The organism is Bdellovibrio bacteriovorus, from assembly GCF_002208115.1.
Taxonomy (GTDB): Bacteria; Bdellovibrionota; Bdellovibrionia; order Bdellovibrionales; family Bdellovibrionaceae; genus Bdellovibrio; species Bdellovibrio bacteriovorus_C.
Map to the genome: position 1 here is coordinate 2,006,008 of NZ_CP020946.1, position 57,256 is coordinate 2,063,263.

54 protein-coding genes and 1 tRNA gene (2 of these 55 running past the window's edge) are annotated in these 57,256 nt (G+C 51.0%); 27 read left to right on the forward strand and 28 right to left on the reverse strand.

Annotation, left to right across the window (positions count from 1 at the left end; all coding sequences use genetic code 11):
* Positions 1-61: the start of an anion permease gene (locus B9G79_RS09660; RefSeq protein ID WP_088565329.1), read on the reverse strand. 1,412 nt of this gene lie to the left of the window's left edge; 61 of the gene's 1,473 nt are visible here — the first part of the coding sequence; it begins with the start codon at positions 59-61; the stop codon falls past the left edge of the window.
* 373 nt (positions 62-434) lie between these two features.
* Between B9G79_RS09660 and B9G79_RS09665 the strand changes: the two genes are divergently transcribed.
* On the forward strand, positions 435-1,238 hold the full coding sequence (locus B9G79_RS09665) for a TIGR02147 family protein (protein WP_088565330.1): 804 nt from the start codon (positions 435-437) through the stop codon (positions 1,236-1,238).
* Between the two features lie 59 nt (positions 1,239-1,297).
* On the opposite strand, the gene B9G79_RS09670 is transcribed toward B9G79_RS09665, so the two are convergent.
* The 3 genes from B9G79_RS09670 to B9G79_RS09680 form a co-directional block, all read right to left on the reverse strand.
* Positions 1,298-1,774 carry a VOC family protein gene (locus B9G79_RS09670; RefSeq protein ID WP_088565331.1) on the reverse strand — a complete coding sequence of 159 codons (477 nt, stop codon included), beginning with the start codon at positions 1,772-1,774 and terminating at the stop codon, positions 1,298-1,300.
* 121 nt (positions 1,775-1,895) lie between these two features.
* Positions 1,896-2,204 (reverse strand): hypothetical protein, encoded by a 309-nt coding sequence (locus B9G79_RS09675; RefSeq protein WP_088565332.1) that lies wholly within the window; start codon positions 2,202-2,204, stop codon positions 1,896-1,898.
* Between the two features lie 145 nt (positions 2,205-2,349).
* Positions 2,350-2,425 (reverse strand) — tRNA-Gly (locus B9G79_RS09680).
* A gap of 305 nt (positions 2,426-2,730) precedes the next feature.
* Between B9G79_RS09680 and B9G79_RS09690 the strand changes: the two genes are divergently transcribed.
* Positions 2,731-3,231 (forward strand): hypothetical protein, encoded by a 501-nt coding sequence (locus B9G79_RS09690; protein WP_232468526.1) that lies wholly within the window; start codon positions 2,731-2,733, stop codon positions 3,229-3,231.
* Here the strand turns inward: B9G79_RS09690 and B9G79_RS09695 are convergent.
* The 6 genes from B9G79_RS09695 to B9G79_RS09720 all read right to left on the reverse strand — a co-directional run bounded on the left by B9G79_RS09695 (position 3,212) and on the right by B9G79_RS09720 (position 8,564).
* Positions 3,212-4,288 (reverse strand): ABC transporter permease, encoded by a 1,077-nt coding sequence (locus tag B9G79_RS09695; RefSeq protein WP_088565334.1) that lies wholly within the window; start codon positions 4,286-4,288, stop codon positions 3,212-3,214. The two genes, B9G79_RS09690 and B9G79_RS09695, sit on opposite strands and share 20 nt — an antisense overlap.
* Entirely contained in the window at positions 4,285-5,391 is a 1,107-nt protein-coding gene (locus B9G79_RS09700; RefSeq protein WP_088565335.1) for an ABC transporter permease, read from the reverse strand. Before B9G79_RS09700 ends, B9G79_RS09695 begins: the two co-directional genes overlap by 4 nt.
* Complete coding sequence (locus B9G79_RS09705; RefSeq protein ID WP_088565336.1) at positions 5,388-6,128, reverse strand: ABC transporter ATP-binding protein; 741 nt, start codon at positions 6,126-6,128, stop codon at positions 5,388-5,390. The genes B9G79_RS09700 and B9G79_RS09705 overlap by 4 nt, the downstream gene beginning before the upstream one ends.
* Positions 6,125-6,868, reverse strand: a complete 744-nt coding sequence (locus tag B9G79_RS09710; protein WP_088565337.1) for an ABC transporter ATP-binding protein — start codon at positions 6,866-6,868, stop codon at positions 6,125-6,127. The genes B9G79_RS09705 and B9G79_RS09710 overlap by 4 nt, the downstream gene beginning before the upstream one ends.
* On the reverse strand, positions 6,868-7,602 hold the full coding sequence (locus B9G79_RS09715) for an efflux RND transporter periplasmic adaptor subunit (protein WP_088565338.1): 735 nt from the start codon (positions 7,600-7,602) through the stop codon (positions 6,868-6,870). Before B9G79_RS09715 ends, B9G79_RS09710 begins: the two co-directional genes overlap by 1 nt.
* A gap of 65 nt (positions 7,603-7,667) precedes the next feature.
* On the reverse strand, positions 7,668-8,564 hold the full coding sequence (locus tag B9G79_RS09720; protein ID WP_232468528.1) for a hypothetical protein: 897 nt from the start codon (positions 8,562-8,564) through the stop codon (positions 7,668-7,670).
* Between the two features lie 194 nt (positions 8,565-8,758).
* Between B9G79_RS09720 and B9G79_RS09725 the strand changes: the two genes are divergently transcribed.
* From B9G79_RS09725 to B9G79_RS09745, 5 genes are read left to right on the forward strand one after another with little or no spacing between them, the layout of a single operon-like run.
* Positions 8,759-10,411, forward strand: coding sequence for a methyl-accepting chemotaxis protein (locus B9G79_RS09725; RefSeq protein WP_088565339.1), 1,653 nt, complete (start codon positions 8,759-8,761; stop codon positions 10,409-10,411).
* Between the two features lie 41 nt (positions 10,412-10,452).
* Positions 10,453-11,589, forward strand: a complete 1,137-nt coding sequence (rffA, locus tag B9G79_RS09730; protein ID WP_088565340.1) for a dTDP-4-amino-4,6-dideoxygalactose transaminase — start codon at positions 10,453-10,455, stop codon at positions 11,587-11,589.
* Positions 11,590-12,477, forward strand: coding sequence for a glucose-1-phosphate thymidylyltransferase RfbA (gene rfbA, locus B9G79_RS09735; RefSeq protein ID WP_088565341.1), 888 nt, complete (start codon positions 11,590-11,592; stop codon positions 12,475-12,477). It abuts the gene before it with no gap.
* A 3-nt stretch (positions 12,478-12,480) separates the two neighbouring features.
* On the forward strand, positions 12,481-13,467 hold the full coding sequence (gene rfbB, locus B9G79_RS09740) for a dTDP-glucose 4,6-dehydratase (RefSeq protein WP_088565342.1): 987 nt from the start codon (positions 12,481-12,483) through the stop codon (positions 13,465-13,467).
* On the forward strand, positions 13,455-14,621 hold the full coding sequence (locus tag B9G79_RS09745) for a glycosyltransferase family 4 protein (RefSeq protein ID WP_088565343.1): 1,167 nt from the start codon (positions 13,455-13,457) through the stop codon (positions 14,619-14,621). The genes rfbB and B9G79_RS09745 overlap by 13 nt, the downstream gene beginning before the upstream one ends.
* Here the strand turns inward: B9G79_RS09745 and feoB are convergent.
* Both feoB and B9G79_RS09755 read right to left on the reverse strand, forming a co-directional pair.
* A complete protein-coding gene (gene feoB / locus B9G79_RS09750; RefSeq protein WP_088565344.1) occupies positions 14,618-16,534 on the reverse strand; it encodes a ferrous iron transporter B in 1,917 nt (638 codons plus the stop codon). The genes B9G79_RS09745 and feoB overlap by 4 nt on opposite strands.
* Entirely contained in the window at positions 16,510-16,740 is a 231-nt protein-coding gene (locus B9G79_RS09755) for a FeoA family protein (RefSeq protein ID WP_088565345.1), read from the reverse strand. Before B9G79_RS09755 ends, feoB begins: the two co-directional genes overlap by 25 nt.
* A 185-nt stretch (positions 16,741-16,925) precedes the next feature.
* Between B9G79_RS09755 and B9G79_RS09760 the strand changes: the two genes are divergently transcribed.
* Positions 16,926-17,984: a BP74-related protein gene (locus B9G79_RS09760; protein ID WP_088565346.1), complete on the forward strand. Its 1,059-nt coding sequence runs from the start codon at positions 16,926-16,928 to the stop codon at positions 17,982-17,984.
* Here B9G79_RS09760 and B9G79_RS09765 read toward each other — a convergent pair.
* Entirely contained in the window at positions 17,974-18,468 is a 495-nt protein-coding gene (locus B9G79_RS09765) for a 6-pyruvoyl trahydropterin synthase family protein (RefSeq protein WP_088565347.1), read from the reverse strand. The genes B9G79_RS09760 and B9G79_RS09765 overlap by 11 nt on opposite strands.
* Before the next feature lie 29 nt (positions 18,469-18,497).
* Between B9G79_RS09765 and queD the strand changes: the two genes are divergently transcribed.
* Positions 18,498-18,860 carry a 6-carboxytetrahydropterin synthase QueD gene (queD, locus tag B9G79_RS09770; RefSeq protein ID WP_088565348.1) on the forward strand — a complete coding sequence of 121 codons (363 nt, stop codon included), beginning with the start codon at positions 18,498-18,500 and terminating at the stop codon, positions 18,858-18,860.
* 46 nt (positions 18,861-18,906) lie between these two features.
* Complete coding sequence (locus B9G79_RS09775) at positions 18,907-19,854, forward strand: hypothetical protein (protein WP_088565349.1); 948 nt, start codon at positions 18,907-18,909, stop codon at positions 19,852-19,854.
* A gap of 6 nt (positions 19,855-19,860) precedes the next feature.
* Here the strand turns inward: B9G79_RS09775 and asd are convergent, their stop codons facing one another.
* The gene (gene asd / locus B9G79_RS09780; RefSeq protein WP_232468530.1) at positions 19,861-20,694 is read right to left on the reverse strand and encodes an archaetidylserine decarboxylase; all 834 of its coding nucleotides are present in this window, start codon (positions 20,692-20,694) and stop codon (positions 19,861-19,863) included.
* Between the two features lie 108 nt (positions 20,695-20,802).
* On the opposite strand from asd, the gene B9G79_RS09785 reads away from it, so the two are divergent.
* From B9G79_RS09785 to B9G79_RS09800, 4 genes are all read left to right on the forward strand, one after another.
* A complete protein-coding gene (locus tag B9G79_RS09785; protein ID WP_088565351.1) occupies positions 20,803-22,347 on the forward strand; it encodes an NAD(P)/FAD-dependent oxidoreductase in 1,545 nt (514 codons plus the stop codon).
* A gap of 145 nt (positions 22,348-22,492) precedes the next feature.
* On the forward strand, positions 22,493-24,106 hold the full coding sequence (locus B9G79_RS09790) for a hypothetical protein (RefSeq protein ID WP_088565352.1): 1,614 nt from the start codon (positions 22,493-22,495) through the stop codon (positions 24,104-24,106).
* Positions 24,107-24,249: 143 nt separating this feature from the next.
* Positions 24,250-24,495 carry a GlsB/YeaQ/YmgE family stress response membrane protein gene (locus B9G79_RS09795; protein WP_088565353.1) on the forward strand — a complete coding sequence of 82 codons (246 nt, stop codon included), beginning with the start codon at positions 24,250-24,252 and terminating at the stop codon, positions 24,493-24,495.
* A gap of 154 nt (positions 24,496-24,649) precedes the next feature.
* A complete protein-coding gene (locus tag B9G79_RS09800; protein ID WP_232468532.1) occupies positions 24,650-26,212 on the forward strand; it encodes a HAMP domain-containing sensor histidine kinase in 1,563 nt (520 codons plus the stop codon).
* 142 nt (positions 26,213-26,354) lie between these two features.
* Here the strand turns inward: B9G79_RS09800 and icmF are convergent, their stop codons facing one another.
* From icmF to B9G79_RS09815, 3 genes are read right to left on the reverse strand one after another with little or no spacing between them, the layout of a single operon-like run.
* Positions 26,355-29,594 (reverse strand): fused isobutyryl-CoA mutase/GTPase IcmF, encoded by a 3,240-nt coding sequence (gene icmF, locus B9G79_RS09805; protein ID WP_088565354.1) that lies wholly within the window; start codon positions 29,592-29,594, stop codon positions 26,355-26,357.
* A gap of 5 nt (positions 29,595-29,599) precedes the next feature.
* Entirely contained in the window at positions 29,600-30,397 is a 798-nt protein-coding gene (locus B9G79_RS09810; RefSeq protein WP_088565355.1) for an enoyl-CoA hydratase/isomerase family protein, read from the reverse strand.
* A 13-nt stretch (positions 30,398-30,410) separates the two neighbouring features.
* Positions 30,411-31,271, reverse strand: coding sequence for a 3-hydroxybutyryl-CoA dehydrogenase (locus B9G79_RS09815; protein ID WP_088565356.1), 861 nt, complete (start codon positions 31,269-31,271; stop codon positions 30,411-30,413).
* Between the two features lie 248 nt (positions 31,272-31,519).
* Between B9G79_RS09815 and B9G79_RS09820 the strand changes: the two genes are divergently transcribed.
* On the forward strand, positions 31,520-32,764 hold the full coding sequence (locus tag B9G79_RS09820) for an SH3 domain-containing protein (protein WP_232468533.1): 1,245 nt from the start codon (positions 31,520-31,522) through the stop codon (positions 32,762-32,764).
* A 9-nt stretch (positions 32,765-32,773) separates the two neighbouring features.
* Here B9G79_RS09820 and B9G79_RS09825 read toward each other — a convergent pair whose 3' ends face one another.
* The 6 genes from B9G79_RS09825 to B9G79_RS09850 all read right to left on the reverse strand — a co-directional run bounded on the left by B9G79_RS09825 (position 32,774) and on the right by B9G79_RS09850 (position 38,967).
* The gene (locus B9G79_RS09825; protein ID WP_088565358.1) at positions 32,774-33,157 is read right to left on the reverse strand and encodes a hypothetical protein; all 384 of its coding nucleotides are present in this window, start codon (positions 33,155-33,157) and stop codon (positions 32,774-32,776) included.
* Positions 33,154-33,447: a DUF962 domain-containing protein gene (locus B9G79_RS09830; RefSeq protein ID WP_088565359.1), complete on the reverse strand. Its 294-nt coding sequence runs from the start codon at positions 33,445-33,447 to the stop codon at positions 33,154-33,156. The genes B9G79_RS09825 and B9G79_RS09830 overlap by 4 nt, the downstream gene beginning before the upstream one ends.
* 40 nt (positions 33,448-33,487) lie before the next feature.
* Positions 33,488-34,225, reverse strand: coding sequence for a lysophospholipid acyltransferase family protein (locus tag B9G79_RS09835; protein ID WP_011164304.1), 738 nt, complete (start codon positions 34,223-34,225; stop codon positions 33,488-33,490).
* A 2-nt stretch (positions 34,226-34,227) separates the two neighbouring features.
* Entirely contained in the window at positions 34,228-35,325 is a 1,098-nt protein-coding gene (locus tag B9G79_RS09840) for a TIGR04552 family protein (RefSeq protein WP_088565360.1), read from the reverse strand.
* Positions 35,326-35,370: 45 nt separating this feature from the next.
* Positions 35,371-36,045, reverse strand: a complete 675-nt coding sequence (locus tag B9G79_RS09845) for a hypothetical protein (RefSeq protein ID WP_088565361.1) — start codon at positions 36,043-36,045, stop codon at positions 35,371-35,373.
* Positions 36,046-36,276: 231 nt separating this feature from the next.
* A complete protein-coding gene (locus tag B9G79_RS09850) occupies positions 36,277-38,967 on the reverse strand; it encodes a zinc-dependent metalloprotease (protein WP_088565362.1) in 2,691 nt (896 codons plus the stop codon).
* A gap of 120 nt (positions 38,968-39,087) precedes the next feature.
* On the opposite strand from B9G79_RS09850, the gene B9G79_RS09855 reads away from it, so the two are divergent.
* From B9G79_RS09855 to B9G79_RS09870, 4 genes are all read left to right on the forward strand, one after another.
* Positions 39,088-40,446 (forward strand): peptide MFS transporter, encoded by a 1,359-nt coding sequence (locus B9G79_RS09855; RefSeq protein WP_088565363.1) that lies wholly within the window; start codon positions 39,088-39,090, stop codon positions 40,444-40,446.
* Between the two features lie 72 nt (positions 40,447-40,518).
* A complete protein-coding gene (locus B9G79_RS09860) occupies positions 40,519-40,722 on the forward strand; it encodes a CPXCG motif-containing cysteine-rich protein (protein WP_088565364.1) in 204 nt (67 codons plus the stop codon).
* A gap of 36 nt (positions 40,723-40,758) precedes the next feature.
* Entirely contained in the window at positions 40,759-41,310 is a 552-nt protein-coding gene (locus tag B9G79_RS09865; protein ID WP_088565365.1) for a GNAT family N-acetyltransferase, read from the forward strand.
* An 8-nt stretch (positions 41,311-41,318) separates the two neighbouring features.
* Positions 41,319-42,503: an NAD(P)/FAD-dependent oxidoreductase gene (locus B9G79_RS09870; RefSeq protein WP_088565366.1), complete on the forward strand. Its 1,185-nt coding sequence runs from the start codon at positions 41,319-41,321 to the stop codon at positions 42,501-42,503.
* A 33-nt stretch (positions 42,504-42,536) separates the two neighbouring features.
* Here B9G79_RS09870 and B9G79_RS09875 read toward each other — a convergent pair whose 3' ends face one another.
* Both B9G79_RS09875 and B9G79_RS09880 read right to left on the reverse strand, forming a co-directional pair.
* On the reverse strand, positions 42,537-44,690 hold the full coding sequence (locus B9G79_RS09875; RefSeq protein WP_088565367.1) for a 3-hydroxyacyl-CoA dehydrogenase NAD-binding domain-containing protein: 2,154 nt from the start codon (positions 44,688-44,690) through the stop codon (positions 42,537-42,539).
* 239 nt (positions 44,691-44,929) lie between these two features.
* Entirely contained in the window at positions 44,930-46,273 is a 1,344-nt protein-coding gene (locus tag B9G79_RS09880) for a thiolase family protein (RefSeq protein WP_088565368.1), read from the reverse strand.
* A gap of 376 nt (positions 46,274-46,649) precedes the next feature.
* Between B9G79_RS09880 and B9G79_RS18490 the strand changes: the two genes are divergently transcribed.
* The 6 genes from B9G79_RS18490 (at position 46,650) to B9G79_RS09905 (ending at position 53,078) form a co-directional block, all read left to right on the forward strand.
* Positions 46,650-48,980, forward strand: a complete 2,331-nt coding sequence (locus tag B9G79_RS18490; protein WP_088565369.1) for an NADP-dependent malic enzyme — start codon at positions 46,650-46,652, stop codon at positions 48,978-48,980.
* The gene (locus B9G79_RS18360) at positions 48,967-49,680 is read left to right on the forward strand and encodes a chromate transporter (RefSeq protein ID WP_232468535.1); all 714 of its coding nucleotides are present in this window, start codon (positions 48,967-48,969) and stop codon (positions 49,678-49,680) included. Before B9G79_RS18490 ends, B9G79_RS18360 begins: the two co-directional genes overlap by 14 nt.
* Positions 49,625-50,098 carry a chromate transporter gene (locus tag B9G79_RS18365; RefSeq protein ID WP_232468537.1) on the forward strand — a complete coding sequence of 158 codons (474 nt, stop codon included), beginning with the start codon at positions 49,625-49,627 and terminating at the stop codon, positions 50,096-50,098. Before B9G79_RS18360 ends, B9G79_RS18365 begins: the two co-directional genes overlap by 56 nt.
* A gap of 61 nt (positions 50,099-50,159) precedes the next feature.
* Positions 50,160-51,425 (forward strand): GTPase HflX, encoded by a 1,266-nt coding sequence (gene hflX, locus B9G79_RS09895; protein ID WP_011164291.1) that lies wholly within the window; start codon positions 50,160-50,162, stop codon positions 51,423-51,425.
* Positions 51,426-51,594: 169 nt separating this feature from the next.
* Positions 51,595-52,680, forward strand: a complete 1,086-nt coding sequence (locus tag B9G79_RS09900) for a hypothetical protein (protein WP_232468539.1) — start codon at positions 51,595-51,597, stop codon at positions 52,678-52,680.
* Positions 52,668-53,078, forward strand: coding sequence for a hypothetical protein (locus B9G79_RS09905; RefSeq protein WP_088565370.1), 411 nt, complete (start codon positions 52,668-52,670; stop codon positions 53,076-53,078). The genes B9G79_RS09900 and B9G79_RS09905 overlap by 13 nt, the downstream gene beginning before the upstream one ends.
* A 10-nt stretch (positions 53,079-53,088) precedes the next feature.
* Here the strand turns inward: B9G79_RS09905 and B9G79_RS09910 are convergent, their stop codons facing one another.
* From B9G79_RS09910 to B9G79_RS09920, 3 genes are all read right to left on the reverse strand, one after another.
* Positions 53,089-54,951, reverse strand: coding sequence for a PAS domain-containing hybrid sensor histidine kinase/response regulator (locus B9G79_RS09910; RefSeq protein WP_232468541.1), 1,863 nt, complete (start codon positions 54,949-54,951; stop codon positions 53,089-53,091).
* A gap of 317 nt (positions 54,952-55,268) precedes the next feature.
* Positions 55,269-55,700 (reverse strand): acyl-CoA thioesterase, encoded by a 432-nt coding sequence (locus tag B9G79_RS09915; protein WP_088566846.1) that lies wholly within the window; start codon positions 55,698-55,700, stop codon positions 55,269-55,271.
* A 121-nt stretch (positions 55,701-55,821) separates the two neighbouring features.
* Entirely contained in the window at positions 55,822-56,211 is a 390-nt protein-coding gene (locus tag B9G79_RS09920; RefSeq protein WP_011164286.1) for a helix-turn-helix domain-containing protein, read from the reverse strand.
* A 209-nt stretch (positions 56,212-56,420) separates the two neighbouring features.
* Between B9G79_RS09920 and B9G79_RS09925 the strand changes: the two genes are divergently transcribed.
* Positions 56,421-56,846 carry a response regulator gene (locus B9G79_RS09925; protein WP_088565371.1) on the forward strand — a complete coding sequence of 142 codons (426 nt, stop codon included), beginning with the start codon at positions 56,421-56,423 and terminating at the stop codon, positions 56,844-56,846.
* A 21-nt stretch (positions 56,847-56,867) separates the two neighbouring features.
* Positions 56,868-57,256, forward strand: the 5' portion of a protein-coding gene (locus B9G79_RS09930; RefSeq protein ID WP_088565372.1) for a chemotaxis protein CheX. 112 nt of this gene lie beyond the right edge of the window; only the first 389 of its 501 coding nucleotides appear in the window; it begins with the start codon at positions 56,868-56,870; its stop codon lies off the right edge, out of view.

Below are 57,256 nucleotides of genomic sequence, written 5' to 3' on the forward strand. Positions count from 1 at the left end.
AGGTCACAAGAAATGCAATAACGGCCGGTACAATCTTCACATGAGGTAGCTTCATCCACATCCCCGGTTTGAAATTTGCAAACAGGATATGCTTTAAGCACCTTTCGCGCCAGCAGGAAAACACCAAAACTGTGCAATCTTTACCAAAAAGCCGTGGACAAAAACAGCAGAACCAGCAGCACGGAAACAGATGATTTCAAAGATTTCATAGGCCACCTTCGGGAGGCAAAAACACCGTCTTATCGCATTTAATGAGCCTCCATCACGCAACTGAGCTGTCCTTGCAATTCTTACTTAAGTGTCTAGATTCACGACAGGTTCCAAAATCGGAATCTCATGGAAACTTTTGGAACAAAATGCAGGACTAGAGTCACTCCTCTAGATGACACAGCGAAATTCAGATATATAAAGGGCGTCACAAAAGAGGAGCTCTTATGACCAAAAAACATCATTACAGAGACTTTATCCTGAAAGAACTTGAACGTCGCCAGCGCAAAAATCCTTCTTATTCTCTTCGCGCATTTTCCCGTGACCTGGAAGTTCCATGCTCTCGCCTGTCTGAGATCCTGAATGGCAAAGTCGGCTTGTCCGAAAGCCGCGCCGTGAATCTGGCAACCAAACTGAACCTTTCCCCTTCCGAGCGCGAATTCTTCGTGGATCTGGCTTTGTCAGAGCATGCGCGCAGCGCGGTTCTTCGTGAAATGGCTTTACAGCGTGTAAACGCCCGTGAAGAAGCTTTTGAGAAAATCGGTGAAGACCAATTTGCAGTGATTTCTGACTGGTACTATTCAGCCATCACGCAGATTCTGCAATTGAAAGACTTTGATCCGACAGTTGAAAACATCGCACAACGCCTGGGCCTGACTCTGGATGTGGCCGAAAAAGCCATCGAACGCCTTGAAGCCATGAAGCTGGTTGAAAAGAACGCCGAAGGCAAGTGGTCCTCTAGCGATGCGAAGTATTCATCCACCTATGGCAGCTCTTCCGTGGCGGCCCGCAATTACTTCCTGCAAATGCAAACCAAAGCCACAGAGGCCATGAGTGCGGATAACAAACGCCGCTGGGACATGGGTTGCACGATGGTTCCAACCAACCGTGAAAAAGCCAAAGAAGTGGCTGCAAAAATCCGCCAGTTCCGCCTGGAAGTGATGCAAGAGCTGCAAAACATCGACAACAAAGATGCCCTGTTTGCCCTTTCAACAAGCTTCTTTGAAATGACAGACGTACAACCCCACTAAATAAAAAAGGCGCAGGAGACTGCGCCTTTTCTTTTTCAAACCATCCTGTTTAACAAACACTACTTCACCGCGGCTTCAAGCTGGGCGATATCAATTTTTTGCATCGTCATCATGGACTCAAAAGCCCTCTTGGCTTTGTCAGCATCCTTGCTGGTCGTCAGGTCCAGCAGAATTCTTGGTGTGATCTGCCAGGAAAAGCCCCAGCGGTCCTTGCACCAGCCGCAGTCGCTGGCAGCACCACCGTTATTGATGATGGCATTCCAGTAGCGGTCGGTTTCTTCCTGATTTTCAGTGATCACCATGAAGCTGACCGATTCATTGGGCTTAAAAATCGGCCCCCCATTCAGGCCCACAAACTTGCGACCCAGAACGGTGAATTCCACCGTCAGCTCCGTCCCCTGTTTTCCACCGGGAAAATCCCCCGGAGCGGTATTCACGCGACCCACTTCGCTATTGGGGAAAGTCTTTGCATAGAATGCGGCGGCCTTACTGGCCTCGCCGTGATCGAACCAAACACAAGTCACTAACTCCGTCATGGATTCTCCTTGGTGAACGATTTAAGAAGCTGAAAACCCTTTCAGGGTCGCTGAGCCTGCCCGGTGATGGCAACTGATCTTTACGCAACGTTCAGGGGGCACTTTTTAATGAAAACATTTTTTACATCTCGAACAAGACCAAAATCAAACCAACAACACCCAGGCCCACGACCACGCGAAAACGCAGCATGAACGCGGGAATAACAGTTTCGATTTTATTCAGCAGTTGCTTCGAGGCCGCCGATCCCACTTGGGAATGAATCTCGCGGGCTCTTTTCACACCTTGCAGGGATTCATCCAGACGAAGACCTGATCTGTGTGCGACTTTTTCCATTTCACCCATCAGGCGACGGTATTGAATCGTGGAGGCAATATAGATCACCACCGCAACACTGAATATCACCGCATAGATCACAGAAAACAGTCCCACGACAGAGGCTCCTTTGTTGTTTTTAAGAATACGGGATTTTGGGAATAAAAAAACCCCTGAAGTTGAAGTTTCCTTCAGGGGTTTAAAATTTTTTAGAATATCTCTAGAATTACTCTGATGCGGTCACTCCAATTTAAAGAAAAATTGGAGCGGGAGACGGGGCTCAAACCCGCGACCTATGCCTTGGCAAGGCATCGCTCTATCAACTGAGCTACTCCCGCATCGTTTCGAGAGAACCAAAATTACTGTTGCCTGACCCTATTGTCAACGGGTAAAAATCAAAAAAATGAAAACTTTGTTGGTCGGTCGCATCAAAAAATGGATGATCTTTGCTCTCATAGGCTGTGTTGCCTATTTTACAGGCTATATTTGGGGGCAACACCAAAAACAAAAGACTCCGCCTCCCCCACCCGTTCTGAGCAACCCTGAATAGACCTGTCGAAAACGTCATCTAGGTTACCTGCTAAAAAGATGACTCTTGCTTGTGATCGCATAAAAGGTCCCTAAACACATTTTAGGAGACCCCATGCTGAAGCTATGGCTGTGCACTTTGACCTTTCTGACTGCCGCGCCACCCGCAAACGCGGCGCTTTTTTCCAACATGGAAGGCACCTATCGTGTGCTCTCCTGTGAAAATCTGGGAGCCAATCCTCATGAATCCCTGTGTGAATATTCGCAGATGACCGTGCATCCGATGAACGATGCCACGGCCCTGTATTTCTCTCGCTGGGAAAACGAACAGGAACACGTCCGATCTTTCGGATTGCCAGTTTCCACGCGCCACCACCCGCACAGTCGCTACTGCGAAAAGGGCGACGTCTATGCAGCCTACGAACGCCTTTCTCAGGGTCATGGTGAAGTCATGATCATGAAGCGCACCACAGATGACCTGTTTCATCTGTCCATCCATTTGCGCGCCGACGACTATGGCACACTGGATGTGATCGAAATGGATCTGGAGCGTCTGACAACCATGTCCCGTCCCGTTCCGGAGCTGAACCCGGGGGTTATGACAGCGTCGTTTTAAAGCGGCGCCAGCTTGCGGTGATGGCAATCACAGCCATCGCCACAAGAATCAGAACATTCGTCGTAATCAGCCGCAAATCCCCGCCCTTAAGCATTATGTTGCGCAGAAGTTCAATAAAATAAGTCAGCGGATTGATGTAGGAAAAAATCCGCATCACCCATGGCATGTTTTCCACCGGAAACACCATGCCGGAAAGCAGCACAGAGGGGAACAGGTATAAAAAACCACCCATCATGGACTGCTGCTGGTTCTTTGCGATCGTCGAAATGAAAAGACCGATTCCCACGGTGCAAAACACGAAAGCCACTGCTGCCAGCAAAAGCATCCACAGACTTCCCCGCAAAGGCATATCAAACAACGCCACCGCCACCCCGACAATCAAGGGAATATTGCTCAACCCCAACAGCACAAAGGGCACCGTCTTACCCAGAATGACCTCCTCGGGCGACACGGGGGCTGAGATCAGTGTTTCAAAAGTGCCCATCTCTTTTTCTTTTGTTATCGACATACTGGTCAGCAAAATCGTGATCAGGCACACCAGCATGCTCATCACCCCGGGAACCAGAAACAAAGCCGAACGCATCGCTGGATTATACAGAACCCGCACATCAAATCGCAGCGGAGGATCCTGCGGATACAGCGAACGCACAACACTTCCCATATAGCGCTCAATTCCCTGAGCGCGCGTGACGTTGGTGGCATTAATCAGAAGCTGCACTTCCCCCTCGCCGCGCCCCCTGCTGCGATCAAGGCCCCCCGTCGGCGCCACCAAAACGGCATCGGCTTCGCCTTTTTGAATCTGCTCATAAGGATTCGTCGTCTGAGTCCTGGCCGGAATAAACCAACCCGACGCCAGAGCTTTACGGTGAATCTCTTGCAGGGCGCTGTCATGGGGCGCACCAAACAACCCCAGGCGGATGTTCTTGGCCTCCGTGGACAAGGCCACGCCAAAGATGGTGAGCTGAACACACGGGGCCAGGAAAAGCAAAATACGCATGCGCGGATCGCGCAAGGTCTGAAGAAACTCTTTTCGGATAAATCCCAGCAGTGTTTTCATGGTTCGACGTCTCTTTTAAATTTCCTGGTGGCCAGGGTGATCATCAAAGTAAAAAGCCCGCACAGGGCTAAGAACGACGGCAGAATACTGAAAAATCCGGCCCCTTGTAAAAACAGCGCGCGGCTGATTTCGATAAACCACCGTGCCGGCAACAGCATCGTGAAATAGAAAAAGAACTTCGGCATATGCTCGACGGGAAAGATAAAACCTGAAAGCAGTATCGTGGGCAAAAGCCCGGACAACATCGCAAACTGCATGCTGAGCTGCTGCTTGCGCGTGACCACCGAAATCAAAAGCCCCTGAGCCAGATAAGTCGAAAGGAAAATCAAACAGGCCAGTAAATACAAAATAAAATTTCCCCTGAAGGGGACAGAAAAAACCACCTGCGACATCAGAAACACAAAAAACACCGCGATGATTCCCATCACCGAATAAGGCAACAATTTTCCCAGGATGATTTCGATCGGACGCACCGGGGTGGAAAGCAAAAGCTCCATCGAGCCATTTTCCCATTCCCGGGCCACGGTCAAGGCGGTCAGCAAAATGGACAAGATAGCGATGATCGCGGCAGCAAGCCCCGGCACGACAAACCAGCGACTGTTCAGTTCGGGATTAAACAGGTAGCGCGTTTTGATTTCGACCGGTTCGCGAAATGTTCCAAATTCATTTTGCAACGCCCTTTTTTGAACCCCGCCCAGATAACCCAGTATCGATCCCGCTGAGGAATTATCAGCCCCATCAATCAGTATCTGAACCGCACTTTCATGCAAAGGCTTCAGGTCCCGCGCATAAGATGGCGGCACCAAAAGGACGGCATGCGCCCGCCCCTCATCCAGATACTGCAAGGCCTCTGCAGGGCTGTGCACATAGCGCGACTGAAAATATCCAGAGCTTGTAAAAACCCGTTCCAACAAGCGGGAATTCTGCGTTTTGCTGGCGTCATGGATCGCCAATGAAATGCGCTCCATATTAAACTCTATGGCAAACCCGAAAAACAGCACCATGACAACCGGCATTCCCAAAGCCAGGGCCAGTGTGAAAGGGTCCCGCACAATATGAAAAACTTCTTTCTGTGCAATGGCCCAGACGGAACGAATTCTCATCGTCCCTCCACTTCGGCAATAAAGACCTCTTCCAGGCTGACATCGTGAGGGTTGCGATCCGGAAAGTTCGCCGCCTTCAAACCTTCCGGAGAATTCAGTGCAATCAACTCTCCGGATCTCATCAAGGCAATGCGGTGGCACTGCTCGGCCTCATCCATATAGTGAGTCGTGACAAAAACGGTTTTGCCTTCTTTACCCAGGGCCCGAATCAGCGACCAGAACCGCTGACGGTAGGCCGGACTGACACCGGCGGTAGGTTCATCCAAAAACACGATCTCGGGATCATGCAACAGCGATGACACCAGACTGACTTGTTGTTTGATCCCGCCGGGCAGGTCTTTCACCAGGGTCTTTTCAGAGGCTTTAAAACGGATGAATTCAAGCAGTCGTTCTTTTTGTACTTTTAGCTGCTGCTCAGGAAGCTTTCTTAAAGACGCGGTGAATGTCAGATTTTCCGCCACGGTCATATCATCATAAAGCGTGAATTTCTGGGACATGTACCCGACCTTCTTCTTCACCTCGAAGGCCTGCCGTTGCACGTCCAGCCCGCAAACCCGGGTTTCCCCTTGGGAAGGCAGCAGCAGTCCGCAAAGGACCCGAATCGTCGTCGTCTTCCCCGCGCCATTGGCCCCAAGAAAACCAAAGATCTCCCCCTTCTCAACCGTAAAACTGATATCCTTCACGGCATAATAGTCACCGAACTTCACTGAAAGATTTTGCACCTCGACGGAGTTCATGGCGCCTCCTCGAGGGCGTCGTATTGCAGAAACACCTCATCAAAGGTGCGACACTGACGTTCCTTTAAAATCTGCTCCGGAGTTCCCTCCAACAAGGCTTTGCCATCAAATAACAGATGAACTTCATCACACTTCAAGGCTTCATCCATATAGGAGGTCGTGACCAGGATCAGAATATCCTCATCGCGGATCAGCTCATGCAAAAGCTCCCAGAAATCACGACGGCTTAAGGGGTCCACGCCATTGGTTGGCTCATCCAGCAACAACACCTTTGGTGATGACAGCAGCGAGCAGATCAAACCCAGCTTCTTGTACATCCCGCCGGAAAGCTGTGAAGCCAGACGGTCGGTGAACTCTTCAAGCCTTGCCATGCGCAGAAGCTTGTCCCGGCGTGACCGATAGACCTGATCGGGCACCTGAAAAAGCGTGCGAAAAAATTCAAGATGTTCATGAATGCTCAGCTCCGGATAAAGACTTTGGGTCTGAGGCATATAAGCTATGTGTTCGCGCAAGTCTGAAAAAGACACCGGCTGATCTTCGCGCCGAAAGATGATCTTGCCGCCGTCGGCCTTTAAAAGACCCATCAAATGGCGCAGGAAGGTGGTTTTACCCGCCCCCTCAGGTCCAATAACCCCATGAATGACCCCCGGAGAAAAGCTCATCGTCAGGCCTTTTAAGGCCTCCGTCGTGCGCAATTTTTTAGTGAGGCTTTCGACGGCGATGGCGATAGTTCCAGACATCAATCCTCCGCCATCCACTCCAGAGTCATTCCGGGCTTCAGAATGCCTTCGGGGTTTTCAAAACGGATCTTCACCGCATAAACCAGCCTTGTTCTTTCGTCCCGGGTCTGCACGTTTTTAGGTGTGAACTCGGCTTCCGGATTGATGTAAGCAATCACCCCGGAAAATTTTTTATCGTCCATCTCCGGCAGGCGCGCTGAAACTTTTTGATCCATCTTCAACGGAGAGATCCGGTCATGGGGCAGATAGAAATAAGCGTAAACTTCAGAAAGGTCCCCCAGCGTCAGTAACTTCGCTCCGGGTAAAACCATTTCACCGGGTTCGAAGTACGTCGTCAGCACGGTGCCTTGGATGGGCGCTGCGACTTCGCACCACTTGAAGCGGGTCTCGATTTCATCTTTGCGATTTTTGATCTGATCGTAACTTTCCTGGGCGATGCTGCCACCGCGATAAAGTCTTACGGCGCGGTCATAATTCTTTCTGGCAAGGTCATAGCCCAGACGAATTTCTTCGCAATCCAGTTTCACCAGGGACTGACCTTTTGTAACTATCTGTCCTTCTTTGACAGGAAATTCAGAAATCACGGATGACACCCGGGCAGGGATGTCCACTTTGGTCACCTCGACGGTGCCGGCATAGGAAAAATCAGATCGGAACAGGAAGGTTTTGGCGAGATACGCCAGAAGCAAAAGAAGAAGAACTGCGACAAGAGGTATCAGCTTTTTCTTAGACATAGGAAAAAGCCTAAAATAAAAAAAGCCGGGGGTCACCCGGCTTTCATGACGAAATGTCGTAAGTCCTAGTTGGCAGGTGCGAACCAGCAACGAGGGCGAACACCCGCGGTATCACGAGGTGCATAGCAAGAACCGGATTTGTAATCGGAGTTGCTCAGCTTTTCGCTTTCTTTAGCCACACACAACATACCCGCAAAGTAAGTGTCCAGACGGCACTGAGTCGCAGGGTGTCTGTCGTCAGTGCGGGAAACCACGTTCTTATCCGGAGTACCGAATGTCGGAGCGGAGGTTTCTTTACGCAAAGCCTGGAACAGGTTTGCCACAGATTGACCCGCCAAAGAAGTTCTTAGACAGATCAGACGATCTTGCTCATCCGGGAACTGAGCAGTACAAGCTGCTTCAGCCGTTGGATCCAAATCAAGATCCTTCAGGATTGCTGCGTTGTCGTCTTCAGCAAAGAAACGACGCAAGCACTTCAAAGAAGCGTAGTAGTCAGAGCCACCTTCGTTGGTCGCCCAAGCGCCACCGAACCAGCTTTGCATTTTTGGAGCACCACCGTTGTGGTGACCGAACTCGTGGCACGCTACCAAAGCGAAACCTTCGATGTTCGTCGCCGGGTGACGAGCCAAACCACCATACATGTTCAACACTTGAGTGTTGCCGGATCTTTGTGCGGAAGCATTTACAGTACCATCATTCCAAAGACGGTTGATTTTCAAGCGATCCCCCATCGCTTCAACGTCCTTCGCAAACAATCTTTCAAGACGGTCCAAAACCATGTTGAATTGTTGTTCGGTGATACCACCCACGGTGAAAACACCAGCTGGGATGTACAAATTGTTCTCTGGAACGAATCCGGAGCACAGTGTCACAGATTCAGATGTCGCTGTTTGGTGTGTGAAGCCTACAGTTGCAACCAATGCAACAACGGCCAACGCACGACGTAGTGTCGTTTTTGTCATGACTTTCCCCTCCTTGAGTCTAGACGTTAAAAAAGCCTATCAACATGATGCGGACAAACTCAAACATTTAAATAAGTTATGAAGCGCTGCACCTTGGTCTGGAAATCAGTCAACCGATTTTGATTAAAGAATTGCAGTGCAATTGACGAACAGAATCAAGTCAAAGTTTTTCCAACACTTATTAGGAGTCGTCCATGAATTCTTCCTCGTCTTGGTTCCGCGGTTTGCGCGGGCGTCTGTTGTTCTCGGCCATCTTGCCCGTGATCGCATTCGCTGTCCTCACCACCATCTCTTGGCGCTCAATGAACAGCCTGGGAACCATGCTGACAGGCGCTTACACCGAAGTCGTACCGAACATGGACGCTCTGGGTCAGTTGGGCATGCAGCGTGCCCGTATTGGATATTTCATCTGGGCCGCCCTGGCCAACGATGAAGACCAAAAATCCCGTGAAAGCTTTATCAAACGCGCCCGCAGTGCCTTTGATGAATTCAAAAAGTTTGAAGAAGTTTATGCCAGCACCAAGTTCACTGAAGACGAAGCCAGGAACTGGGCGAAACCTCAGGCCATCAAAGACTCCTTCTATAAGTTAACAGAACAGATGATCTATCTGCTCGATCAAAATAATGCTGTCGCCAACAAACAAGTTCACACGGCAATGAATGGTGGTGAATGGCACGTGATGGCCATCGCCTATCAGGATGCTATCGCCGCCAACATGAAGCTTTACCGCGAAATCTCCGCAGCCAATGACAAGCTACAACAGGACGAGCGCAAGTTTCAGGCTCAACTGCTGATGTTGATCTCGGCTTTGTGTGCGACACTGGTGTTCGGTATTTTAATGTGGATCGCTTACCGCGTTTCCAACACAGTCAGCACTATCGCCACGGGTCTTTCTGAGGCCGGCACTCAGGTTTCCGGTGCGATCACGCAGTTGACGGCGGCGGGACAGACCCTTTCCCAGTCCTCCACTGAAGCGGCGGCCTCCCTGGAAGAAACTGTCGCTTCTTTGGAAGAAATGTCCTCGATGGTTAAAATGAACTCCGACAATGCAAAGCAAGCGGCGTCGCTGTCCCAGTCCTCCAAAGACTCGGCAGAACAAGGTCAAAACGAAATCACTCTGTTGATTTCCTCCATGAACGATATTTCCCATTCCTCCAAAAAGATTGAGGAAATCATCAGCGTCATTGATGACATCGCCTTCCAGACCAACCTTCTGGCATTGAATGCGGCGGTTGAGGCCGCTCGCGCTGGCGAACAAGGTAAAGGCTTTGCCGTGGTGGCTGAAGCCGTTCGCGCACTGGCGCAACGCTCCGCAGTTGCTGCAAAAGACATCACTGTTTTGATCAAAGACAGCGTTGAAAAAGTGGACCGCGGCTCACAAATCGCCGATCGCTCTGGCGAAGTTCTTCAGACCATCGTGACCTCCGTGAAAAAGGTCGCTGACCTGAACAACGAAATCGCCGCGGCAAGTTCGGAGCAAACCACCGGCATTCAGCAAATCAGCAAGGCCATGAACCAACTGGATCAGGGGTCTCAGGCAAATGCGGCCTCTTCTGAGGAGATTGCGGCGTCGTCTGAAGAAATCAGCGCCCAGGCCCAGCAAATGCAAACCATGGTTGTCAGTCTGAATGAAGTCATCCAGGGCGCCGGCAAACACGAACCGGCACCAGCCGCGGCAGCCCCTGCACGCCCGTCTGCTGACAAAAAAATCATTCCGTTTGCGAAGAAAGCAACCAAATCTGCGACTCCGACTCCACGCGTGGAGAAAAAGTCACAGGGCAGCTCCGTCATCCCGTTTGATGATGACGAGCCCCGTGGCAAAGTAGGCACCACCGACGGCTTTTAATTCTTTGCTCCCCCATACCCCTTGCGCTACTATGGGGGAGCATGAAAATTCCATTCAATTTACCGCCTAAAAGCTCGAACGAAGAGAAGTACATTTCTCAAGCCATCTCCAATAAAAAACTCAGCGGAGAAGGTCAGTTCAACAAAAAATGCACCGAGTGGTTCAATAAGAATCTTCCGACTTTGATGACCGTGATCACCCCGTCCTGCACCTCGGCCCTTGAAATGGCCATGGTTCTGGCTGACATCGGTCCGGGCGATGAAGTCATTCTGCCCTCTTTCACCTTCACCTCCACCGCCAACGTCGTGGCCCTGTATGGCGCCATTCCGGTTTTCGTGGATGTGGATCCCAAGACCATGAACATCGATGTTGATGCTATTGCCAAAGCCATCACCGCCCGCACGCGCGTCATCATGCCGGTTCACTATGCCGGCGTGGGCTGCGAGATGGACAAAATCATGGAGCTTGCGAACAAGCACAACATCTGGGTGGTTGAAGACGCGGCTCAGGGTATCTTTGCTTCCTACAAGGGCAAAGCCTTGGGAGCTTGGGGACATATGGCGGCTTTCAGCTTCCATGAAACCAAAAACATCGTCTGCGGTGAAGGGGGCGCCCTGACCATCAACGATCCCCGCCTGGTGGCGCGTGCGGAAATCGTGCGTGACAAAGGGACCAACCGTCAGCAGTTCCTAAACGGTCAAGTGGACAAGTACACCTGGCAGGACAAGGGATCTTCCTATTTGCTTTCTGAACTTTCCGCCGCCTTCCTGTTGTCGCAACTGGAAGAGGGCGAAAAGATCACGGCTCGCCGTATGGCGATCTGGAAGCAATACTACGACGGCATGGCGGATCTGGAAGCCGCTGGCAAAGTTCAGCGCATGACGGTGCCTGCGGATGCCAAAGCCAACGCGCATATCTTCTATTTCCTGCTGCCGACCATGCAAACACGCATTGAACTGTGGTCCTACCTGAAGGATGCCGGTATCCAGTCCACGTTCCATTACGTGCCTTTGCATTCCGCGCCTGCGGGTTTGAAGTACGGAAAGGTCAGCGGCAGCATGGCTGTCACTGATGATCACTCGGCCCGCTTGCTGCGACTGCCTTTGTGGGCGGATATGACAGCGGCGGATGCTCAATTCGTCCTGGACGAAGTTAATAAATTTTTTAAGGGGAAATAAATGAAGGGTATTATTCTTGCCGGCGGAGCCGGTTCTCGCCTTTACCCAATGACCCGGGTCATGACCAAACAGCTTCAGTCCATCTATGACAAGCCGATGATCTATTATCCACTGAGCATTCTGATGCTGGGTGGGATCAAAGACATTCTGATCATTACGTCGCCGGATGATCAGCCCTTGTTCAAAAAACTGTTGGGTGATGGCTCCCAGTTCGGTATCAAACTTTCTTACGTGGTTCAGGAAAAGCCAAACGGTCTGCCTGAAGCCTTCGTTTTGGGTGAAGACTTTATCGGGAACGACGATGTCTGCCTGATGCTGGGGGATAATCTGTTCTATGGAGACTTGACCTTCTTCCGCGATGCAATCAAGGCCCAGAAAGAAAAAGCTGGCGGCCTGAATGGCCGTGTGTTTGCCTACTACGTGGCGGATCCTTCCGCTTACGGCGTGGTTGAATTCGACAAGACCACCAAAAAAGTCAAATCCATCGAGGAAAAACCCAAAGTTCCAAAATCCCAGTACGCCATTCCGGGCCTGTACCTGTTTGACAAAACAGTGGCCAAACGCGCGAAAGCGCTGAAGCCCTCCCCGCGTGGTGAAACCGAGATCGTGGACCTGATCCTGAGCTATCACAATGAAGACACTCTGGGAGTGGAAATGATGTACCGTGGTCTGGCATGGCTGGACACGGGCACTCCACGTTCACTTCTGGATGCGGCTTCATTCATCGGCGCCATCGAGGAACGTCAGGGCATGAAAGTAGCCTGCCTGGAAGAGGTCGCTTACCGCATGAAATTCATCACTCTGGACCAACTGCAAAAGATCACGGCTGATTTGCCGAAATGTTCTTACCGCAGCTATCTTGAAAAAATCATCTCTGAGGAAATCTAGTTCATGAAACAGACTGTTCTGCTGACCGGTTGCGCCGGCTTTATCGGATCGAACTTTATCAAGACCATCACCTGCCGCGACAGCATCAAGGCCCAGTATGACTTTGTCATTCTGGATGCTTTGACTTATGCCGGACGCCTGGAAAACATTCAAGCCCACTTGGATGCACACAAGCACCTGACTTTCGTGAAAGGCGACATCCGCGACACCAAGCTGGTTCATGAACTGTTCCAGAAATACAACTTCAGCGGAGTTTTGAATTTCGCGGCCGAATCCCACGTGGATCGCTCGATTGAAAACCCGAACATCTTCGTGGAAACGAATGTTCTGGGCACTTTGAATCTTCTTAAAGAAAGCTTGAATCTTTTTGAAAAGAATCCGGCCTTCAAATACCTGCAAGTTTCCACCGATGAAGTCTATGGCACCTTGCAAATGGAAGACCCGGCATTCACTGAAGACACGCCGATTTCCCCTAACAGCCCGTACAGTGCTTCCAAAGCCAGTGCGGATTTGATGTGCCGTGCGTTCTTTGAAACTTATAAAATGCCAGTGGTGATCACCCGCTGCTCGAACAACTATGGTCCTTATCAGGTAGAAGAAAAATTCATTCCACTGATGATCAAACGTGCTTTGGCCAACGAAAAGTTACCTATCTATGGCACGGGCATGAACATCCGTGACTGGATCTATGTGGATGACCACAATGAGGGCGTATGGCTGGCCTTCACCAAAGGCAAAGCCGGTGAAGTCTATAATCTGGGTGGAAACTCGGAACGCCAAAACCTGGATGTGGCGAAAATGATTCTGAAACACCTGGGTAAGCCAGAGTCTTTGTTAAGCTTTGTCACAGATCGCAAAGGCCATGATTTCCGCTATGCGATCAATTATTCCAAAGCGCAGAAAGAACTGGGATGGAATCCGACCGTGCGCTTTGAAGAAGAAGGCCTTGGCAAGACCATCGAACACTTTAAATCCCTATGGGCGAAATAAAGGTTCTTCACTGCATCCAGTCCTTAAGCTGGGGCGGGCTTGAAATTTACACGACGGAACTGATTCAGAAGCTGGCCGAGACCGGCCTGAATCAACGCGTGCTGTGTTCGGCCCACTCGCGTGTGGCCGAAGAGCTGAAAAAAACCTCGGTGGAAGTCATCACCTTCCCCCAGAAAAAAATCTCGAAGCTGCAGGAAGCACGTTTGATTCGCAAGATCGTGCGGGAAAACGGAATCACTCACCTGCAGTCCCACACCCGACTGGATATGTGGGCTTGCGTGCTGGCACGCTGGAACTCGTCCACCCCCAAACACGTTTATAATCTGTACATGAATGCTCCGGCAAAGAAGGACTTGTTCCACCGCTGGATGTTTTCCAAAGTCGATGCTTTGTGTTCATCATCTGAGTTTGTATTAAGCGAGGCTCGCAAAAACTTCCCGATTGATCCATCCAAGCTGACTTTGATGCGCTATGGGCGCAAAACGGAAGAGTTCAACTCCAACCCGGAGGCCCGCCTTACTTTGCGTGAAAAGCTGGGGCTGAAACCTTCCGAGCTGGCCTTTGGAACTTTGTGCCGCCTGGATGCCGGTAAAGGCGTGCGCGAGCTGGTTGAAGCTTTGGACCATCTGACCGATGATGAAGTACAAAAGATTCATATGGTGATCGTGGGTGATCCCACGATTGAAAGCCGCGACAGCAACGGTCAGGTGACTTACGAAGCTCAGTCTTTGGAACTCAAAAACTGGATTGAACAAAAACAGCAAGAGCCGCGCCTGAAAGGCCACTTGCACCGCATTCCTTTCCAACGCGACTACATCCCGTACATTGATGCTTTGGATGTGTTCATCCTGGCTTCTTACAACGAAACCTATTCGTTAAGTGTGCTGGACGCCATGCTGATGGAAAAGCCTGTGATTGGCACTGATGCCGGTGGAACGACCGAACAGGTCGGTAAAAATGAACGCGGCTATCTGGTTCAGCCCAAAGATCCCAAGAGCCTTGCTCAGGCTTTGAAGTTTTATATTCAGAATCCAGAAATGGCCCGCGAACAGGGCAAAAAAGCCCGCGCCTGGACGCTGACCCAGCACCGCTGGCAAAGCACCCAAGAACAGACCCTTAAATTGTACAAAGATTTGATGAAGGGCGTCCGCTAAGGAACGCCCAGGAATCTCAAAGACTGAACCACGACTACGACCAAAACGTAGGCTGCGACGTTAAAGACCACAAGCTGCATCATCGCAAACTTCCAGGAGCCGGATTCACGAATCTGCACACCCACCGTGGACATACACTGTAAAGCAATCAGGAAGAAGATCATAAGACCAATCACCGAGCTGACGGTGAAGATCTTTTCACCGGCGGCATTGGTGGCTGTGCTCATCTGAGTCAGCAAGGCCTGCTGCTGGGAATCCTCATCGGTGTCCGTGATATTGAAAGTCACTGCCATAGAGGACACAAACACCTCACGCGCGGCAAAGGCTGAAATCAGACCCACACCCACACGCCAGTCCACGCCCATCGGCTGAACCACCGGCTCGATAAACTTACCCGCACGCCCCACATAACTTTCTTCCAGCTTTTGGTGCGCATCTTCTGTTTGATAATTCGGGAAGGTTGTCCCCACCCAGATGATCACCGCAAACGTGAAGATGATCGGGCCTGCGCGCTTTACGTAGGACAAAGTGCGAGTCCACGCCTGACGCAAAATCACGCGCAACTTAGGACGGCGATAGATCGGCAGCTCCATCATAAAGAAGGACGGCTCGGTGCGCGGGATGAATTTGCTAATGATACCCGCAGCAAAAGCGCCCACCACGATGGAACCCAGATAAAGTCCCGCCATCGCAAGGCCGGCATACAGCGCCGACTGACCATGGAACAGGAACGCAATACACAAAGCATACACCGGCAAACGCGCCGAACAGCTCATCAAAGGCACCACAAAGGCCGTGATCAGACGATCTTTGGTGGATGGGATATTACGAGTGGCGATGATCGCAGGCACCGCACAGGCAAAACCTGACAGCAAAGGCACAAACGAACGACCGCTCATTCCCAAGGCCGAGAACGGACGATCAATCAAAGTCGCTGCGCGCGCCAGATACCCCGTGCTTTCAAGCAGGCCGATGGCCACAAACAAAATAAAGATCTGCGGAACAAAGACCATGAACGCAGCAAAGCTGGTCACCACGCCGTTTGCCAGGAAGTCCGCCCACAGCGCACCCGGCCCCCAAGCTGCCACAGTTTCAGCAAAACTTGTGAACCATCCGTCGATCAGATCCATAAACGGAGTTGCCAGCCAGAACACGCTGGCAAACAAACCACCCATAATCAGAATAAAGAACAAAATACCAAACCAAGGATGCAGCAAAACGCGATCCAGTTTTTCCGTGGTCGCAACGATGCGGTTCAGACGCTCTTGCGCATGATCGGTTTTATGCTGAAGAGCTTCCTGCGCAATGCGCTCGCACTCTTTCAGTTTTTCTTCCTGCTGGGCAAAACCCCATGGCACAGGACGGGAGGGCTTATGGGACGAGCCCAGTTTTTTCGCTTCAGCCACGATCTCAAGCAGCCCCCCTGCCAGCAGACCATCGAAAGCCAGAACCTTGCAGCCAAATGTTTTTTCAAGGTAAGCCAAATCCAGATCGACCCCTTCGCGACGAAGCAGGTCGGACATGGTCACAACCACCAGCATCGGGAATCCGGTTTCTTTCATCTGCATCACCAACTGCAGATGACGGGACAACTGAGTGCCGTCGACCACCACGATGATGCCATCGATTTTATCGACCTTGGGATTTTCATAGATAGAGCGAAGAGTCACCCACTCGTCAGCACTTTTCGGGTGCAGACTGTACGTACCCGGCGTGTCCATGGCTTGCAGTCCTTCACCCAAGTGAGAAGCCAGATGCCCCAGGGAAAACTCCACAGTGGCTCCAGGATAGTTCACGGTTTTAAAACGGGAGCCCGTCAGCCAGTTATAAAGTGTCGTCTTGCCGGAATTTGGAGCCCCAACAAGGGCCACACATTTTTCTGCGATTGCTACTTCAGCGTCACCAGAGCGCATGCCGCCTCCTCTTTTCTCAGGGCCAGGAAACTGGTGTTAAAACGAATCAGCAAAGGACCTCCGAATGGAGCTTTCCCCAAAATAGTGATGATAGAGCCAACTCTTAAACCCATTTCGTGCAGACGTTCACGCAAAACATCCTCACCGGCAAAACCGGTGATTTCGACGGACTGGCCTGACTTGATTGTCATGTCGTGTAAATTCATGTTTTCCCCTGACGATATGCTTAGTTAAGGGGTCCAGAGCCTAAAGGGAAGTCCTTTGACCACCCCCTTAGCCATTGAAAGCCAATTGAAAATAACTATTAAGAAGACTCACATTCCTGAGGCTTAAGTCTGGTTTTTAGGACCTTTGGTTAAGTTCAAACCCAGCCTACCGATCCGAAGTCTATATGGATTTTGGTATTAAGACTTCAATCGGTATTGGCAGCTTGATCCTAATAACTTCCCTCACTGCGGGAGCTTCGCAGGTGTTTTACAGCCCCTCGCTGTGCGCCCCGGAACACCTGACCTTGTTTGTCACCAACAAAACAAATGAACCACAGCGCGTATGGACCCAAGTGCGCTATGGCGCCGAGATCGACGAACGCCACAACGACCTGGAAGCCAAAGCCCAGATCAAAATCCGCGGCACCAGCTTCCTTCCGGAAGCTCAGGCTTTTTCCGTCAAAGCCTGGGATAAAAATGTCATTCAAGTCACAAGCTCCTGCGATGATTCTTTCAGCACTCCTTTAACCGACACGGCATCGCCTGAAGTCACGCACTGGCTGCCGTCTTCGGTTCAAAGCGTGAAGCTTCACTTGTTGAACCTTTACTTAAAACCAAACGCTGTCCGCCTGAAAGCCTTCAACCGCATGGGCGCCGTGATTGGCGAAAAAGAACTCAAGCTTGAGAAGTATTATGATACATCAGTATTCAAGTGGAACTTAAACCAATCCATCGCCCGCATTGAAGTTCAGGGCGCAGAACGTCTGCATTCAGTGCTTAGTTATGACAATGGCTCGAGCGAACAAGTCAGCCCCCCGGTGGCGCTGAAACCTGTGACGTTGCCGGTGGATACCACAAAAACTTACTTCCTGGTTTCAACCAAAGATCCGCAAGCAGACGAGGCCTTTGTGATTGCTTTGGACAAGCCAGAAACTATCGCCACGGCTCGCGAACAGATTCGTAACCCGAATCTGGAAAAAATCGTGGTGGCTGGAATTGAACTGGGAAATGGCGGGTTCAACCGTGCGTTTCTTTCCCGCGACAAGGCCCCTTATTCGTGGTCGGTGAACCGCGTGGACGCCTTTGCAGACTTTGCACATATTGACTGTGATGGCAGCCCCGAACTGACTGAAGAACGCCTTGAACAGAAGCTGAATGAAGGCGGACGTATTTGTTTCTGGCGCTACCGTGTGGTGCGCGAACTGACCGCCGGCGAAGTTGCCAGCGGCAAACTCAAGCCCTAGACGGCACCACCGTAGAGGCGCCCTGCCCTGCGGTTTCTGCGACATAGACGCGCACACTTTTCACACCATACTGTTTGAACTCCGCAAAGAATTCTTCAGCCAGCAGGCGGGACAACTGTTCCACGCTGGTGTTGGTCACTGGCAGCAATGACACTTCTTTGGCCGGGAACACATAAAAACGATCACGGAAAGTCACTTCCAGCGAATTGCCGTTTTTTTTGAATTTCATGTCCTTTTGATTTTCCGGCAACAGCACCATCTCGTCCCACTGATCCAGGCGGGCTTTGATGTATTTTTTAAACACATTGAAATCGATGAAGTACCCGTCAGAATGCAATTCTTCTTCGGAAGGCGTTTTGATGTCGACTTTAACCTGGTAGTTATGACCATGCAGGCGCTCTGCGTGTGTTTCATCAAAGATCAGAAAGTGCGCGGCAGAGAACTTGAAATTTTGTTTTGCCAAATGCAATGTGGTCGTGGACATACTCACCTCGGAATGACTATAGTATTAGCATGAAATTCGAACTGAAACAGCATTTTCAAATTGAATCGGCGCGATTCCTGCCTCACCTTCCGGCAAGCCATCCGTGCTCTCGTATGCACGGGCACAGCTTTAAACTGATTCTGACTCTGGTGGGCGATCTTGATCCCAAAATTGGCTGGGTGATCGATTACAACGACATCCAGGCCCTGATGAAGCCCTTCTTGGACCAGATTGATCATCGCGTTTTGAACGAAGTTCCGGGCCTTGAAAACCCGACTTCCGAACTTTTGGCAAAATGGCTGTATGACAAGGCCCGCCCGGTTCTGCCGACGCTGGTGAAAGTCACAGTGGCGGAAACTCCAGCCACCGAGTGCTCTTACCCTGTAATTTAAGCACCCCTCTGTCCCGGTGAAATCGCCCCATGAAATACTGGGGTCCATGCCGGGACTTCTGATTTTTCTTTTGATCCTGTTTCCATTTCATAGCTTCGCAGATCATCTGGATCTGCTGATCTATCGTGCGCCCGCCCCGCTAAACTGGCAAAGCCCCGGCCGCCTGGTGCGCAGTATGACCAAAAATCTGAGTGCTCAAGTCGATGGAAAAGACTATCCCCACCCGATTTCCCACGTGAACATCCGCCTGCAATGTGGCTGGGAAAAACCGGTCTATCGAGGCATGACTTCCATCAAGTCCAATGGCGCATATCTGTGGGATTTTCTGATGAAAGGCGTTTCCCTGGACACGATGCTGATCAACCAGACCGGACGCAGCTACACAGAACAAGAAATCCTGACTTGGTTGAAGCCTTTGACGGAAAAAGGTTATGTCCGACAGTTTCGATTGATTCTGAATTCAGACCAATGCACACGTCTGCGCCGTTATGTGGATCTTTACCAGTCCACGGGCTTAATCAACATTTACGGCGGACTGCGATCTGATCCCTTGCTGGGACAGGGTGCGGGATGCTCGGCCTTTGCGGCAAGTTTCTTGCGCGTTCTGGATCTGGATTCCACAAAATTACGTCAGGCCTGGCAGCGAACGTTGCGCATCCCTTTAGAGCTGTTGAGTGTTAAACACGAGCGGGCCCGCATCAGCTTCCTGGGATACCTGCGCGGCAAAGACCGCCCCTGGGCTTCGCCTCAAGAGCCCCACATCCTCTTGAAATTCTGGGATCCTGAAAAGATGTTTCACTGGGTCGGTGGTTCATATCGCGAATGGGACGTCCGAGACCATAACTCGCCGTCAAAGCCCCTTTTACCCTGGTCACGCGAGGTCTTTGAAAACACAGTGCAGTACCACTTCACCAACCGGCGCAGGCTTCTAACAAAAGAGGAGGTGCTTAACACCTCCTCTAAAACATGTCGTAATTTTCAAAAATGCCCGTAAATGAGTTTATGGATTTTTAATCAAATCCGCATTCACACGCACGGAAGGTCCCAGATTCATGTGACCTTCAAACTTCTGACGGAAGCTTGGAGGATACAACATCACCACGGTGGAACCCATGCGGAACATGCCCAGCTCGGATCCTTTGTGAACCGGGATCTCGGGGCTGTAGTGTTTATGCTCAAAGATATGAGGGCCTTTTTGATTGCCCCGGATTTTTTCATCAAAGCTCAGCACAATGTGACCGACGTTGGTGGCGCCAACAAAGACCACACCCACCGGGCCCAGATCCGTTTCAATCTCCACCAGCACGCGCTCGTTCACAGAGAACAAATCCGGAACGTTCGTGGTGCTCCACTCATTTACCGGCCACAATTCACCTGGCATGTAGCGCACATCGGTGATGTTGCCTTCCACCGGGGAATGCACACGGTGATAGTCCGTCGGGCAAAGATAGTAGGTCATAAAGAAGCCGCCCGCCCACTTTTTGTCGCAGTCCGGGTCTTGCGTGAAATCCTTCAGCTTGTAAGTCAGACCCTTGGCCTGAATCAGAGTGCCGTTATCAATCGCCGCAGCCTGAGTGATTTTACTGTCTGCCGGATGAACCGCCCAGCCCGTGCCCACAGGACGAATGCCTGCTTTCAGGCGGCGAACGAAGAACTCGCCAATGGAAGGATACTGGTCATAGGACTTTTCAGCCTCGGCCAGATCGATGTTATAAAGCCACGCAAAGCCCCGGATGGACAGGCGTGCCCACAAAGAAGGCCCCTTCCAGTGCATAAAGTGACCGACCCAGCGGCTAAGACGACGTTTTGGTAGAATTCTGGTAATTGCTGACATAGAAATCTTTATATCTGCAATAGACCCCTTTGTCACCTAAAGGACTTTCTAGTACAGTGTATTGAAATCAGACCCTAATTTGGACCCTAAAAAGGTCCCGGAGGCAGAATGTCCAAGATTATTCAAAATCTTGAAATCCCTATTGATAAAGACCTTGAAGAAAAGCTGCAGTGGCTTGTCCCTGAACATGGTCCTTACCGCATTCTGCGCCAATCCGTGGATGCCCGTCGCTCGCACTCCCCGCATTTCGTTTATACCGTTGAGGTCGCCGAAAAAGGCGAGACTTTACAGCTGCCAGAATTCAAGCTGGAGAAAACTGAAAATCCCAAAGAAAAACCCCTGATCGTCGGCACAGGTCCGGCGGGTCTGTTTGCGGCTTTGCGTTTTGTGGAAAGAGGCGTTCCGTGCGTGCTGTTTGAGCGCGGCTCTGACAGTGGCGAACGCATCAAAGGGATCAATCAATACTGGCGCTATGGCAAACTCGACCCGCGCAATAACGTTTGCTTCGGCGAAGGTGGGGCCGGTCTTTATTCTGACGGCAAGCTGATCACCCGTATCAAGTCCCCGCACATCCCTTATGTGATGAACCGTCTGGTGCAGTTCGGTGCCCCGGAAGAAATCCAGTGGCTATCAAATCCGCACGTGGGTTCAGACCGTATACGCCGGGTCATTCCGAAACTGCGTGAATTCCTGCGCGCCAATGGTTGTGAAATTCATTTCAACACCCAGGTCACCGAAGTTCTGACAGAAGGCACGCAAGTGGTGGGCGTGCGCACCGAACACGGCACTGAGTTCAGATCCCCGCACGTGGTGATGGCGACGGGCCACTCTGCCGAAGACATGATCAATCACCTGCGTGATATCGGTGTAAAACTGGATGGCAAATCCTTTGCCATGGGCCTTCGTGTGGAACACTCCCAAGCGTCCATCAATAAAATTCAATACCGCCAGTTCTCGGAACATCCCAAGCTGGGTGCTGCCAACTATAAACTGGCCCACCACGATAACAAGACCGGCATCGGGGTTTACTCTTTCTGTATGTGCCCGGGTGGTTACGTTCTTTCTTCCGGCACTGAAGCCGACGGCATCGTCTGCAACGGGATGAGCAACTACAACCGCAATTCTCCGTATGCCAATGCGGCGATCGTGGTCAGCATTGATCACGACAAAAACTTTGGTGATGATGTGTTCGGAGGCATGAAAATGCGCCGGGAACTTGAAACCCGCGCCTTTAATTCGGTTGTGGCTGCGGGAGGAACACGTGAACTTCCTGCGCAGAACCTGATGGACTTCCTGCAAGGAACAAACTCCAAGACAGGTCCACGCCCTTTGCGCCCGGGTTCTTCCCCATCGGGAGCATTGAACATTCGTCTGGACGAGCTGCTGCCCAAGAACATGGTGACTCGCCTGCGTGAAGGCTTTGAAAAATTCCAAGGCAGCATGAAGGGCTTTTTGACCGAAGACGCTCAAGTGTACGGAATCGAGTCCCGCACCAGTTGCCCGGTTCGCGTGACCCGTGACGATGAAACCTTGGAAAGCGTATCACACAAAGGTCTTTACCCCGCAGGTGAAGGCGCGGGTTACGCCGGCGGAATCACCTCTGCCGCCTGCGACGGCATCCGCATCGCCGAAAAAATCATCGCCCAACTATAAAAGCTATTCCCAAAAGGTATTCCCAAAAGGTGCCTGGTGACTTTTTCTTATGCGCTTCAGCAAAAGTAAGCAGGTACCTTTTGGGCATTTTGGGTTGGCTTGATGATTGCAAACTCCTTCGATTGTCCAAATTGGAGGAGGAAACATGCACTTTAAACCACTAATCGGAGCCATTGTGACTCTGATAATCGGAGTCACTGCTTCTGCAGCTCCGACCGAGAAGACCCAAGACCTGCTGACCCGCACATCTGACACCGCACTGACTGTTCGCGGTGAACTTTCCAAAAACGTCTATCGCCAGGAACCTTATCAGGACAATTACACCGAGAAAGTTCCCTATCAGGCTGAAGAAACCTATTATGTAGACGTTCCTTATCAGACCACTGAGACCTACTACGAACAGGTTCCTTACACGGAGCGTGTTTCCTATACCGACTATGAGGAATACTGGGACTCTGAATACCAGTGTCGCAACGTCACTAAATATCGTCAGGAATGTTCCAACGAAAGACTGTGTGAGCCTGGTGGCCGCACCTGCCAACCGATCACGGAGTGTGGCACCAACGCCCGCGGCGAGCGCATCTGCAAAACCCGCAACGAATGCACCGACGGACCTCGTGTTTGCCGTGATGTTCCTTCCTGCCGTCAGGTTCCATACACCGACCGTGAATGCGGATACGAGCGCGTTCGCAAAACTCGCACGGTGACCAAATGGCGTGATGAAGTTCGCTATCGCCAAGAACAGCGCACTCGCACCGTGACCAAGTACCGTTCCGAGGCCCGCACCCGCACTGTCACCAAGTACCGTGACGAAGTTCGCTGCTGCGTGACTCGTTACCGTGATGTGTTTGATCATCAGTACACTCAACCAGTGGCTGTGATCTTCCCTCAGGAAGCAGCTTTGCTGGCAGGCGAAAAAGAAACCGTTCAGGTTGTTCTGCGTGGCACTGAAGCAGCTCCGGAAGTTCAGATTAAAGTGAACTCTTCGATCTTTGCCTACGAGATTGCTGAAGTTCGTCAGGATGGTCGTGAAAAAGTCTTCGTTCTTAAAACATCCCCGAAATGGAACGAAACCAACGCCGGAACAAAAACCGTTGTTGGCCTGAAATTGCAGTTCAATAAAGGTCAGGGACAGATTCTGTTCACAGAAACCGTGGCCGCTCCTCGTGTGACTTCCGTGTATACTTTGGAAGTTCGCGATCAGCAAAGCCAGGCCGTGTTGTTTGAACAGCGCCTGCAATCCACCGAAGCCAAGGCTTTTGCAGTGGCAGCTCCGGGCCTGGCTCGTGAAGGCAAGTACACGGTGCAACTGCATGTTGAACGCCATGGCGCCAACATTGCGTCGGGCGCATTGAGCTTTGACCAGACCGTCAGCTACGAGAAAAAAGAGCTGGATCAGGACGAGGTTCAGTCTTTGAAGAGTTCTGCCCTGGTTCAACTGGTTCGCATTGATGGAGCGGGCGCCGAACGCGTGGTGATCATCCGCGATCAGACCGCCGCTTTGGAAGAGGTTCAGTCCCAGTACAAACTGGTTGTGTGGAAAAAGCTTTCCAGCGGCAAACTTGAATGGCTGGCGGAAAAGAACTTCACTCGTGAAGCCATCACTTTGGCCAATGGCGAGCTGGGCATTGCCCTGAAAGCCATCCCGGTGAATCCGGCGGCAGGCACGAAGCTTTACATGGACCTTGTGGTTCGTCGTGACAGCGCTCAGTACCTGGGTTCTCAAAAAGTTCAATTTATCGTGAATAAAACCTTCTAACGGTCCTGAAGGTTACGGCCCCGTTCCTCCACCTATGGGAACGGGGCCGTTTTTATTTCAGGACTGATCTTCCACATATTCCATCAAGTTCCTCTGACAACACGCGGTCCCGATTTTACAGTGAACACTCCCAAGGAGGCTTCATGCATATTATCTGGACCATCATCATCGGTTTCATCGTGGGTCTTGTGGCCAAATTCCTGATGCCTGGCAAAGACCGGGGTGGCTTTATTCTAACGACTATTTTGGGGATCATCGGCGCCGTGGTCGGAACCTACGTCGGCAGCGCTCTGGGGTGGTATCAAGAGGGCGAAGGAGCCGGCTTTATTGCCTCGGTTTTGGGGGCGATGATTGTTCTTTTCCTAGCCCGCATGTTGGCCAAACGCTAGACCTTTTCATCTCAAAACAAGACAAACACTCTGGTTAGACCCTTGGGAAGAAGGAAGATCGGGGCTTTCCACAAACACTCAACAATTGTGGCTTTAAATTTATGATGAGTGGAATGAATTTTCATCCGATACTCTTCATGAAGGTGTTTCAGCCATGAACAAAAGTGCATTAATCAAAGCTTCAATCTTCGGCGTTACAGTTGCGGTGATCCTAAGCCTGATTTCGCTTTTGTTTATGAACCGTTTCATGAATATTCAGGGCGCAAGATTCCGTGATGATTTCCTAAGATTCTATGCTTCCTCCATCGAACAAAAACTTCACAAAGTTCCACTGGATCAGGTTTCTCGGCAAAAAGACCTGCTGCGCATGGATCGTGATTTCCGTCCGCCAATGGGTCCACCACCTCCCAACGGTCCGATGATGGGGCCTCCACCACCAATGGGAGGAATGATGCCGCCACCTCCTCCTCCGCGAGGAGATGACCATCGTCCCCGTCCTCCTTTCAAAGGACCCGGACCGGGGCCTGGTGGTCACCGTCCCCCGCACATGGATATGGACGCCTGGGTTGTGAATTCTCAAGGACAGGTATTGATCTATAAGAAATCACCAACTCTGGCCCAAAACTGGGACGAACTGCCGCGCCCGAAAACCAGCAAAGAGATCCTGACAACAGAGAACTTCTTCCGCATTGGCAATCCAACAATCGTAATCAGATTGGACACCGAGGCCGAACTTTATCTGGTGATCAAAGAACCTGCCCGTCCGATGCTGGGAAATCTGATCATCACTCAGGCTGTACTGACGGCGGCGATGATCGTGATTGCCTTGATTCTGGCCATCGCCGCGATCTTTTTCTATATGCGCAAGAAATCCCTGGAAGCCCGCTCGGTCCTGCGCCGACTGGAAGAGGGCGATCTTAAAGCGCGCTTTGAAATTCACCGTCTGGATGAATTCGGCGGTTTGATGCTGGACTTCAACCGCATGGCCGAAGAAATCGAAAAACTGGTGGGCCGTATCCACGCCACCGAAAGAACCCGCAAACAATTGCTGCAGGAAATGGGTCATGATCTGCGCACGCCGCTGACCAGTTTAAAAACTTCGTTTGAGACCTTGCAGATCCATCACGACAAGCTGTCAGCGGAAAAACGCGGCGAACTGTTTGATGTCCTGATTCGTGAAATTGACTACTTCAAGGATCTGATTGAACAACTGATGACCATTGCGTCTTTGGATGAACCGCACTTCAAGGCCAGCACCGAACGCATTGACGTGATGAACCTGTTGACCCAGGAAGTGCGCCATCGCCAGCACAGCGACACGAAAATCAAATGGAGTCTTGAAGGCGGCACCGTGCCTCCGGTTCTGGGTGACAGCCACCTGATTCAGCGCCTGATCCGCAACGGTCTTGAAAATGCCGAGCGTTATGCGGACTCCACCGTGGATGTGCGTATTCATGAAGGCACTGATTCATTGACCATTGAGATTTCCGATAACGGACAAGGGCTGGATGCCGAAGCCCTCAAGAGCTTCGGTCAGCGCCGCGAATTCCGCGGCAGAAAAATAACCAAGAACGGACACTTCTCTTTGGGACTGGGTTCTGTGATCATGAAAGCCATCACCGATCTTCACAACGGAACCCTGACAATCGAAAACAATACCACCAACGGTGAAATCAAGGGTGCCACCCTGAAAATCACCCTGCCCACTTCCAAATAAAAAAAGCCACCCGTTAAAGGTGGCTCAAAAAGGTTCAGATGCGAGGCGGAGGCGGATCCTCGCAGCGCAGGCGTGCTTCAAGCACGTCGTAGCGAGAAGGTCCACCGACAACGAAGTCAGATGGACCTTTTTCAGCCGCCGACTACAGATTTCTTCTGTATTGGCCGCCGACTTCGTATAACGCCTGAGTCATTTGATATAGACTGCAGTATCTTGCAGCTGTCATCAGAGCGCCGAAGATGTTGCCGCCGCTGAGGACGGTGTCTTTCAGATTCTGCAACGACTTGGCACCTTCGGAGGCATGATCTTCCTGGTACTTGTGGACGTTATCCAACTGAGCGTTTTTCTCTTCGTAAGACGCGCGCGCCAGTTCAATCTTTGGTGGAACGTAATCGGCCGCCATCGTTTTAGGATCAATGAAGGTGTTTACACCAATGATCGGCAACGTGCCATCATGTTTCAGGCGCTCATAGTACAGGGACTCTTCCTGGATTTTGGAACGCTGGTACTGCGTTTCCATTGCACCCAGAACACCACCGCGTTCGTTGATTTTCTTAAATTCATTCAAGACCGCTTCTTCAACCAGGTCCGTCAGCTCGTCGATGAAGAATGAACCCTGCATTGGGTTTTCATTCATGGTCATGCCGAATTCACGGTTAATAATCAGCTGAATCGCCATCGCACGACGAACAGATTCTTCCGTCGGAGTGGTGATCGCTTCATCGTAGGCGTTCGTGTGCAAGCTGTTGCAGTTGTCATAAAGAGCAATCAATGCCTGCAAAGTTGTGCGGATGTCATTAAAGTCAATTTCCTGCGCATGCAGGGAACGACCCGACGTCTGAATGTGGTACTTCAACTTCTGAGAACGATCGTTACCCTTATACAGGTCACGCATCGCCACAGCCCAGATACGACGAGCCACACGGCCCAATACGGAATATTCCGGATCTAGACCGTTAGAGAAGAAGAAGGACAGATTCGGAGCAAAGTCGTCCACTTTCAAACCGCGCGCCAGATAGTATTCAACAAACGTGAAACCATTGGACAGCGTGAAGGCCAACTGAGAAATCGGATTCGCGCCCGCTTCCGCAATGTGGTACCCGGAGATACTGACAGAGTAGAAGTTACGGATCTTGCTGCGAACGAAGTATTCCTGAATATCGCCCATCATCTTCAAGGCGAAGTTGATAGAGAAGATGCAAGTGTTCTGACCCTGGTCTTCCTTCAGGATGTCCGCCTGAACCGTCCCACGCACCTGTTGCAGAGTCCAGACAGCCAGATCATTCCATTCGCTTTCAGTCAGCTTGCGACCCAGTTCTTTTTCTTTCTTTTCAACCTGCTGATCGATAGCAGTATTGAAATAGAAGGCCAGAATCATGGGTGCCGGGCCATTGATAGTCATGGATACAGATGTATTTGGATTGATCAGATCAAAACCCGCATACAACTTTTTCATGTCGTTCAAAGTACAGATACTAACACCAGACTCCCCGACTTTACCGAAGATATCCGGACGCTGATCTGGATCCTGACCGTACAAGGTCACGGAATCAAATGCCGTGGAAAGACGGTGTGCCGTCTCGCCTTTTGTAAGGTAATGGAAACGACGATTCGTGCGCTCAGGAGTTCCTTCGCCCGCGAACATGCGCTTCGGATCTTCATCGGCGCGTTTTAGCTGGAACACACCGGCCGTGAACGGGAATTCCCCCGGCACGTTTTCAAGTTTCAGATAACGGAAGCGATCGCCCCAGTCTTTGAACTTAGGAACCACCACACGGCGGATTTTCGTGCCGGACAGGGATTCACGCACCATTGGTTGACGCAGTTCTTTGTCACGGACTTTGAACACCAGTTCATCACCGGAATAGGTCTTGATCAGACCCTCGAAGTTTTTCAGTTGATCCAGTTCTTCCGCAGTGAACTCAGAGCTTAAGTCCGCTTCCACTTTTTTCACAGTGGCAGGATCTGCGTTCAATAAAGGCGCGACTTTTTGCAAGCCACCCAATTGGGATGCTTTTTCCGCCAGAGTTTCTGTGCGCTTTTTGTATTTATGAATTGTCGAAGTGATTTCCGCCAAATAGTTCTGACGGTCTGCCGGGATGATCACATGCTCTTCCGCAGACAGGATGTTGTTCTTGTACTGGGCATTGACAACCCATTTGCCCGGCTGCTTGCTTTCCAGGATGTCAGCCAAACGGAAGAACAATTTATTCACACCGCCATCATTGAACTGGGAGGCTTGAGTCAAGAAGACCGGAACCTCGACCTTTTCATCAAAGATCTTGCGAGAACGTTTGTATTGTTTGGTCACATCACGAAGAGCATCCAGCGCCCCACGACGGTCGGCTTTATTCACCGCCACCAGGTCCGCGAAGTCGATCATGTCAATCTTCTCTAACTGTGATTGCGCTCCGAAATCAGAGGTCATCACATACATGGACATATCACTGACTTCGGTGATCGCCATATTCCCCTGACCGATACCAGAGGTTTCAGCGATGACGAAATCAAAGTCCAGTTGACGGATGAATTTCAGAATGTCCGGCAAAGAAGAAGCGATCTCGCGGCCTGAACCACGGGACGCCACCGAGCGCATGAACACGCGGTTGCGGGACAAAGAGTTCATACGAATACGATCCCCCAGCAGGGAACCACCGGTTTTGCGCTTGGACGGATCCACGCACACCACGGCGATTTTCTTGTCTGGATATGCATTCAGGTATCTTTGCACCATTTCATCGATCAAAGAGGACTTACCCGCACCACCCGTTCCGGTGATACCCAGAACCAGAGGTTCTTTGTTGGCTTTGAAGGATTCCAGCCCAAAAGCGTTCAAAGAGAAATCCTTGTGACCGTTTTCAATCGCGGTCAAAGCCACACCCAGTTCCACCGAAGGAACGGTGTCGCCGTTAAAGATGTTCTTTTTGGTTTTGAATTCTTTTTGCTTTTCCAGCAGGTCGAAATCACAACCCTTGATGATCATTTCGATCATGCCCTCAAGACCCATGCGACGACCGTCTTCCGGGTGGAAGATCTGGGCGATGCCATAGGCCTCAAGTTCTTTTTTCTCGTCAAAGACAATCACACCGCCGCCGCCGCCGTAGATTTTCACGTAACCGGCACCGGCTTCATCCAGAAGATCCTTCATGTACTTGAAGTACTCCATGTGGCCCCCTTGATAGGAGCTGATGCAGACGCCCTGGGCGCCTTCCTGCAACACGGCCTTCACCACATCACTCACCGAGCGGTTGTGCCCCAGGTGAATGACTTCCGCACCCATATCCTGAAGGATACGGCGCATGATATTGATGCTGGCGTCATGGCCGTCAAACAGAGCGGCTGCAGTGACAATTCGGATCGGATTCTTCGGTGTGTATGCCATATGTCTTATCGACCTTTAAATTCAGCTTTGCGTTTCTCGATGAAGGCACCTGTGCCTTCTTTAACGTCTTCAGAAGTGAAAAGTTCCGCAAAGATTCTTGCTTCATTTTTCTGCGCTTCTTCAACGTCCATGTCCCAAGCCTGATTGATAGAGAACTTCGCAGAACCCACGGCAATCGGCGCTTTGGCCAAAATAGCTTCAACAGTTTTCATCACAGTGTTCATCAGTTCCGCCTGAGGAACGACTTTGTTCACCAGGCCGCAAGTCAAGGCTTCAGCCGCCGTGATCATGCCACCTGTATAGGTCAATTCACGCGCACGACGGGAACCCACGGCACGCGCCATACGAACCGTCCCGCCGAAGCCTGGGATCAATCCCAAAGAGACTTCCGGCAAACCGAATTTCGCATTTTCAGCGGCATAGATGAAATCACAACCCAGCGCCAGTTCACAGCCGCCACCCAGAGCAAAGCCATTCACCGCTGCGATCACCGGGATTTTCAAAAGTGTCAGTTCATGGAAGATGCTCTGACCACGCTGAGCAAAGACCAGCGCCTTTTCTTCGTCCAGATCATGGATTTCCTTGATGTCAGCACCCGCCACGAAAGCTTTTTCACCAGCCCCCGTGATGATCAATGCGCGGGCATCAGCATAGTCCATCTCACCGATCTGACGAAGGGCTTCACCCATTTCATTCAAAACCGTGGAGTTCAGGGCGTTCAAAGATTCCGGACGATTGATCGTCAGAACCCAAACACCGTGTGTTTTTTGTTCCAGAAGAATTGTTTTATAGTTGCTTGCCATTATCAGACCTCAATTACTTTGCAGAGTAGTCGTAGAAACCACGACCTGTTTTGCGACCCAACCAGCCGGCTTCAACGTATTTCACCAGCAGCGGGCACGGACGGTACTTGGAATCACCCAGACCATCATGCAGAACGTTCATGATCGCAAGGCAAGTATCCAAACCGATGAAGTCAGCCAAAGTCAAAGGACCCATAGGCTGGTTCGTTCCCAATTTCATCGCATTGTCGATAGCGTCCACGGAAGCAATACCCTCGTGAAGAGTGTAAACAGCTTCGTTGATCATCGGCATAAGAATGCGGTTCACGATAAAGCCCGGCATGTCTTTCACGGACTCTACGAAAACTTTGTCCATTTTTTCAGCCAGAGATTTAACAATGGCGAAAGTTTCATCGGAAGTCTGAAGACCACGGATGCCTTCCACAAGTTTCATCAACGGAACAGGATTCATGAAGTGCATACCCGCCACTTTTGTTGGACGTTTGGTCACGCCGGCAATTTTAGTGATGGAGATGGAAGATGTATTGGACACCAACAATGCTTCCGGTTTTACGGTCGCGTCCAGGTCCTTGAAGATCTTGAGTTTCAGGTCGATATTTTCAGTCGCAGCTTCGATCACGATATCGCAATCTTTCAAACCCGCCGTTTCCTGAGCGGTCTTGATACGACCCAACAGAGTGGTCTTATCAGCCTCAGTCATAGCACCTTTTTTGATGATACGATCACAGCTTGCGGAAATAGTCGCGATCCCTTTTTCAAGAGCTGCGCCGCTCACGTCCATCATGATGACGTTAAAACCAAAGTTTGCCGCCACTTGTGCGATGCCATTACCCATCTGTCCTGCGCCTACGACGCCGATCGTTTTGATATTCATTTATCACTCCGCGTTAATATGTATTTAAAACAGCCTGATTTAGATACTTTACTTTAGGCCAGAGGTCAAAACTTCTGGCCTTGAGAGCACCGAGCCTAAAGCCTCAAAATAGAACGATGCGGTCAGCCTTTTTTCTCTCGTTGTCGTTCATTTTCAGCTCTCCCAGCACTTTTGCGGCCTTAGCCACGGATGCATCGAAAGCCGTGTCGTTTTATCGCAGTAAAACCAGCGCTTTTCCCTCTGGCCAGGTGAGTCGAACATCTCTGGAAAACTCTCTTCGTCGCACCGAGATGGAGGCCTCATTCACCGTCTCTTGGGACCGAAAGAGCTATTCTCTTTCGGGGGATCGCCTGATTCGCGACATTCAAGTAGCCCGCTTCGTGGAAACCCGCAGCCCGGTGACCTTGCTCAGCCTGAATCGCAGTGACTCTTCCCTGGTGAAATCCGTTCCCGGAGGTCATCAACTGGAACTTCTGGAGTGTGACGATTACTGGGCGCGAGTGAAAGAAAGAAATTCAACCACGCAAGGCTGGCTGCCTTTGCATCTGCTGACCACACGTCATGACGATCCCGGCGTGTACATGAATCTGATCGACACTTATGTGCGCACCGAGCCTTCCAGTTTCGGAAAAGTCCTGACCACATTGCCACGCCTGAAACGCGTGATTCCACTGGAAGTGACCGCGAGCTTTTTGAAAATCCAATACAACGGCAAAGTGGGCTTTGTCGACATCACGCATTTTGTGAACCGCGCCGACTTTGCGACTTTGGCTTATCATCCGAAGAAAAACTGGATGACCGTGGCGTTTAGAAACAACAACAAGATCCTGACCAAAAAAGGTGAAAACGTCGACATGTCCGAGGTGCTGGGGTATGTGACCAGCCCTTTGCGTGCGATTGTAATCCGCCCGGATTCCACCAGCTACGGCCCACCCCTGCGCGCCCGCGTGGAGATTCAAAAACCCGAAGCCGTCATCTGGGGTATCAGCCGCGTCGATGGTCACGGCGACGTCTGGTGGAAAAAAACAGATTTGCTGCTGCCGCAAAACCCAGTGGTGGAACCTTCCAAACAAATCCTGACCGACACGCTTTTAAAGCGCGAAATCTATTCCATCGCCTTTGAAAGCAAAACCTCGGTGCGTGGTTTGGTGTCGTCGGAAGGAATTTATCGCACAGATGATGGCCTGACCTGGACCGCGATTCCACAGTTTGGAAAACAGAATTATCCCGTCAGCATTCACCCCAGTGGTGTGTGGTTTGTGGGATCTTTCAAGTCCACGAATCAGGGAAAAAGTTTTGAGCCCTTCATCCGCTGGGACAAACTGGCCCAAGCCATTGAATCCTCCTATCACCGCAATCCAAAAATCCTGCGCCTGACGCAGATTGAAGCTCTGCCCAATTCACAGATTCAAATTTCTGTGGACACCGGAAGCTCGCGCGTGAAACTGCGCAGTTCTTTGGAAGGCACAACCTGGAATGTGGTTCGCAACTAAAAAAAGCCCCTAACGATAATCCCACAAAAGGGATTCAGGGGCTTCTTTCACTTCGCCGGTTTTATTTAGCAAAAAGCCCTCAGCAAAGACCTTCCCGACGCCGCCCAAAGAAATAAAATTTGGAAACTTCCACGTTGAATAATAGGCCTGAATCACCAACAGGGATTCTTCCTGCGGCAGACGATCGTGAAACACAGTCATCAGGACTTCGCGACCGTTGATTTCCATAATTTCGCTGTGATCCAGAGGGAAACTTTTCAAGAATACGGGATCAGAGGACTTCAAAGCCTCCAGCTTTTCCAAAAGAATACGACAGACTTCCTGCACTTGCGGATCTTTGCTTTTGTTATCACGACAAGAGGCCGACCCCAGCGCCAGACGGAATTTGCTCATGACCACAGCTTTCCTGTGCACATCTGATAGAACATTTTAAAATCCCCACGCAAAGACCACAAAGGGTGTTTAAACGTCGCAGGACGGTTTTTCTCGACAACAAAGTGACCAACCCAGGCAAAGCCATAGCCAATCACCGGAAGTCCCCACAGCAGGCTCCATTGCTTTGAGAACAAGGCCGCTAGAATCAGCAGATGCACCAGCAGTGTTCCGGCGAAATGCAGACGACGGTTGAAGGGGTTGGAATGTTCCTGCAGATAAAAAGGCCAGAACTCCTGAAAGCTTTTCACCCAAACCCCCGCTTGGAAATTGAAAATTCGAAATTGGACGTTAGAAGTTGTCCACTGCGAAATAAGGCTCCATCATTTTGCGAACCTTTTCCTGCAGCACGGGACGATCTTCAATAGTGTATCCTTCGGTGCTGACCGGAGGAAGAACCTCCAGCGTGATTGTGCGACTCCACACGCCCCAGTTTGGAACAAGCTGCCCTTTGGACATGATCGCAGCAGCGCCTTTCACAACGACCGGCACAATCGGCGCCTTGGCGCTGATGGCGAAGATGAACGGACCGGACTTGAAAGGCCCCAGAGTTTCGGTTTTCTGGCGCGTGCCTTCCGGCGCCAATGCAAAACGCTCTCCGGCTTTGATGCGGGCTTCGGCGGCCTGATAGACTTTGAAAACCTCGTCACGGCGATTTCTGGCGATGGGCAAAATGCCGGCGCGTCTCATGCCGGCGCCAAACACCGGAATGCTGAAAAGTTCAATTTTTGCCCCGAAACGGAAAGATCCCAACCAGCCGTTCATGGCAAAGATGTCGAAGAAGCTGGTGTGGTTAAAGACGTACAGGAAGCCGCCTTCGGGACGGTTTTCCAGGCCTTTGACTTCCACTTTGACGTTGAACATGCGACAGCAGTTGCGGGTCCAGAACTCGACGATGTGGTCTTCCAGCTTGCGGTTGTTAAACAGAATATTGCAGATGACCATCGCCGCAGAACACAGCACCGTGTGAATCGGCAGCAGAAGCGCACCCAGCAAAGAACGAGGATATGAAAGAAGTTTTAAAAACATAATTAACCTGGATCCGGGAACAGACGCTTTCTGGCGGCCGTTCGTTGACGTTCCTTATAAGCCTGATGTTCACTGGGACCGGACAAAATACGGTCGTGAGCGGACTTGTCCATGATCTGAACCTCGAACGGATAGAAGAAGCTGAAAGCCTCTTTGCCCCCTTGAGGTTTGATATGAATCAGCTTACGGGAAATGAATTTGATAAATTTATAATCCTGCCCAGAAAAGAAATTCTCTTTGCGCAGGAACTTGGCGTTGTCGCCCTCTTCGATCAGCTTTTGATCGAAGGCCTCTTGAATGCTCTTTTCATCCAGAGTGTCCAGACGATGGGAAAGATCGTCACACACACTCATAAACAGATTCACCGGGTAAAGATTGTTCGAGCTTTGATCCGGCATGATGTGCGGGAAGCTGATGATATCCTCTTTGATCAGGAAGCGCACGACCTGGAAGGAATCAAACAGATTGCGGGTCACAAAGCGAACACCCAGCTTGTCAAAGATCTTCATCGCCAAAGCGTCAGGCTTTGCCAGAAGTTTGATCACGGTGCTGGAAGATGTTTTGAACGGCTTGACTTCAAAACCCATCAGCTCGACCTGATCCAATTGATCGGTGGGACTTTTCATAAACGTGCGATGGGTGTTTCCGTCATGCAAAATACAGTTCTGGAACGGGGTCAGAATCTGGGACTGGATTTCTTCAGAGAATGAACTGAACAGGTCATTTTCAGCATGCACAAAGACGTGCATGCAGCGGATGATCGCACAGGCCCAGCGCTGCAGTTGCTGTTCTTCCGGGTTCTGAGAGCTTGCAAAAATCAAAAGCTGGCGGATGTCGCCCAGTTTTTTACGATCCCGGAAAACTTCCGGAAGGTCCGTGTCCTGAAAACCCAGCTTTTCCAGCATTAACACCAAAGCACGACGGTGGAAGTACCACAGTCTTTCCAGGTCATCTTCGCGGGTGATATCAAAGCCATAGCTTAAAAGGAAGGAACTGGCAGCCTCGAGGGTGTGAATATTCAGCCTTGGGATATCGATGGCTGAATGTCCTCCGACAACGGAGTCTAAAATGGATGATTCGAAAATGAAACGTTGAGGCATTCCCCTATCTTCAAACTCGATAGGGGGTGAAGCAAGACGCGGCGCTTATTTGATCAAGGAACAAGCATACATGCGGAAGCTGCCCAGAGTACCGCTGGTTGGCTGGTAACCAGCAACCGCTGTGTAGTTCTGGTAGTATACAGTGCCTTCGGCGATGCTGTTATCGTAAGCACCTTGGAAGATGATCTCACCATAACCGTCTCTGAACTTAACCTGGAATTGACGCGTGTTGCGATCAATCATGCCCTCAGAAGCCTGAGAGAAGGACACAGAGTAAGGCTGGATCACCTGACCGTTGTAGACCTGATTCGCATAAGAGTCGAAGATCTTGATCAACATATTGGATTCAGCCGCAACCAGGCTGCCCGCGCTGTCAAACTTGAAGGTCGCAAACAGATCCACACCGGTTCTGTCGTTGATGTTACCACTTACAGAGCCCAATGATTGTGGGTCCAAAGTAGCGGAAACAAAGTTCTTCACCTGAGTTTCGAATTGAGGGGAAGCATACTGATCAAAGATTTTACCGGCGGAGGAAGTACCGCAAGTACCACTTGCCGTCGTTCCACCCTGACTGACACCACCACCAGAAGTTGTTCCGGTGTTGGTTGTGCGGCCTGCGACGCGAACAGAGCTGCTATCCTTCTTGGCACATGCACTGAGGGAAAGAACCGCCAGCAGCAGAACACCCAGCATTTTATTTTTAAAGATAGAGTTTGTCATAATCGCCTCCTACATATCCCTAAGGCAAGAGGTGGACCAGCCGTGCCAATGCTATATTGGATCTGGCACCCATTTTTCGTTTCGCGCTGATACGAAGAAGCCAAGGGCGCCATTTCCGGGAATCAGGCGCAAAAACTTTCGACAGTCCCCGGACCGCGTCTCGCTTTGAGACAAATAAAAAAGGCCGGCGCAATGCCGGCCTTTTTTGGGAAGTCACTCTATATATAGAGGCTATTGAATCTTGTTAAGGACGTTTAGAACTTCGATCTCCGCCTTCAACCAGGCCGCGGCTGCTGCATCCACCAGACCGCTGGTTAGCAGACGCTGTGGCAGTGTGTTCAAATTCGCCTCGGTCACAGGATCCAAAGACGGATCAATTTCAGTCAAAAGACCTGCGATCTTTTGCAACTGTTCAGAGCGGGCTTTCGCCACACGCAAAGTCATATCAAAGCGCAAACCTTGGGAAGACAACAGCTTGCCGAAGTAAGCCTTTTCATCGGCCTTCAGCCAGGAATACGGCAAAGTCACCTCTTTGGAAAGCCCCGGGCCCAGTTTCACAACAATCGTGCCCGTCGCCGCCTGAGCCAGATCCAGATACAGCGCCGTCAGAGATTCCGCTTCAGATTCGTCCAGCAGATTCTGACCCAGCACCGAGGTCACGACGGATTTCGCGCCATTGGCGTCTTCCACCACTTCGTTCATTTTTGGCAAAAGCGCTGCGCCAGCCACAAGCAGAACCTTGTCATTCACCGGACGAATGCTGTCCATGAACTTCAGGATCTTTCGTTGTTGAGCATCGCTCAGAGCATACTCACGCCCCCCCAGAGTTTTCCCCTGAGCCAGGTAAGGAGCGGCTTTCAGCTCATCAATCTGCTGATCCAGCCACTTCATATTGATGTTGCCGTTTTTATCACGCATCAACCCGTTCAACAAAGCGGCATAACCGCCCGCCTCTTTTAGGGAGGCCGCACGCTCTTTCATCAACTGTTCATCCAGCCCCAGACGCGCATACATGATCTTGCCGGTTTTCACCGCCGCCAAAGAGGCAAAGCTGGCTGCCGGCTGGCTGGCCTTGGTGCTGTCAAACAGAACCTGAGAAACAAAGGACAGATCGATATTGGCACGGCCCCATTTTACGGTATCAGCCAAAACCGCATCCAGATCACGAACCACACTCGGCTTGTCCGCCGGATACATGCGTCCGATGATAGAGGCAAAAAGAACTTTCACCAGATCATCACGCTCATCCACCGCATCCAGATACTTGCGCAGCAATGGGTTGTTGCCAGCATCAAAACGCTCACAGCCATAAATCTGCAAACCTTGAGAGTTCGCCACGGCGATATCGTCATCCGTGCAATAAAGGCTGACTTTTTCATCCAAAGCGGTGTTGTTATCAGAATAGGCCCAGTCCATCGCCATCTTGTCATAAGAAAGCGCCGCATACTTGATACGGCCCGACATCAGGATGTCATCGATACCACTGACATAGTCCATGATACTGGTGGAAGTTTCCAGGCCCTGGTGATTGGGATCACGCAGGTAAGTTTTTGCCGACTCATAGATTTCCTGAGTGGACACTTTCGCAGACGAAGAACCCGCAAAGTTATGGCGCAGTCCCAGCGCATGTCCCAGTTCGTGAGCCACTGTCGCACGCACGCTGTCCTGAGCCAGTCTGAGGCGTTGAGAATCCCCCGCTTCACGGGCGATTTTGTTTAACGCATTCAAGGACTCCGTCAGATCACAGGCAATGGCCCCTGCTGCCACCACCGGCACATCACCATTGAGTTTCACCAGATCAGCCGAGCCCACCGACGTGAACACAGAAGGCATAAACACCTGAGCGCGCAAAAGCTCGCCCGTCAATGGATCGGACTGACCAATTGCATAGGCCGCTCCGGAATCAAGCCAGGGAATCCAGCGCACGATGATGCTGCGATCTTCCGGTTTGGCGTCCACAGGAACACCGGTCACCACTTGAATCACATCACGGCCAAAGACTTTGTTCCAGTAAAGCGCCCCTTCGGTCACCGCGGCCAGATAGTCCTCCGGAACCGCTTCAGAAATGCGCACCTTGATCGGGCCCTTTTCAGGGGAAATATCCCACTTGGTGATCAGATTCGTCATTTCCTTGCTGTAGCCCAGCTTACGGTATTTGGTAACGAAGAAACCCACACGGCGTGAGCTGTCGTATTCTTTGGCCTTGAAGTTCTTGGAAAGATCATAGGCGCGGATCTGAATGTTCATATTCAGAGTTTCTTCGCGCGGCTCGTGATTCAGGGATTTGTCAGAACCGACCTTGATGTTGTCGCTGCGGATCTTGGACAACTGATTCAGCTCGATGTTCTTTTCATCAAACTTGATCCCGGTCACAAAAGAGTCAATCACCGGCAAAGACGCCAATGAGCTGTCGGTCAGATCCACATTTCCACGAGGTGCATCAACGTCATAGGAACGCTGAAGGACAAAACTTTTAAGGCCCTGTCCCCAATCAAACGTGATGGATGTTGCGTCTTCCGAGATCACTTCGAAGCTCTGAATCAGATTCACGGTGCGGATTTCAGAATAAATGCTGTTGTAGTTTTCGCCGATCAAAGCCAGGCGGTTGCCGGACTTTTCAAAGCTCACCACCAAAGGTTTCAAGTCGTACCACTGTGGCGTCATCCCGGAAGTGATACCGGAAGCCATCAGCAGGAAGATCTTACCCAAAGAGCTTTTTTGAATGGTCACGCAGGAAGCCTGTTTGCACGCGGCATTTGCCGGGATGTCAGCGGGGTTACTGAAGGTGCTCAGAGAGTTTGCCGGAGCCTGCTTAGCCTGGATGATTTGATCCAGAGGCTTTGCCTCGAACTGGGTGCAGGCGGAAAGAAGCGTCGAAGAAAGCAATGCGCCCACAACCAGGATGTTCTTATTAACTGCCATGAATGGCCCCCCTAAAACTGATGCATTTAATTTCAGTGCATTTATGCCAAATAGTTGCCAAGATCAAAAGAGTTCTGAAAAAAAGAAAATTGCAATGTTCATTACATTGACAGGAGTTTCATGGGAGCAAATTCCACCACCTTCATGGGGCATCCACGAGGACTTTTTACACTCTTCTTCACTGAGATGTGGGAGAGATTCTCATATTACGGCATGAGAGTGCTTCTGGTGCTTTACATGACTCAGTACCTGTTCCTGGAAGCTCAGCACGGCAAAGAAATTTGGGGCTTTGCGACCCTTAAATCCGTTCTGGGTTACTTCTATGGCGAGATGTCCGTTCAGGCGATGTCGTCCCAAATTTACGGGCTGTATACGGGCCTTGTTTATTTTACACCCTTTTTCGGCGGAATTATCGCTGATCGCTTCATCGGACAGCGCCGTTCGGTGTATATCGGTGGCTTTTTGATGGCCATCGGCCACTTCCTGATGGCGGTGGAAAGCCTGTTCTTCCCGGCTTTGCTTTTCCTGATTGTCGGGAACGGGTTCTTTAAACCCAACATCTCCACCCAAGTGGGCGGCCTCTATGCCCAGGGCGACAACCGCCGCGACGGAGCTTACACGATATTCTATATGGGCATCAACCTGGGGGCGATTTTGTCGCCGCTGATCTGCGGAACTCTGGGGCAAAAAGTCGGCTGGCACTGGGGCTTTGGTGCGGCAGGCGTGGGCATGCTTTTGTCCATGGCCATTTACCACTTTGGCGGAAAGCACCTGCCGGAAACCGAGCACAAAAAATCCATCAAGGAAGTCGAAGCCACCGCTCACAAGCCGATGACCCGTGAAGAATGGACCCGCACCATCGCTTTAACCTTCCTGTGTATGGTGACGATCTTCTTCTGGGGTGTTTACGAACAACAGGGCAACACCATGCAGTTGTGGGCGGATCAACAGACCGACTGGAACTTCTTCGGTTGGGAGATCCCCTCGACCTGGTATCAAAGCTTCAATCCGCTGGTGATCGTGCTGTTTGCGCCGCTTTTGGACCGTTTCTGGGCATGGCAGGCCAAGTTCGGCAAAGCTCCTTCCACCGTCACGAAGATGGCCTTGGGTTGCGTGCTGGGCGCGGTGGCTTTGGTGGTGATGTACTTCGCGGCAAAAATCGTGGGCGGCGGCCAGGGCTCGGTGATGTGGCTCTTGGGTTCGACCTTCCTGCTGACGATGGCGGAACTTTACATTTCCCCTATTGGCCTTTCTGTAGTGACGAAAGTTTCTCCGGCCAAGATTGTGTCGATGATGATGGGGGTGTGGTTCCTGGCGGCGTTCTTTGGAAACTACGTCGCGGGTTACGTGGGGATGTTCTATGAGACCATGGGGAAAGACCAGTTCTGGCTGCTGCTTGCAGTCTTAAGTCTGATCCCCGGAGTTTTGTTCTTTGCCTGTCATAAATTCCTGACCCAAGCCCTGGGGAAAGAGATTTAGCTGCTGTTTTTTAGCAGGCCTTCTTTGCTTGTTCATTGAGATTTCAGACAATGAGGGAAGAAAGAAGGCCCTATGGACTATAAAGTCATCTGCCCGCACTGCCGGGAAAAATTTGCGATGACCCTTTACCATGAGGACGGCGACGATCAGGAATTTATCTATGACTGCGAAGTGTGCTGCCACCCTATTGCCATTCAGGCACACTGGGACCCGGAGCATCGTCGTTTCTCCCTGAACGTCGGCCGCGGCGAAGGCTATGACGAAATGCCCATATAACTTGACCCCGTTTTCGGGATATGAGTTTATGGGGGCATGAAACTGCGCCCGCTGGAACTGACCGATCTGCCTCTGGTGAAAGCTTTTACCGATTCTACAATCGGCCTGGGTTATTTTTCCGAAAGCGAACTGCAGGACTGTTATCAGAAATCCCAATCAAAAGGTGTGATGTGCTCTTTTGTGCTGGTTGATGATCAGAATCAAATCAAGGGCTTCCGTTTGGCTTACCCTCCCGGGGCCTGGAGCAAAGGCAAAGGCTCTAAACTGCACCCGGAACTTTGGAATGTACCGCTGGAAAGTGCCGCTTATTTCCAAAGTCTTTTCATTGCTCCGGATGTCCAGGGCGGCGGCTGGGGACCGAAGCTGTCTGATGCCGCGTTAGAATGTTTCCGCAAGCTGGGCGCCAAGGCCGTGGTGACCCACGCGTGGAAAGAATCCCCGAACAATTCCTCGATCCGTTATCTGACGAAATATGGTTTCACCAGTGTGGCGACACACCCGAATTACTGGATAGATGTTGACTACACCTGCATCCGCGACGGCAAACCCTGCCGTTGTACCGCCGAAGAAATGATCAAGTATCTTTAAGGACTTTTATGAGTATCTCGCTGTGGCTCGATCAATCCGCCTCCCAAAAACCAAAACAGTTTGATGTCGTCATCGTGGGTGCCGGCATTGCCGGCCTTTCCACAGCGTACTGGCTGGAAAAAGAGAATCCTTCGATAAAAATCGCCCTTCTTGAAAAACACCGCGTGGCCTTCGGGGCCTCGGGCCGCAATGCGGGTTACGTGACCTGCGGGTCGACGGAACACTTCATGAAACTGCAGGAACAATTCGGCTTGGAAAAAGCCGCCGAGATCTGGAAGTTTTCTGAAGAAAACCGCCGTCTGCTGTTGGAGGAAATCATCGGCAAAGACCTGGATGCCGTCGATTTCCGCCACACGGGATCCTGCACGGTGGCCCCGAGCGCCGCCCATTGGGAAAAATATCAGAAGGCAGCCCGGACCATGCGCTCGGTCGGCATTGACGTTGTGGAAGTGGGACCTGCGGAAATGGAGCGCGACTATGGCGTGACGGGCTTTGACGGCGGCATCCAGTACACGGGGGATGGCTATGTCCATCCGGTAAAGCTGCTTGAAAAACTGCGTGCTCGCTTGAAGGCTGAAATCTTTGAAAGCACGGAAGTGTTCTCGGTGGTTCACCAAGGCCAAGGCCATGTGCTGCAAACCGATCGCGATCTGTTCAGCGCACCGAAAGTGCTTTTAACTTTGAATGCGTATTTGCCTTTGGTGGCGCCCGAGTTTACAAACCTGATTCGGCCCGGCCGCGGGCAGATTCTGGTCACAGAGCCGCTGCCAGCCTTCGTCAAAGGCCCTTGTTATCTGACGAAGCATCTTTGTTATTTCCGCCAGCTCCCCACCGGCCATCTGTTGATTGGGGGCTTTAGAAATCTGTCGGTTGAAACAGAAAACACCTGGACTGATGCGACCACACCATTGATTCAGCAAGCTTTGATTGATTTTGTGCGCAGCCATTTCAAGCACGGCAAAGACGCGCGCATTGCCTATCAGTGGTCCGGTATCATGGGGTATTCCCCGGATGGCCAGATGATGATTGGCGAAGTTCCAAATCGTCAGGGACTGCATGTGATGGCGGGATGTTCAGGACACGGCATGGGGCTGAGCTTCCATGCTGCCAAGGTGCTGGCAGAAAGTCTTTCCGGAAAAGAAATTCCGGAACATCTAAGACTTTCACGATTTTCCAACGAATTAAAGGCATAAAAAAAGCCCTCTTTTCAGAGGGCTTTTTTGTTTTTACTTGTAGAACTTGCTGTTGGACTTCGCCATGTTCGTCAGCGGAGTCGCTGGTTTCAGGCGGGCTGCCTTGCGGCTGGAAGCATACATTGCCAGTTGATCAGCCACATACTGAGTGCCGATGCTGTCAGTGTACTTCATCAGACCCCCACGGAACGGCGGGAAACCTGTACCCATGATCATCGCCAGATCCACTTCGTGTGGAGTTTCCACAATGCGGTCTTCAACCAGCGCCAAAGAGCACTCGTTGATCATCGCAAAGACACCACGCTCGATGCATTCTTTGGAATCATACGGATTGGTAGGCTGCCCCAGACCCAATGCCGCGTAAACTGTTTGGTCTACGGCACCACGTTTGCCATCTTCGCTGTAAGTGTAGAAACCTTTGCCGTTCTTACGACCCAGGCGACCGGAATTACCCAAAGCCTCCATACAAGGAGCAAGCTCAATGCGTTCGCCGAAAGCTTTTTTGAAGATTTTAAGAACCTTCAAACAAACATCCAAACCAACTTCATCCATCAACTCAAATGGACCCATCGGCATACCGAATTCTTTTACGTAAACTTTGTCGACGAATTCGATGCTCATGCCTTCCTGAAGCAAGAACGCCGCTTCACCCATGTAAGGAAGAAGCAAACGGTTCACCAGGAAGCCCGGACCGTCTTTCACCACCACCGGCATTTTGCCCATTTTCTTGGACAGCTCATAGATAGTGGCAATGGTTTCATCGGAAGTCTTTTCACCACGGATGACCTCGATCAAAGGCATTTTATTCACCGGATTGAAGAAGTGCATACCCGCGAAGTATTCTGGACGCGGATGACCTTTGGCCATTTCAGTCACTGACAGCGAGCTTGTATTGGTCGCGATAATGGCATCAGGACGCATTTGACCCGCGCATTCGCCGATCACTTTTTGTTTAATGCCCATATCTTCAACGATGGCTTCAACAACAACATCCAGATTTTTGAAACCTGCATAATCCGTGGAAACAGACACCAGATCCATTTTTTGCTGGAACTGATACTTGTCGATGGATTTTCTTTTCACCAGTTTCATCCAAAGATCGCTGGCGTGTTTCAAACCCTTACCCAGCGCATCGGTATTCAAGTCCTTCATGCGAACCTGAATGCCCTTGTCTGCCGCCACGTAGGCGATACCGCCACCCATGGTACCAGCACCCAAAACACCCAGACCTTTCACATCGCGTGGTTTCACATCCACACCCGGAACGCCGTTTTGTTTCTTCACCATCTCGGTCAGATAAAACACATGGATCAGGTTTTTGGAAATATCCGTCACACCCAATTTACAGAAACCTTCACGCTCTACACGCAAAGCCGCTTCACGATCAGACATACCATAAGTTTTCTGAATCACTTCCAAAGCCTGCAAAGGCGCTGGATAGTGACCTTTCGTCGCCTTAAGCACACCCTCACGGGCTTTCTTAAACACAATGCCGCGACCCAAAGCACTTTCCAAAATCACATTCACAGCGCCTTGTGGCTTGAATGTTTTACGGCGTTTTTTAGCGCCATCCGCGATGATTTCTTTCGCCCATTTCAAAGAGAAGGACTCCAGCAGGTTCGGGTGAACGACTTTGTCCACAAGACCGATTTTAAGAGCCTTTTTAGAGTTCACAGACTTACCGGCCAGAATGATATCCAAAGCCGCCTGCAAACCAATCACGCGAGGCATACGGATACAACCACCAAACCCAGGCAAGATCCCCAATTGAATCTCTGGCAGACCGATTTTCGTGGAAGAATCCTCAGAAGCAATACGGTAGTCACAAGCAAGGATGAATTCACAACCCCCACCCATACAAGCCCCGTTCACAGCCGCGATCGTCGGCATCGGCAGGTCTTCAACCATACTGATAACTTCCTGACCACCCTTCACGGCCGCTTCAAATTCCTCCGCCTTGGTCATGCTCTTGATTTCTTCAATATCCGCACCAGCAATAAAGATCTTGGGCTTGTTGGATTTAAAAATAACAGCCTTGTACGAGGACTTCTTCAACTCCTCAACAACTTCCTTAAGGCGCATCATCACCGGCGTAGAGAACTTATTAACCTTCTCCCCAACCAGATCAAACTCAACAACAGCAACCTCACCCTGAGGAACAATTTTAATACTTTCCTGAATAGACATTCTGAAAACTCCTAAGTTGCAAATCTAAAAACATTCTAAATCTAAAACACCAACCATCAGTCCTTGCGAACAGAGAAGAAATCTCTTCCGCGGCCTCTGGGGCTGGAGCTTGGGTCCGAGCTCAGAGGCAAGTTCCGCAGCAGCACATCCCAACGGGATGGCGTCCGCGAGGACTGTTCGCAGCCGCTGAGTTCGGAGCCGGGCTCCAGCCCCAGAGGTCGCGGGACCGAGAGCTTCTTTTAGCCCTCGTTCTCAAGGATCATGGATCCGCCTTGACCGCCACCGATACACAAAGTCGCCAGACCAAACTGGGTGTTTCTGCGTTTCATTTCTTTGGCCAAAGTCAGAACGATACGGGTGCCTGTTGCGCCCACCGGGTGACCCAGGGCAATCGCTCCACCGTTGACATTCAGAATATCATCACGGATTTCACCAATCTTGGAAGACAATCCCAATTTTTCCTGTCCGAATTTGTCAGAATCAAATGCCTTTTGGCAGGAAAGAACCTGAGCCGCGAAAGCTTCGTTCAATTCCACTAGGCCGATGTCTTTCATGGAAAGCCCCGCACGCTTCAACGCCACCGGAGTGGAGTAAACCGGGCCCAGGCCCATGCGTTCTGGCTCCAGCCCTGCAAACCCGTAAGAACGGATTGTCGCCAGGGGCTTGTAACCCAGCGATTCGGCTTTTTCACGGGACATCATCAACACCATTGCGGCCCCATCCGTGATCGGGCAAGAATTCCCCGCCGTGATAGAGCCCGTGGCTTTATCAAAGAACGGCTTCAGTTTCGCCAGTGCTTCCATAGTTTGATTATCACGAGGACCGATATCTTCGCTGATCACTTCTTTGTATTCAGGAGCCAGATACACCGGCGCGATCTCTTCACGCATACGGCCCTCTTTCATGGCTTTGGACGCCAGTTGGTGAGAGCGCAGAGCAAACTTGTCTTGAGTTTCGCGGGACAGGCCCCACTCTTTTGCCAGAATCTCGGCGGTCTGCCCCATGTTGATGCCGACAAAAGGATCCGTCAGACCCATCATCACGGAAATCACCGGGAAGTATTCATCACGCATGTTACCGGACAACAAAGCTTTGATCTGCTTTACGTCCGCTTTGAACAGGGACCACAACAATGGCAACGCTTGCTTCGGGCCTTTGGCAGCAAAAAGTTTTTCGTAGATTTCCTGGAACTTTTTCGGAGGCAGCGTCGGCATCTGGGACATGTTTTCAGTCCCGCCCGCCAGGATCACATCCATTGTTCCGGATTTAATTTTCTCATAGCCGTTGGAGATGGATTCCAGTGCAGAAGCACAGTTTCTGTGAACTGTGTATGCAGAGGTTTTCAAAGGAATACCCGCGTTCAATGCCACCACGCGAGAGATGTTCACCGCATCTGCCGGATTGCCGGTGTTCCCGATGATCACTTCATCCACAAGGTTCACATCCAGATTTGTCTGGGCGATAACTTGTTTCAAAGCGACTTTACCCAATTCTGCCGGGTGTACTTTTTTAAGTTTTGTTCCTGCTTTCGCGAAGGGAGTGCGAACACCTTCTACAAGAACAACATCACGTGGTGATTTCATGAACAGTCTCCTTAGTTGTATAAACCATTAAAATGATATGTCTTTTCGGCAGTTCCACCAAATAGTAAAAGGGCCGTTCTGGATCTCCCCCCGAAGCAATCCCGTCAGAGGCTTTTGGTCTAGGAACAGCAAAGGCCCGCGCATCGCGGCTTTTCCGGAATTACTAGAAATAATGCTCTAAAAGTGAGCAGTTTTCGCTCGGAGAAATATTTTTTAGCCCCAAGGCTCAGCGCGCCAAGTTCCCCATTCATTGACCCACCTCACCCCCCTCGGTAGAGTAATGGCACTTGTAACTGGACTCCCGCTAACCCATTGAAATGGGTCGTAAAATCCCTGGCTTCGGGAGCCCAAAAACTGCAACACCAAAGGAGCATCCTTGGAAACTAAAACTGAAACCAAAACCGGCACCACGAACTTCGACCAAGAAGCCCTGCTGTACCACCAGCAAGGCAAACCGGGAAAAATCGAAGTCATCTCTTCCAAACCCTGCGCAACGGAAAAAGACCTTTCTTTGGCCTACTCTCCGGGTGTGGCAGCGCCATGTAAGGCCATCGCCAAGGATCCGGCAAAGGTTTATGACTACACGGCCAAAGGCAATCTGGTTGCTGTTATCTCCAATGGAACTGCGGTTCTGGGCTTGGGTAACATCGGTCCGGCGGCCGGCAAGCCCGTGATGGAAGGTAAAGGCATCTTGTTCAAACAATTTGCCGGTATTGACGTCTTTGACATTGAGGTTGCGGCCACTGATGTCGACACTTTCTGCAATGCTGTTCGCGTTCTGGAACCGACCTTCGGTGGTATCAACCTTGAAGACATCAAAGCGCCTGAGTGCTTTGAAATCGAAGAGCGTTTGAAAAAAGAAATGAACATCCCGGTTTTCCACGATGACCAGCACGGAACCGCGATTGTGTCCGGTGCCGCACTTTTGAATGCGTGTTCTATCACCAACCGCAAAATGGAAGACATGCGCATCGTTGTAAACGGTGCCGGGGCTTCTGCGAACTCCTGCGCGAAGATCTTTATCGCATTGGGTGCTCGCCGTGAAAACATCATCATGTGCGACTCTCAAGGTGTTATCTACAAAGGCCGCACGGCCGGCATGAACAAGTACAAAGAATACTTCGCTTCTGAAACAGAAGCCCGCACGCTGACTGAAGCTTTGCGTGGGGCGGATGTCTTTGTCGGCCTTTCTGTGGCCGGCGCTTTGACGCCGGAAATGCTAAAGGATATGGCCAAAGACCCTATCATCTTTGCCATGGCAAATCCGGAGCCGGAAATCACTCCAGACAAGGCTCGCGCGGCACGTCCGGACGCCATTATCGCCACCGGTCGCTCTGATTATCCGAACCAGGTGAACAACGTTCTGGGCTTCCCGTCCATCTTCCGCGGCGCTTTGGACACTCGTTCCACTCAGATCAACGAAGAAATGAAACTGGCCGCCGTTCATGCTTTGGCGAAACTGGCGCGCATGGATGTTCCGGATAAAGTTTCTGCCACTTACGGCGGGAAAAGCTTTAAATTCGGTCGTGACTACCTGATCCCCAAGCCATTCGACACCCGTGTTTTGTTGTGGGTGGCACCGGAAGTGGCGAAAGCGGCAATGAAGTCCGGAGTGGCAACTCGTGCCATCGAAGACTGGGATCAATACCGTGAGTCTTTGGAGGCGCAACAGGGCCCTTCCAAGGTCTTCATCCGCTCAGCGATCAACCGCGTGCACCAGAATTCTGAAGCCAACGGTGGCGAATTGCCTCGCATTGTCTTCCCGGAAGGCACCAGCACCAAGGTTTTGAAGGCTTTGGCGACTTTGGTTGAAGAAAGAATCTGCCAGCCGATTTTGCTGGGTTACCCAGAGCGCGTGAAAGAAAAAATCAAGGCTTTGGACATTCCTCTTTTGAATGATGTTCAGATTGTTCACCCGTCTTCTCATCCGAAGTATTTCAGCTTCGTTGAAAAGCTGTATTCTTTGCGCCAGCGCAAAGGCATCAACCTGGGTGAAGCCGAACGTCTGATGGCAGACCCGAATTACTTCGCGGCGATGATGGTTAACATGGGCGAAGCTGACGGTATGGTCAGCGGATCTTCCATCAACTATGCCGATGCGGTTCGTCCGATTTTGCAAACTATCGGCACTTACAAAGAAGGCATCCCGGCGGGTCTGAACTTTGTCTTGCTTGAAGACAAGTTCCTGGTTCTGGCTGACACCACCGTGAACTTCAATCCAAGTGCAGAACAGTGTGCGCAAATCGCATTGCAGGCAGCCAAGATTGTTGAGTACTTCGGCATCGAGCCTCGCGTGGCGATGCTGAGCTATTCCAACTTCAGCGGCGCAGAAGGCACTCCTCGCAAAATGAAAAAAGCGGCGGAAATCGCCCGCACGCTGCGCCCGGATCTGATGATCGAAGGTGACATGCAGGCAGACACAGCGGTGAATCCAGAGATCATGGAACGTCTGTTCCCGTTCTCCGGACTTAAAGGTGGCGCGAACGTTCTGGTCTTCCCGAATCTGGAATCCTCGAACATTGCCTACAAGCTGATTCAGCAAATCGGCAAAGCGGAAGTGATCGGTCCATTCCTGACAGGTGTTCGCCGTTCTGCCAACGTTCTGCAAAGAACCACAACCGTGGATGGCATCGTGAATTCCGTGGTCTTCACGGCATTGGAGGCACAGTTCATCAAAGACGCCCTGAAAGCCCGTGGCAAAAAGTAGTCCGGAACACTCTCAAGAGTCTCTTTGGGAGCTTGCCTGGATTTTTCTTAAGCTGGGAGCCACCTCTTTTGGTGGCCCCGCTGCGCACATTTCCATGATGGAAGAAGAATTCGTCCATCGCCGTCAATGGGTGTCCCGCCCCGATTTTCTGGAGCTTCTGGCGCTGTCCAATCTGATTCCCGGTCCCAATTCAACTGAACTTGCCATTCACATGGGCTATCGCCGCGGCGGCTGGAAAGGCCTGGGGATCGCAGGGATCTGCTTTATTCTGCCCGCTTTTTTCATTGTCACATTGATCGCCGCCTTTTACGTGCACTATGCAAAACTTCCGCAAATGGAAAGCTTCCTGACCGGAGTCAAAGCCGTGGTGCTGGCCGTGATTCTTCAGGCCGCCTCCAGATTTTTGCTCAGTCTTTTCAAAATAGAGTCCTTCTGTCGGGAAAGTCTTCACACTTTAAGATCCCGCTCGTCCCTGTTCACGCTTTTGCTGGTGGTGATTTCGGCTTTTTTACATTCCGCAGGTATGGCGGAAATTCCATTATTGGTGGCCGGAGGAATTCTGGCTTTGCCGCTTTTAAAAACCAACGGCCGTCTTTGGGACGCCGGCGGGCTTTTCTGGGTGTTTTTCAAAGGTGTTTTTCAAAGTGGGCTCGGTTCTGTTTGGCAGCGGTTACGTCCTGCTCAGTTTTTTGAAAACTGAACTGATTGAAAAACGCAGTTGGCTGACGGAAACCCAGTTGATGGATGCCATCGCCGTGGGGCAGTTCACCCCCGGTCCGGTGTTCACCACCGCCAGTTTTATAGGCTATCTGCTGCAAGGCCCCACCGGGGCCGTCATTGCCACAGTGGGGATTTTCCTGCCGGCGTTCGTCTTTGTTGCCCTGAGCATTCCGGCCTATCGGTGGATGAAAAACTCCGAAGCCCTGAAGCAGTTCCTGCAAGGGGTTGTGGCGGTTTCGGTGGGATTGTTGTTTTCCACTTTGGTGCAATTGGGGCGGGACTCGCTCACCACCCCCCTGTCGTGGGGAATCTTTTTGGTTAGTCTGGTTTTACTGCGTCGACGCATTCCCAGTGCAGCTTTGATTCTTGCTGGCGGAATCCTGACTTTACTTCTGTAAATTTAACTTTGTGCCCACCTCTGACCGTGCTAAAATTAAGACTAAGGGAGGGTTTTCCTGATTGAATAATCAAGCCCAAGTCAAAGACCAGGATAGAGCGATCGTCATTGGTGTCGGCCTCAAGACCGAGCCCCTTACTGAAATCAAAGAAAATCTGCTGGAACTTGAAGAGCTGGTTTCTGCCGCTGGCGGCGAAGTCGTGGGCTCAATTATTCAGGTTCTTCCGCAATGGAACCCGGCGACCCTGATTGGCACCGGAAAAGTTGAGGAAGTGGCTGAAATGGTTCGCGACAGCGGAGCGACGATTGTGGTGATGGACCACCAGCTTTCGGGTGTGCAGCAACGAAACTTGCAGCAAATTGTGAAAGCCCGCGTGATTGACCGCAATCAGTTGATTCTGGATATCTTCGCCCAGCGTGCACAGACCTTTGAAGGAAAACTTCAAGTGGAACTTGCACAGCTTTTGGATCAAATGCCCCGCAACGTCGGTGCTTGGCTTGATTCCCTGTCCCGTCAAGGTGGTGGTATCGGCACCCGAGGCCCGGGTGAAACCGCTCTGGAAAACGACCGTCGTCGCATCCGTGAGCGCGTGGCGCTTATTAAGAAAAAACTTGAAAGTGTGCGCCAAAACCGCGCACAACACAGGCAATCCCGTCGTCGTCACGAAATCCCGTCCTTCGCGCTGGTGGGTTACACCAACTCTGGAAAAAGCTCGATCCTGAACCGCCTGACCGGCGCTCAGGTGATGACGAAAAACCAGGTCTTTGCGACGTTGGACCCTACAACCCGCAAGATCTTCCTGCCCGATGCGCCCCCTGCTGTCGTGACCGACACCGTGGGATTCATCCGTAAATTGCCGACACAACTGATCGAGGCCTTTAAAGCAACACTTGAAGAGTCCTCGGAAGCCGACGTGCTTTTGCACGTGGTGGATCTGTCTTCGCCAAACATGGAACGACAAATCGAAGTGGTTGAAGCTTTGATTAAAGAATTCAACTGGCAGGATAAAAAGATCATCCACGTCTTTAATAAATGTGATGTCGCACCTTTGGAGCGACAATTCCGAGTAAAGGCTTATCCTCGCGTGTTCGTCAGCGCCCTGACCGGTCAGGGTATGGAGCAGTTGAAAAAACTCATGGCCCAGACCGTGAGCGAAATGCAGCAGGACGTGCAGCTTTACTTCCCACGCGCTGAAGAATACAAAATCTTTGATTTGGGCCGTGAAGCCCAGATCCTGCGCAAAGAGACCGCCACCGAAGGCACGGTCTGCTACACCCAATTGACCCCGACCCTGATTAATAGATGGAAGGATTATCTGGTAAAGTAAGCGCCGGAACACATATTTGAGATAACTCACAAAAACCCCGGGACCTATGTCCTGGGGTTTTCTTTTTTAAGCTCATCCCTTCCACAATCCCGCCGATAAGCCTGAAGTGAGACAGCTTAAAGTTCCTTTTCTTATAGCGGCCTTTTTTTACTCTGTGGCTTTTGAAGCCATGGCGGCGCCTCAATGCGTGAACGACAAAGCTGGCACCAAAGGCGTCTCTAATCAGGAGATCAATCAATCCCTGATCCAGGCCACAGATCCCCTGACCCAGGCCTTTGCTTACACCAATTTCGAAGCGTCGCAAAAAGCGGGTTACGTCGTGGCCTGCGAACTGGAAGATCGCTTTAAGTCTTTAAAGAAAACCACGAAGGACATTGCGAAGGTCACCAAAGCCCAAAACAATGTCAAAGCCATCCGCCGCGAGTGCATCGAAGCGTCCCTGCAGCGTGAAGTCGGAAATCAGGGTTATAGCTGCCTGAAAGACACTCCGAAAAAATTTGAAAATGCCGGCAAATCAGCGCCTTGCCTGAATTCCTCCACGGTGGACTTTATCGAGTATTCCTTGAATCAGGCACTGAACTGCATGTCTTCAGACCGCACGCCGATTGATCCGCGTTTCATTCTTAAAAAAATCAACAATGAAACCGCGTTTAATTTCTACATCGCCTATAACGGCGGCGTGGGCATGGGACAACTGACCTCCAATCCGGTGAAAGAACTGGCCGGCTGGAAAGAGGACGGAGAATTCATTGAAGGCAATGGTCGCAACATTCTGGAAACTTTGATGAAGAGCCAGAACCCGGCCTGCAAACCATTCCGCGATATCATGAAGGATGACCTGGTCAATCCCCCGCCTCGCCCCGGCAGTCCGAAAAACTACTGCACCTGGGTCAGTCCCGGCAAAGGGGTGGCAAGAAATCTGATCTATTCCCTGGGCTATTACGTGCATGTGCGCGACAGCATTGTGAAACCGGCCCTGGCCGCGCGTGCGGGAAGACTTGCCGCGAATCAGGATGTACTGAACTATCTGACCTTGGTGGCTTATGGGCCGCAAGGACCTGCCGAAGCCAAATCATTGATTCGAAAACTGCGCCTTTCCAACACCACTCCTCCGGGCGACGCCGTTTCCAAGATCATCAAAAACAATTCCTATGTTCGTCAGACCGAAGTGAAAATGAACGAACTGCTGGATCAGTATAAACCCGGAGTGCCTCACACCCCGGCCGACAAAAAGGGCGATACATGTTTAAAATAGCATTAGCCCTGACAGTGCTGACCGCCCAGGCCACACCTCTAAAAAACACCGACGACTTTCTTAAAGAGTCGCAAGCCGCTTTTGAAAAGGCCTCAAAGGAAACAACCTTTGAGAAAAAAAGCACTGTTTTAAAGGCTCTGGAAAAATCATTTGAAGCGACTTTGAATCAGTACGAAAAAACCAATCCCACAGAAGGTGACGACAAGGAGCAGGACGTGGCCCGCCTGTTCTACACCCTGGAGCCGGCATTTGAGCTGGCCAAACTGAAAGAAAAAACCAAAAAAGACTGCGCCCGAAAAAAGCAGGATGTCCTGACTGGCGACAACCAGCCCGACGACGCGCCGACCAGCCCAAATGCGAAGGAAGCCCTTCGCTGGATCGAACTTCTTTGCAAATAAAAAGGCTGATTTAAGTCAGCCTCAAGTGAGACTGGATGGATTGAAGCAAAAGCTTCGAGTTGATGGGCTTGGTCAGATGGTCAGCAAAGCCGGCGGCAAAAGCGCGGTCGCGGTCTTCCTTCATGGCGTGCGCGGTCAATGCGATGATAGGCCCCTGGAACCCCTGCTTGCGCAGTCCGGATAAAGTGCCAAAGCCATCCAGACCCGGCATCTGAATGTCCATCAACACCAGATCATATTGTTGTTTAAAGGCCTGATTCAAAGCCTCTTCGCCACTTTCAGCTTCGGTGACATCAAGGCCCGCACCACTCAGAATTTTCGTTATAAGTTCGCGGTTGTCCGCCGAATCGTCGACCGCAAGCACCCGGACACCGACCAAAGGATTTTGCACCTGCCCGTCCGCCCCCTCCGCGGTGACTGCCGCCCCTGGCATGGCATCTTCGGCCTCGAATGAAAACTCAAAGGTGCTGCCCTGATGAGGTTCGCAGCGGGCAATGTACACATCACCCCCCAGAGCTCTTGCCAGATTCCTGGAAAGAGCCAGCCCCAACCCCGTTCCACCAAAGCGACGGGTTGAAGTGGCATCCGCTTGCGTGAAGGGCTGGAAAAGACGATCCGCCTGCTCTTTCGTCATCCCAATGCCAGTGTCTTCGATAATGAAGGTGATTTTTCGGCGCGTCCCATCCACCCGCTCGGCCCGGCAGGAAACCTTCACCGAACCCTTCAAGGTGAACTTGATGGCGTTGCCAATAAGATTCACCAGAACCTGACGGATACGGACGACGTCTGACAGGACAACCAGATTGCCGATTTCGGCCAAGTCATAATTCAGGTAGATGTTCTTGCGTGAAGCCTGATCAAAGAACATGGTCAGAACTTCCTGCAGCAGTTTTTTCAGTCTTACCGGCGACTTGTCGATTTCAAATTTACCCGCTTCGATTTTGGACAGATCCAGAATGTCATCAATGATCCGGGTCAGCGACATACCATTGCGATGAATGATCTCGAAGTACTTTCGTCTGTCGGCCTCATCAAGATCCTGCGTGCCGATGATTTCTGCAAACCCCAGAATCGCCCCCAAAGGAGTGCGGATTTCGTGGGACATGTTTGCCAAAAACGCCGACTTGGCCTGATTGGCATTTTCCGCAGCATCTTTTGCCGCCTGCAACGCGCGCTCTGCCAGCACTTGTTCGGTCACATTATTCGCAGCAAGAACAAGCCCTTCGATTTCATCGTTAAAGTCAAAGATGGGCTGATAAACCACGTCGACAAAGACTGAAAACTCAACCCCATCGGCACGGCGGTCACGAACCTCAAAATTTTTAGCTTCGAAAACTTTTCCCGTACGATAAATCTCATCCAACTGTGCAATCAGTCCGATTTCTTCCGTTTTAGGGAAAACATCTTTTATCCTTTGCCCGGTGACATCACAATCCCCAAGAAACAAATCCCGGTAAGAGTCATTCGTCATCGCAAACCGGTGTTCGGGGCCATCCAGCACCGCCATGGCAATCGGGGCTTTTTCGAGAATAGAGCGTAATTTTCTGCGCTCGGCCCGCACTTCCTGATTGGATCGGGCCAAACTTTCCTCGGCCGCTTGATTCCTTTTAACGGAAACTGTCGTATCCAGAATCGTACACAGCATCCCCGAAATTTTTCCCTCGGAATTAAATAACGGGGAATTGCCGTAGGTATAATAGTTCCCCTGAGGCTTGCCATCGACCACGATGTCAAATTGCACGTCAGACGCCAGCACCACACCACCGGATTCAACGGTGCTTGCAATGGCATCCACCTGATCCCAAACTTCAGGCCACACTTCACGCAAAGGCGAACCCAAAGCCTGTGGATGTCGATGTTTTAAAATTGGCATATAGGCGTCATTATAAAAGACCCGTCGTTCAGGGCCCCAAGTGCAGTACATCCCGACCGGGCAACTAAATACAATGCGCAGAGAATTGATAAGACCGGAATCCCACTTTTCGATGGGACCAAGCTCTGTCCGGGACCAGTCAAAAGCCAACGTGGCCCGAACCATGAGACTGGTGTTTGCGTATTCGCCAAATGGATTAACCGGATATTCTGACCCCACAGTATTTTCTACCCCAGGGCCTGTCTATTTCATAGACTTTTTTAGATAGACATCCTCGCGTTCATGACGATGCACATAAGGATGTTTTTCTGCATGAACTACTTGGTTTTATTCTGCAGACGAATCTCGCGGCGTTTCTTCGCCTGCTCAAAGCGGCGTTTGTCGTCCTCGGATTCCAACACCAACCCTGGAACTTCTGTTGGTTTTCCCATAGAGCCCAAAGCCACGAAAGTCAGATACGCCGAAGCCGTATGGAAAGTTTCACCCGTTTTCGGGTTTTCGGCATCGACACGAACGCCGACTTCCATTGAAGTCCGCGAAGTGTAGTTCACACTCGCCTTCAGATTCACCACCCAGCCTTTATAGACGGGCGCCACAAAATCCAGACGGTCAATGCTGGCTGTGACAGTTTCCTTGTTACAATGTCGTTGAGAGCAGATCGCGGCGCAGATATCGATCCAGGACATGATCGTTCCGCCGAAGACACTTCCCAAAGAGTTGGTATGGGAAGGAAGAACCAGTTGAGTCATTACCACTTGAGATGCTGATACGGGTTTTGAAGCAGCCAAGGTGCAGCCCCTTTCTAAAAAAACAAAGCGCAGGTCTGTGTCTCCACATCCTGCGCCTTAGAATCAATCTAATCAATAAAGATTAGATGCCGCCCATACCAATATCGGAGTTACCGCCACGGTTCAAACCGCTACCTGGTAGAGTTGTAGTGCCTGCAACAGTCGCAGATCCAGCTGGGATCGTTTGAGTTGCATTGTTGTTGAATGCAGTCGCAGCAGCCGCTTGGTTGTTGTTCTCAGCGCGAACTTCCGTTTCAACGAAGCCCAGGTGAGGCAAGCACCATACGATCAACTGTGCACGAGACTTCACATTCATTTTTTTGTAGATGTTTGTGAGGTGAAATTTAACTGTTTTCTCAGTTACAAAAAGCTGGTTCGCAACTTCCTTGTTGGACAAGCCTTTAGACACAAGTTCAGCAACTTCTGCCTCTCTATTTGAAAGACCTTTTTGAATCAGGACATCTCTGAGCATCCTTGCTCCCTCCCGCTAATTGTTTTTGTTTTTAAATCCGTCTAAACCTTCAACGCCACCCAGGACTCATGTCCAAAAGTAGCCTCGACCACCTGTAATAAAGTCTGACAACAAAAACTGAAATTCGCAATAGCTTTGGACTCTAGTTTTAAAAAACTAGACCGATAAGCATGAGGATTTTACACAGTTTCCAACATTCAGGAGATATTATGTTTCCCACAAATACAAAGTTTTTGGTCGTTGATGACTTCGCAACTATGCGAAAAATCATTAAAAAAGTGCTAAATGAGCTTGGCTACACCAACGTAGAGGAAGCTGATGACGGTAAAACCGCCCTGCCTATGATCCAGGCCGCCCATGATGCAGGCCAGCCTTACGGCTTTGTCATTTCGGACTGGAATATGCCCGGAATGCAGGGTATCGACCTTTTGAAGGCCTGCAAGGCCGACCCTCGCACTAAGTCTGTGCCCTTTATGCTGGTGACTGCAGAGTCCGAGCAAAAGCACATCCTGGAAGCAGCCAAAGCCGGTGTTTCTGACTATGTGGTTAAACCGTTCAACTCTGCCACTTTGAAAGGCAAGATGGAACGCGTTTGGGCTAAGCACAACCCTTCCACACAAGCAAAAGCTTCCTAAGCCTTGGGTCTGGAGAAATAAATGTCTGCAGCACCAAAAGAAGCTATTAATCCCCTGTTTGACAAGCGTCTGATCAATGCTTTCGTGGAAGGCGTTATCAAGACCCTGAAAACCATCGCTCAAACCGATGCCACACCTGGAAAACCCTTCATTGAGCCGCAATTCGTGCTTAAAGGGGAAATCGCCGGTATGGTCGGCATGGTGGCGCCGCCTCTGAAAGGCACTTTGCTGATCTCTTACGGCAAAGACAGTATCTTCCACATTCTTGAGAACATGCTGGGCGAAAAACACACCACCATCAATGGTGAGGTGTCCGACGCCGTTGGTGAAATGACCAACATGATTTACGGTTCTGCCAAGACAACTTTGAATCAACTGGGATACAACTTCGAGATGGCAATTCCAACCGT

What these genes read in the sequence shown, in the direction of transcription:
- B9G79_RS09665 (WP_088565330.1), top strand. Translation starts at nt 435, where the DNA reads ATGACCAAAAAACATCATTACAGAGACTTTATCCTGAAAGAACTTGAA.
- B9G79_RS09670 (WP_088565331.1), bottom strand. Translation starts at nt 1,774, where the DNA reads ATGACGGAGTTAGTGACTTGTGTTTGGTTCGATCACGGCGAGGCCAGT.
- B9G79_RS09690 (WP_232468526.1), top strand. Translation starts at nt 2,731, where the DNA reads ATGCTGAAGCTATGGCTGTGCACTTTGACCTTTCTGACTGCCGCGCCA.
- B9G79_RS09695 (WP_088565334.1), bottom strand. Translation starts at nt 4,288, where the DNA reads ATGAAAACACTGCTGGGATTTATCCGAAAAGAGTTTCTTCAGACCTTG.
- B9G79_RS09700 (WP_088565335.1), bottom strand. Translation starts at nt 5,391, where the DNA reads ATGAGAATTCGTTCCGTCTGGGCCATTGCACAGAAAGAAGTTTTTCAT.
- B9G79_RS09705 (WP_088565336.1), bottom strand. Translation starts at nt 6,128, where the DNA reads ATGAACTCCGTCGAGGTGCAAAATCTTTCAGTGAAGTTCGGTGACTAT.
- B9G79_RS09710 (WP_088565337.1), bottom strand. Translation starts at nt 6,868, where the DNA reads ATGTCTGGAACTATCGCCATCGCCGTCGAAAGCCTCACTAAAAAATTG.
- B9G79_RS09715 (WP_088565338.1), bottom strand. Translation starts at nt 7,602, where the DNA reads ATGTCTAAGAAAAAGCTGATACCTCTTGTCGCAGTTCTTCTTCTTTTG.
- B9G79_RS09720 (WP_232468528.1), bottom strand. Translation starts at nt 8,564, where the DNA reads ATGACAAAAACGACACTACGTCGTGCGTTGGCCGTTGTTGCATTGGTT.
- B9G79_RS09725 (WP_088565339.1), top strand. Translation starts at nt 8,759, where the DNA reads ATGAATTCTTCCTCGTCTTGGTTCCGCGGTTTGCGCGGGCGTCTGTTG.
- rffA (WP_088565340.1), top strand. Translation starts at nt 10,453, where the DNA reads ATGAAAATTCCATTCAATTTACCGCCTAAAAGCTCGAACGAAGAGAAG.
- rfbA (WP_088565341.1), top strand. Translation starts at nt 11,590, where the DNA reads ATGAAGGGTATTATTCTTGCCGGCGGAGCCGGTTCTCGCCTTTACCCA.
- rfbB (WP_088565342.1), top strand. Translation starts at nt 12,481, where the DNA reads ATGAAACAGACTGTTCTGCTGACCGGTTGCGCCGGCTTTATCGGATCG.
- B9G79_RS09745 (WP_088565343.1), top strand. Translation starts at nt 13,455, where the DNA reads ATGGGCGAAATAAAGGTTCTTCACTGCATCCAGTCCTTAAGCTGGGGC.
- feoB (WP_088565344.1), bottom strand. Translation starts at nt 16,534, where the DNA reads ATGCGCTCTGGTGACGCTGAAGTAGCAATCGCAGAAAAATGTGTGGCC.
- B9G79_RS09755 (WP_088565345.1), bottom strand. Translation starts at nt 16,740, where the DNA reads ATGAATTTACACGACATGACAATCAAGTCAGGCCAGTCCGTCGAAATC.
- B9G79_RS09760 (WP_088565346.1), top strand. Translation starts at nt 16,926, where the DNA reads ATGGATTTTGGTATTAAGACTTCAATCGGTATTGGCAGCTTGATCCTA.
- B9G79_RS09765 (WP_088565347.1), bottom strand. Translation starts at nt 18,468, where the DNA reads ATGTCCACGACCACATTGCATTTGGCAAAACAAAATTTCAAGTTCTCT.
- queD (WP_088565348.1), top strand. Translation starts at nt 18,498, where the DNA reads ATGAAATTCGAACTGAAACAGCATTTTCAAATTGAATCGGCGCGATTC.
- B9G79_RS09775 (WP_088565349.1), top strand. Translation starts at nt 18,907, where the DNA reads ATGCCGGGACTTCTGATTTTTCTTTTGATCCTGTTTCCATTTCATAGC.
- asd (WP_232468530.1), bottom strand. Translation starts at nt 20,694, where the DNA reads ATGTCAGCAATTACCAGAATTCTACCAAAACGTCGTCTTAGCCGCTGG.
- B9G79_RS09785 (WP_088565351.1), top strand. Translation starts at nt 20,803, where the DNA reads ATGTCCAAGATTATTCAAAATCTTGAAATCCCTATTGATAAAGACCTT.
- B9G79_RS09790 (WP_088565352.1), top strand. Translation starts at nt 22,493, where the DNA reads ATGCACTTTAAACCACTAATCGGAGCCATTGTGACTCTGATAATCGGA.
- B9G79_RS09795 (WP_088565353.1), top strand. Translation starts at nt 24,250, where the DNA reads ATGCATATTATCTGGACCATCATCATCGGTTTCATCGTGGGTCTTGTG.
- B9G79_RS09800 (WP_232468532.1), top strand. Translation starts at nt 24,650, where the DNA reads ATGAACAAAAGTGCATTAATCAAAGCTTCAATCTTCGGCGTTACAGTT.
- icmF (WP_088565354.1), bottom strand. Translation starts at nt 29,594, where the DNA reads ATGGCATACACACCGAAGAATCCGATCCGAATTGTCACTGCAGCCGCT.
- B9G79_RS09810 (WP_088565355.1), bottom strand. Translation starts at nt 30,397, where the DNA reads ATGGCAAGCAACTATAAAACAATTCTTCTGGAACAAAAAACACACGGT.
- B9G79_RS09815 (WP_088565356.1), bottom strand. Translation starts at nt 31,271, where the DNA reads ATGAATATCAAAACGATCGGCGTCGTAGGCGCAGGACAGATGGGTAAT.
- B9G79_RS09825 (WP_088565358.1), bottom strand. Translation starts at nt 33,157, where the DNA reads ATGAGCAAATTCCGTCTGGCGCTGGGGTCGGCCTCTTGTCGTGATAAC.
- B9G79_RS09835 (WP_011164304.1), bottom strand. Translation starts at nt 34,225, where the DNA reads ATGTTTTTAAAACTTCTTTCATATCCTCGTTCTTTGCTGGGTGCGCTT.
- B9G79_RS09840 (WP_088565360.1), bottom strand. Translation starts at nt 35,325, where the DNA reads ATGCCTCAACGTTTCATTTTCGAATCATCCATTTTAGACTCCGTTGTC.
- B9G79_RS09845 (WP_088565361.1), bottom strand. Translation starts at nt 36,045, where the DNA reads ATGACAAACTCTATCTTTAAAAATAAAATGCTGGGTGTTCTGCTGCTG.
- B9G79_RS09850 (WP_088565362.1), bottom strand. Translation starts at nt 38,967, where the DNA reads ATGGCAGTTAATAAGAACATCCTGGTTGTGGGCGCATTGCTTTCTTCG.
- B9G79_RS09855 (WP_088565363.1), top strand. Translation starts at nt 39,088, where the DNA reads ATGGGAGCAAATTCCACCACCTTCATGGGGCATCCACGAGGACTTTTT.
- B9G79_RS09860 (WP_088565364.1), top strand. Translation starts at nt 40,519, where the DNA reads ATGGACTATAAAGTCATCTGCCCGCACTGCCGGGAAAAATTTGCGATG.
- B9G79_RS09865 (WP_088565365.1), top strand. Translation starts at nt 40,759, where the DNA reads ATGAAACTGCGCCCGCTGGAACTGACCGATCTGCCTCTGGTGAAAGCT.
- B9G79_RS09870 (WP_088565366.1), top strand. Translation starts at nt 41,319, where the DNA reads ATGAGTATCTCGCTGTGGCTCGATCAATCCGCCTCCCAAAAACCAAAA.
- B9G79_RS09875 (WP_088565367.1), bottom strand. Translation starts at nt 44,690, where the DNA reads ATGTCTATTCAGGAAAGTATTAAAATTGTTCCTCAGGGTGAGGTTGCT.
- B9G79_RS09880 (WP_088565368.1), bottom strand. Translation starts at nt 46,273, where the DNA reads ATGAAATCACCACGTGATGTTGTTCTTGTAGAAGGTGTTCGCACTCCC.
- B9G79_RS09900 (WP_232468539.1), top strand. Translation starts at nt 51,595, where the DNA reads ATGGCGGCGCCTCAATGCGTGAACGACAAAGCTGGCACCAAAGGCGTC.
- B9G79_RS09905 (WP_088565370.1), top strand. Translation starts at nt 52,668, where the DNA reads ATGTTTAAAATAGCATTAGCCCTGACAGTGCTGACCGCCCAGGCCACA.
- B9G79_RS09910 (WP_232468541.1), bottom strand. Translation starts at nt 54,951, where the DNA reads ATGCCAATTTTAAAACATCGACATCCACAGGCTTTGGGTTCGCCTTTG.
- B9G79_RS09915 (WP_088566846.1), bottom strand. Translation starts at nt 55,700, where the DNA reads ATGACTCAACTGGTTCTTCCTTCCCATACCAACTCTTTGGGAAGTGTC.
- B9G79_RS09920 (WP_011164286.1), bottom strand. Translation starts at nt 56,211, where the DNA reads ATGCTCAGAGATGTCCTGATTCAAAAAGGTCTTTCAAATAGAGAGGCA.
- B9G79_RS09925 (WP_088565371.1), top strand. Translation starts at nt 56,421, where the DNA reads ATGTTTCCCACAAATACAAAGTTTTTGGTCGTTGATGACTTCGCAACT.